The 51,834-nt window shown below is 46.9% G+C and carries 42 protein-coding genes and 1 pseudogene; 20 read left to right on the forward strand and 23 right to left on the reverse strand.

The genetic code is table 11. The features are described from left to right. Positions 1 to 215 precede the first annotated feature (215 nt). Together J0L70_RS27990 and J0L70_RS27995 are read left to right on the forward strand one after the other, a co-directional pair. Positions 216 to 428, forward strand: a complete 213-nt coding sequence (locus J0L70_RS27990; protein ID WP_287456711.1) for a hypothetical protein — start codon at positions 216 to 218, stop codon at positions 426 to 428. Next, positions 429 to 689, forward strand: coding sequence for a type II toxin-antitoxin system RelE family toxin (locus tag J0L70_RS27995; RefSeq protein WP_287456712.1), 261 nt, complete (start codon positions 429 to 431; stop codon positions 687 to 689). Positions 690 to 703: 14 nt separating this feature from the next. Here J0L70_RS27995 and ffh read toward each other — a convergent pair whose 3' ends face one another. Beyond that, positions 704 to 2,191, reverse strand: coding sequence for a signal recognition particle protein (ffh, locus tag J0L70_RS28000; protein WP_287456713.1), 1,488 nt, complete (start codon positions 2,189 to 2,191; stop codon positions 704 to 706). A gap of 116 nt (positions 2,192 to 2,307) precedes the next feature. Between ffh and J0L70_RS28005 the strand changes: the two genes are divergently transcribed. The 4 genes from J0L70_RS28005 to J0L70_RS28020 all read left to right on the forward strand — a co-directional run bounded on the left by J0L70_RS28005 (position 2,308) and on the right by J0L70_RS28020 (position 8,443). Next, positions 2,308 to 3,507, forward strand: coding sequence for a DUF2252 domain-containing protein (locus J0L70_RS28005; protein WP_287456714.1), 1,200 nt, complete (start codon positions 2,308 to 2,310; stop codon positions 3,505 to 3,507). Positions 3,508 to 3,549: 42 nt separating this feature from the next. Next, positions 3,550 to 5,775 carry a transglutaminase TgpA family protein gene (locus J0L70_RS28010; RefSeq protein WP_287456715.1) on the forward strand — a complete coding sequence of 742 codons (2,226 nt, stop codon included), beginning with the start codon at positions 3,550 to 3,552 and terminating at the stop codon, positions 5,773 to 5,775. Positions 5,776 to 5,861: 86 nt separating this feature from the next. Further along, the gene (locus J0L70_RS28015) at positions 5,862 to 7,589 is read left to right on the forward strand and encodes an SUMF1/EgtB/PvdO family nonheme iron enzyme (RefSeq protein WP_287456716.1); all 1,728 of its coding nucleotides are present in this window, start codon (positions 5,862 to 5,864) and stop codon (positions 7,587 to 7,589) included. A 161-nt stretch (positions 7,590 to 7,750) separates the two neighbouring features. After that, positions 7,751 to 8,443 (forward strand): Coq4 family protein, encoded by a 693-nt coding sequence (locus J0L70_RS28020; RefSeq protein ID WP_287456717.1) that lies wholly within the window; start codon positions 7,751 to 7,753, stop codon positions 8,441 to 8,443. Between the two features lie 235 nt (positions 8,444 to 8,678). Here J0L70_RS28020 and J0L70_RS28025 read toward each other — a convergent pair whose 3' ends face one another. The 7 genes from J0L70_RS28025 to J0L70_RS28055 form a co-directional block, all read right to left on the reverse strand. Beyond that, the gene (locus J0L70_RS28025) at positions 8,679 to 9,644 is read right to left on the reverse strand and encodes a methylenetetrahydrofolate reductase (protein ID WP_287456718.1); all 966 of its coding nucleotides are present in this window, start codon (positions 9,642 to 9,644) and stop codon (positions 8,679 to 8,681) included. A gap of 633 nt (positions 9,645 to 10,277) precedes the next feature. Continuing rightward, positions 10,278 to 11,288, reverse strand: coding sequence for a tryptophan--tRNA ligase (trpS, locus tag J0L70_RS28030; RefSeq protein WP_017288459.1), 1,011 nt, complete (start codon positions 11,286 to 11,288; stop codon positions 10,278 to 10,280). Positions 11,289 to 11,380: 92 nt separating this feature from the next. Next, positions 11,381 to 12,340 carry an aldo/keto reductase family protein gene (locus tag J0L70_RS28035; RefSeq protein ID WP_190647808.1) on the reverse strand — a complete coding sequence of 320 codons (960 nt, stop codon included), beginning with the start codon at positions 12,338 to 12,340 and terminating at the stop codon, positions 11,381 to 11,383. A gap of 68 nt (positions 12,341 to 12,408) precedes the next feature. Next, entirely contained in the window at positions 12,409 to 12,828 is a 420-nt protein-coding gene (locus tag J0L70_RS28040; protein WP_287456719.1) for a PIN domain-containing protein, read from the reverse strand. After that, positions 12,829 to 13,128, reverse strand: coding sequence for a helix-turn-helix domain-containing protein (locus J0L70_RS28045; protein ID WP_287456721.1), 300 nt, complete (start codon positions 13,126 to 13,128; stop codon positions 12,829 to 12,831). It abuts the gene before it with no gap. Positions 13,129 to 13,189: 61 nt separating this feature from the next. Further along, on the reverse strand, positions 13,190 to 15,502 hold the full coding sequence (locus J0L70_RS28050; RefSeq protein WP_287456723.1) for a toll/interleukin-1 receptor domain-containing protein: 2,313 nt from the start codon (positions 15,500 to 15,502) through the stop codon (positions 13,190 to 13,192). A 12-nt stretch (positions 15,503 to 15,514) separates the two neighbouring features. Continuing rightward, positions 15,515 to 16,945, reverse strand: coding sequence for a TIR domain-containing protein (locus J0L70_RS28055; RefSeq protein ID WP_287456724.1), 1,431 nt, complete (start codon positions 16,943 to 16,945; stop codon positions 15,515 to 15,517). A 127-nt stretch (positions 16,946 to 17,072) separates the two neighbouring features. Here J0L70_RS28055 and J0L70_RS28060 point away from each other — a divergent pair, with 127 nt between their 5' ends. Both J0L70_RS28060 and J0L70_RS28065 read left to right on the forward strand, forming a co-directional pair. Then, entirely contained in the window at positions 17,073 to 17,957 is an 885-nt protein-coding gene (locus tag J0L70_RS28060) for an alpha/beta fold hydrolase (RefSeq protein ID WP_287456725.1), read from the forward strand. A gap of 79 nt (positions 17,958 to 18,036) precedes the next feature. Next, positions 18,037 to 18,804, forward strand: a complete 768-nt coding sequence (locus tag J0L70_RS28065; protein ID WP_287456726.1) for a hypothetical protein — start codon at positions 18,037 to 18,039, stop codon at positions 18,802 to 18,804. A gap of 113 nt (positions 18,805 to 18,917) precedes the next feature. On the opposite strand, the gene J0L70_RS28070 is transcribed toward J0L70_RS28065, so the two are convergent. Continuing rightward, the gene (locus J0L70_RS28070; RefSeq protein WP_017288463.1) at positions 18,918 to 19,259 is read right to left on the reverse strand and encodes a hypothetical protein; all 342 of its coding nucleotides are present in this window, start codon (positions 19,257 to 19,259) and stop codon (positions 18,918 to 18,920) included. Positions 19,260 to 19,537: 278 nt separating this feature from the next. Between J0L70_RS28070 and J0L70_RS28075 the strand changes: the two genes are divergently transcribed. Beyond that, entirely contained in the window at positions 19,538 to 25,372 is a 5,835-nt protein-coding gene (locus J0L70_RS28075; RefSeq protein ID WP_287456727.1) for a HAMP domain-containing protein, read from the forward strand. 45 nt (positions 25,373 to 25,417) lie between these two features. Here the strand turns inward: J0L70_RS28075 and J0L70_RS28080 are convergent, their stop codons facing one another. Then, the gene (locus J0L70_RS28080) at positions 25,418 to 26,845 is read right to left on the reverse strand and encodes a sensor histidine kinase (protein ID WP_287456728.1); all 1,428 of its coding nucleotides are present in this window, start codon (positions 26,843 to 26,845) and stop codon (positions 25,418 to 25,420) included. Positions 26,846 to 26,850: 5 nt separating this feature from the next. Then, the gene (locus J0L70_RS28085; protein WP_017288466.1) at positions 26,851 to 27,243 is read right to left on the reverse strand and encodes a response regulator transcription factor; all 393 of its coding nucleotides are present in this window, start codon (positions 27,241 to 27,243) and stop codon (positions 26,851 to 26,853) included. A gap of 160 nt (positions 27,244 to 27,403) precedes the next feature. On the opposite strand from J0L70_RS28085, the gene J0L70_RS28090 reads away from it, so the two are divergent. After that, on the forward strand, positions 27,404 to 30,643 hold the full coding sequence (locus J0L70_RS28090) for a hybrid sensor histidine kinase/response regulator (protein WP_287456729.1): 3,240 nt from the start codon (positions 27,404 to 27,406) through the stop codon (positions 30,641 to 30,643). A gap of 97 nt (positions 30,644 to 30,740) precedes the next feature. Here the strand turns inward: J0L70_RS28090 and purT are convergent, their stop codons facing one another. Beyond that, positions 30,741 to 31,973 carry a formate-dependent phosphoribosylglycinamide formyltransferase gene (purT, locus tag J0L70_RS28095; RefSeq protein ID WP_190647837.1) on the reverse strand — a complete coding sequence of 411 codons (1,233 nt, stop codon included), beginning with the start codon at positions 31,971 to 31,973 and terminating at the stop codon, positions 30,741 to 30,743. Positions 31,974 to 32,154: 181 nt separating this feature from the next. Between purT and arr the strand changes: the two genes are divergently transcribed. Beyond that, a complete protein-coding gene (gene arr / locus J0L70_RS28100) occupies positions 32,155 to 32,571 on the forward strand; it encodes an NAD(+)--rifampin ADP-ribosyltransferase (RefSeq protein ID WP_394359019.1) in 417 nt (138 codons plus the stop codon). A gap of 30 nt (positions 32,572 to 32,601) precedes the next feature. Here the strand turns inward: arr and J0L70_RS28105 are convergent, their stop codons facing one another. Then, a complete protein-coding gene (locus J0L70_RS28105) occupies positions 32,602 to 33,432 on the reverse strand; it encodes an arylamine N-acetyltransferase family protein (protein WP_287456731.1) in 831 nt (276 codons plus the stop codon). Positions 33,433 to 33,581: 149 nt separating this feature from the next. Beyond that, positions 33,582 to 34,043 carry a cupin domain-containing protein gene (locus J0L70_RS28110; protein ID WP_190647841.1) on the reverse strand — a complete coding sequence of 154 codons (462 nt, stop codon included), beginning with the start codon at positions 34,041 to 34,043 and terminating at the stop codon, positions 33,582 to 33,584. A 244-nt stretch (positions 34,044 to 34,287) separates the two neighbouring features. Here J0L70_RS28110 and J0L70_RS28115 point away from each other — a divergent pair, with 244 nt between their 5' ends. Beyond that, positions 34,288 to 34,914 carry a hypothetical protein gene (locus tag J0L70_RS28115; RefSeq protein ID WP_287456732.1) on the forward strand — a complete coding sequence of 209 codons (627 nt, stop codon included), beginning with the start codon at positions 34,288 to 34,290 and terminating at the stop codon, positions 34,912 to 34,914. Positions 34,915 to 35,031: 117 nt separating this feature from the next. Here the strand turns inward: J0L70_RS28115 and J0L70_RS28120 are convergent, their stop codons facing one another. From J0L70_RS28120 to J0L70_RS28140, 5 genes are all read right to left on the reverse strand, one after another. Next, on the reverse strand, positions 35,032 to 35,856 hold the full coding sequence (locus J0L70_RS28120; RefSeq protein WP_190647845.1) for an ABC transporter permease: 825 nt from the start codon (positions 35,854 to 35,856) through the stop codon (positions 35,032 to 35,034). Between the two features lie 2 nt (positions 35,857 to 35,858). Further along, the gene (locus tag J0L70_RS28125; protein ID WP_017288474.1) at positions 35,859 to 36,812 is read right to left on the reverse strand and encodes an ABC transporter permease; all 954 of its coding nucleotides are present in this window, start codon (positions 36,810 to 36,812) and stop codon (positions 35,859 to 35,861) included. A gap of 16 nt (positions 36,813 to 36,828) precedes the next feature. Further along, the gene (locus J0L70_RS28130; RefSeq protein ID WP_287456734.1) at positions 36,829 to 38,532 is read right to left on the reverse strand and encodes an iron uptake porin; all 1,704 of its coding nucleotides are present in this window, start codon (positions 38,530 to 38,532) and stop codon (positions 36,829 to 36,831) included. Positions 38,533 to 38,614: 82 nt separating this feature from the next. After that, positions 38,615 to 39,907: an ABC transporter substrate-binding protein gene (locus J0L70_RS28135; RefSeq protein ID WP_287456735.1), complete on the reverse strand. Its 1,293-nt coding sequence runs from the start codon at positions 39,905 to 39,907 to the stop codon at positions 38,615 to 38,617. A 72-nt stretch (positions 39,908 to 39,979) separates the two neighbouring features. Further along, positions 39,980 to 41,170 carry an ABC transporter ATP-binding protein gene (locus J0L70_RS28140; protein ID WP_017288477.1) on the reverse strand — a complete coding sequence of 397 codons (1,191 nt, stop codon included), beginning with the start codon at positions 41,168 to 41,170 and terminating at the stop codon, positions 39,980 to 39,982. A gap of 517 nt (positions 41,171 to 41,687) precedes the next feature. Here J0L70_RS28140 and J0L70_RS28145 point away from each other — a divergent pair. Continuing rightward, positions 41,688 to 42,404, forward strand: a complete 717-nt coding sequence (locus tag J0L70_RS28145) for a GntR family transcriptional regulator (protein ID WP_190647850.1) — start codon at positions 41,688 to 41,690, stop codon at positions 42,402 to 42,404. Between the two features lie 2 nt (positions 42,405 to 42,406). Here the strand turns inward: J0L70_RS28145 and J0L70_RS28150 are convergent, their stop codons facing one another. Then, positions 42,407 to 42,682: an IS1/IS1595 family N-terminal zinc-binding domain-containing protein gene (locus J0L70_RS28150; protein ID WP_036044628.1), complete on the reverse strand. Its 276-nt coding sequence runs from the start codon at positions 42,680 to 42,682 to the stop codon at positions 42,407 to 42,409. A gap of 128 nt (positions 42,683 to 42,810) precedes the next feature. On the opposite strand from J0L70_RS28150, the gene J0L70_RS28155 reads away from it, so the two are divergent. Continuing rightward, positions 42,811 to 43,551 carry an aspartate/glutamate racemase family protein gene (locus J0L70_RS28155; RefSeq protein WP_026148673.1) on the forward strand — a complete coding sequence of 247 codons (741 nt, stop codon included), beginning with the start codon at positions 42,811 to 42,813 and terminating at the stop codon, positions 43,549 to 43,551. A gap of 120 nt (positions 43,552 to 43,671) precedes the next feature. On the opposite strand, the gene J0L70_RS28160 is transcribed toward J0L70_RS28155, so the two are convergent. After that, positions 43,672 to 44,031 (reverse strand): ArsR/SmtB family transcription factor, encoded by a 360-nt coding sequence (locus J0L70_RS28160; protein ID WP_026148674.1) that lies wholly within the window; start codon positions 44,029 to 44,031, stop codon positions 43,672 to 43,674. 503 nt (positions 44,032 to 44,534) lie between these two features. On the opposite strand from J0L70_RS28160, the gene J0L70_RS28165 reads away from it, so the two are divergent. The 6 genes from J0L70_RS28165 (at position 44,535) to J0L70_RS28190 (ending at position 48,615) form a co-directional block, all read left to right on the forward strand. Then, the gene (locus J0L70_RS28165) at positions 44,535 to 44,879 is read left to right on the forward strand and encodes a rhodanese-like domain-containing protein (RefSeq protein WP_268242852.1); all 345 of its coding nucleotides are present in this window, start codon (positions 44,535 to 44,537) and stop codon (positions 44,877 to 44,879) included. Beyond that, positions 44,876 to 45,724, forward strand: a complete 849-nt coding sequence (locus tag J0L70_RS28170; protein WP_017288485.1) for a sulfite exporter TauE/SafE family protein — start codon at positions 44,876 to 44,878, stop codon at positions 45,722 to 45,724. Before J0L70_RS28165 ends, J0L70_RS28170 begins: the two co-directional genes overlap by 4 nt. 63 nt (positions 45,725 to 45,787) lie before the next feature. Then, on the forward strand, positions 45,788 to 46,483 hold the full coding sequence (locus J0L70_RS28175) for an MBL fold metallo-hydrolase (RefSeq protein WP_287456737.1): 696 nt from the start codon (positions 45,788 to 45,790) through the stop codon (positions 46,481 to 46,483). An 8-nt stretch (positions 46,484 to 46,491) separates the two neighbouring features. Next, positions 46,492 to 47,064: a rhodanese-like domain-containing protein gene (locus J0L70_RS28180; RefSeq protein WP_287456738.1), complete on the forward strand. Its 573-nt coding sequence runs from the start codon at positions 46,492 to 46,494 to the stop codon at positions 47,062 to 47,064. A gap of 377 nt (positions 47,065 to 47,441) precedes the next feature. Next, entirely contained in the window at positions 47,442 to 48,161 is a 720-nt protein-coding gene (locus J0L70_RS28185; RefSeq protein ID WP_287456739.1) for a DUF305 domain-containing protein, read from the forward strand. Positions 48,162 to 48,252: 91 nt separating this feature from the next. After that, positions 48,253 to 48,615 (forward strand): DUF302 domain-containing protein, encoded by a 363-nt coding sequence (locus tag J0L70_RS28190; RefSeq protein ID WP_242050983.1) that lies wholly within the window; start codon positions 48,253 to 48,255, stop codon positions 48,613 to 48,615. Positions 48,616 to 48,821: 206 nt separating this feature from the next. Here the strand turns inward: J0L70_RS28190 and J0L70_RS32055 are convergent, their stop codons facing one another. Next, positions 48,822 to 50,501 (reverse strand): HAD-IC family P-type ATPase, encoded by a 1,680-nt coding sequence (locus J0L70_RS32055; protein WP_353736672.1) that lies wholly within the window; start codon positions 50,499 to 50,501, stop codon positions 48,822 to 48,824. Between the two features lie 27 nt (positions 50,502 to 50,528). Continuing rightward, positions 50,529 to 51,536: pseudogene (locus tag J0L70_RS32060) on the reverse strand (HAD-IC family P-type ATPase); the annotation flags it as partial. Positions 51,537 to 51,834 lie beyond the last annotated feature (298 nt).

Raw genomic sequence — 51,834 nt, forward strand, 5'->3', positions numbered from 1 at the left:
GCGCTCAACTTACTTGGACAAGATAAAACGACGAAGGCAGGCATTGCGGCGAAACGGAAAAAGGCGGGATGGGATGATGGTTATCTTCTCAAAATCCTGTCTCAATAATTTTCATGCGTTTGCCCTATTTGAAAAGTTTCCCGCTCTGCAAAAGAGTCACGGTCGATCTCAATCTTGAATGCTAAGCTGTCATCAAGCAAAGAGTCAAAACAGCAATGGTCAGCAAAGATTCTATTCTTGAAAATCTAGAACAACTTCCGCAGAATCGATGGCTAGAAGTCTTAGATTTTATTCAATTTCTACAACAGAAAGAAGCGGCTCTAGAGGCGCTTGAGGATGCGGAAGACATTGCAGATGCAGAAGCCGCGCTTGCGGAAGAGGGTTTCATTTCCCTCGCAGAAGTCAAACGAGAATTGGGGTTGAAATAGATGCCTTACGAAGTTGGCTTTAAGCCAGCCGCTTTGCGACAACTTCGTAAGTTAGATGAGGATATTCAACTTGCGATCACCGAAAAAGTAGAGACTTTAGCTGAAAATCCCCGCCCTGAAGGTTGCAAAAAGCTGAAAGGCGAAAAAGATCTCTACAGAATTCGGGTATTAAAAAACTATCGAGTTGTTTATCAGATTCAAGATCAACAACTCGTAGTCACTGTCATCAAAGTGGGGCATCGCCGTAGTATTTACCGATAGCGATCTTCTCGGCTTTACAAATTGCCGAAGCCTTTTTTCTTCTTATCTTTGCCGCCTTTTTTCTTCTTCCCGCCTCCGCCTTGATAGCCTCTAAATCCAGGCTGGGGTGGACGCATTCCACCACCCGTTCCGCCAAATGGATTTCCACCCCCAAATGGATTGGGCATTCCACCCATCGGACCCATTCCAGGAAAACCCATCTGACCTGAACCCATTTGTTGCATCAGCGATCGCATTCTTTGGAAATTTGTCACCAATTCGCTGACTTCCTTGTCAGAATGTCCGGAACCCTTGGCAATCCGTTTCCGACGACTGGGAGAGTTGGCAAGCAGATCGGGATTTTTGCGTTCCTCGGTCGTCATGGAGCCGATCATCGCTTCGGCTTTTTTCAGTTGTTCTTCACCTTTGGCAAGCTGTTCTTCGTTCACCATCTTGCCCATGCCAGGAATCAGCTTCATGACACCGCCGAGCGATCCCATGTTTTTCAGCAGGCGTGTTTGCTTGAGGAAGTCAGAGAAATCGAATTTTGCAGATAGAATCTTCTCCTGCATTTTTTCGGCTTCTGCCATGTCCACTTCTTCCCGCGCTTTCTCAACGAGGGTCAGGACATCGCCCATGCCCAAAATCCGTGAAGCCATCCGGTCAGGATAAAACGGCTGTAATGCGTCAACTTTCTCACCGATCCCGATGAATTTGATCGGCTGTCCAGAAATTCGCCGTACCGAGAGTGCCGCACCACCACGGGTATCGCCATCCATTTTGGTGAGGATTGCACCCGTTACACCGATTTGCTCATGGAAGGTGCGAGTCAGGTTAGCGGCTTCTTGACCCGTCATCGCATCGACGACCAGCAGGGTTTCATGCGGCTGGATCGTATCTTTGATCCGCTTCAATTCGCCCATCATGGATTCGTCAATCTGCAAACGTCCGGCAGTATCAACGATCACGACATCAAAGCCATCGGCTCTCGCTTTTTCAACCCCTTGACGTGCGATTTCTACGGGGTCGGCATCTTTCCCCATTTCAAAGACGGGGATATTAATTTGCTTACCGAGTGCGATTAATTGGTCGATCGCAGCAGGTCGGTAAACGTCGGTTGCGACTAACAATGCTTTTTTATCTTCTTTTCTTAAATGCAGCGCCAGTTTTGCAGTTGCAGTTGTTTTACCTGTCCCTTGCAAACCCGCCATGAGTACGATCGTGGGAGCGGTTTCTGCTTCAGCGAGGGGCACATTGGCATCGCCCATCACTTTGACCAGTTCGTTATAGACGATTTCGATAAACTGCTGGTCGGGACGAACGCCTGCAATGACTTCTGCACCGAGTGCATTCTGTTCAACTTCTGCGACAAAATCTTTGACGACTTGCAGATTCACATCTGCTTCAAGGAGCGCGCGCCGAACTTCCCGCAGCGCGTCTTTGACATTCGATTCAGAGATTTTGTCTTGACCGCGAACTTTTTTCCAGGCTTGTTCTAAGCGATCGGCAAGAGCGTCAAACATAGGAGAAATTGATCAGAAGATATCCTTCTCAGAGTAGCGTGTTTCCAGCACAATCGCGAAGTCGAGAAACCCGTCCGAATCCGTTAAATTAGATTGTCCTGTTTTTATTTCTCCAAATGTCAAATCAAACTGTTGTCGATCGCATTGATGCGTTCAATCAGGGGCGCGATCCTGAACTGCTGAAACTTAAGTATCGGACGATGGCGAAAAATGCGTTTTCGTTTTTGCGAGGAACTTGTCATCTGTTTTATCAGGATTTACCTGTTGAAGGCATTTTTGCCTCTGCACCGCCCGTTTGGAGTTGTGGCGATCTGCATTTACAGAATTTTGGCAGTTTTAAGGGAGACGATCGCTTAGTTTATTTTGATGTCAATGATTTTGATGAAGCGCTCTTAGCACCTTGTACTTGGGATGTTGTGCGGTTTTTAACGAGTGTGATTGTTGGTGCTCATACTTTGAATATCGATGATGAAACGGCGATCGCACTTTGCCGTTGCTTCCTCGAAACTTATATCAAAGAACTCTTGACCGGAAAAGATCGAACTGTTCATGGTGAAGTGTCAACCGGGTTAGTTCGGGAATTGTTACTAGGATTGAAAACGCGGAAACGCAAAGACTTTCTAGATGAACGAACGGAACTGAAATCAAAAGTGCGATCGCTCAAACTCATTGAAGGCAAAACGAAACCCGCGACAGAATCCGAGCGCGAAAGGGTAATAGAAGCGATCGCAGAAAGCACTCAAACATATCCAGAACCAGAGTTTTACACAATTCTCGATGTGATGCATCGAATTGCAGGAACCGGAAGTTTGGGACTCGAACGCTATGTGATCTTAGTCGAAGGCAATGGCTCACCGAATCAGAACTATCTATTAGATCTCAAGCTATCTCGATCGTCTTCCTTGCAAGCCTATACTCCATGCCCACAGCCTGATTGGAACAGTGAAGCAGATCGCATTGTTGCCATTCAAAATCGATTTCAAGAATCTCCGCCAGCCTTGTTACATGGATTAACCATTGCAGAAAAATCTTACGTCTTACGCGAACTTCAACCGACTGCCGATCGCGTTGACCTCGATAAAAGCAATGGCAAAATAAAGCGATTGAAAAAAGTGATCAAAACCATGGCGGAAGTCACAGCTTGGGGACAAATGCGCAGTACAGGGCGACAAAAATCAGCGATCGCAGATGATCTCATCGCATTCGCTGAAACTGCTTCGGTCTGGCACGATTCTGTACTTGACTATGCTCGATCGTATGCCGTACAAGTTGAGCGAGACTACGCAGAATTCAAAGCACAGGTCACTGAAGGCTAATCAAGGGGTACTCTGGGGGTTGGAAATTCACTCTTTTCTCCCATGAAAAACTGGTGGCAACAGTTCAAACCCCGAATTCAAGTCATTCCAGAAATTCAGCCTGAAGACTCGATTTTGTTTCGAGTACTCGCCCAATCGCTCGTCACGATTGGAATTTTGGCAATTGACTTAGCCGCAGAAACTCACATTGGACTGTGGGCAATTCCGCTGAGTGCAATTGGGGCGAGTTGGAGTTGGTACTGTCGTCGCAAAAAGAATACTGGATTTAAATTCTTACTGGCGATCGCGATGATGGTCGCATTACTCACGTTTTTTAGTAAGCTACCGACGGCTTGGCAGACGGGCGATACTCGGCTCGTTTTAGCAGAATTTCTCATTCAAGTGCAGGTTTTGCATACATTCGATTTGCCGCGCCGCAAGGATTTGGGGTACTCGATGATGATTGGGCTTGTGTTGCTCTCGCTCGCAAGTACTTTAAGTCAAACGATGCTCTTTGGTGGCTTGCTGGTTGCCTTTTTAGCGATCGCGCTTCCGACGTTGATGTTGGACTATAGTTCACGGTTGGGCGTGAGTGATGTCAAAGTCGATCGCAGTCGATTGCAGAAAATTACCTTTGGTAAGCTGCCAATGATTTTCGCGATCGTCGTTGCTTTGGGGTTAGTATTTTTTCTGCTGATGCCACGGTTTCCTGGCTATCAACTGAGAATGTTTCCTGTAAGTGCGCCCATAACGGTTCAGGAAAGATTTGATAATCGAGAGATTAGAACTCCAGGTGCAGGTCGGAGTGCCTTAGAATCACAAGTCCGAGGCGGAGGAAGTTCAGCGCAACGGGGAGAAGTGCGCGATCGCAGTGATGAGCTTTATCCAGGCTTTGGAAACAGCATTAGTCAAAATCGCCGCAAACCTTTGAAGCCACGGGTGATCATGCGGGTGAGATCGCAGATTGAGGGATTTTGGCGGGTGATGGCATTCGATCGCTACACCGGACAAGGGTGGGACATGTCTCGCAATGCTCAAACGAGAACGATTAAGCGGACACCTTGGTCATATCGGTTCTTTCTTTCGCCTCCGGTGACGATGAGCGAGACAAAAGAAGTGATTCAGACGTTCACGATTTTGTCTGATCTGCCGAATTTAATTCCGGCGCTTTCGGCTCCTCGGGAATTGTATTTTCCAACTGATGAGATTGCGATTGATACTGAGTTTGGTCTGCGATCGCCTGTTGAATTGCATTCTGGCATGACTTACAGCGTGGTTTCAGATGTGCCTTATCGCAATCGCACTCTGCTACGGTTGAATTCGCTCAAAGCAAAGTATCCAGAAAATAGCCCCTATTTGCAACTTCCAACTCGGCTGAAGCAGCGATTAGCAGAGGAAACAGAGCGAATTTTAGCAACGTCTGAGAAACCGATTGATTCAGATTATGAGAAGGCTCTCTATCTGGGTCAATATCTGAAACAGCGCTATCGGATTCAAGATTTTCAGGAGTTGAAACCGGGCGAAGATGTGGTTGAGGCATTTCTACGCAATCAAGGCGGCGATCGCGATCATTTCTCAACGGCATTAACGCTAATGTTGCGATCGATTGGAGTTCCGGCTCGATTAGTCGCGGGCTTTGCACCTGGAGAATTCAATCCGTTTACGGGGCTGTATATTGTTCGCAATACGGATGCTTATGCGATTACAGAGATTCAAGTGCCGCGATCGGGTTGGTTTACGATCGATCCGATTCCTGGACATGAGTTAATTCCGCCTTCGGTAGAGGAGTATCAGCCGTTTAGCTTGGTGCAACGGTTTTGGAGTTGGGTGGCAGGATGGTTGCCTTCTCCGGTTACGGCTTGGTTTGCTGAGATTTTCAAAATTGTCAGAACTACGCTCTCTGGGTTCTTCGGTTTGCTGAATCAGGGCTTATCAGGTTTCTTTCAGGCTTCGATTATTTTGTTTAGTCTTGGATTCTTGGGTTGGCTGAGTGTGCAGGGCTGGCAAAGATGGCGACAGTACCAGCGCATGCAGCGCTTGCGACCGATGGAGCGGCTTTATCAGAATATGCTGAACCAGTTAGCAAAGCAGGGCTTTCAGAAACATTCTGCTGAGACTCCATTGGAGTATGCGCGACAGGCAAAGCGAACTCAACAACCGGATCGGGCTGCTGTGATTGAAGAAATTTCTCAGGCTTATGTGAGTTGGCGCTATGGTCGAGTGGTGCCAGATTTGCCGGAGTTGCAGCGGAAGTTGAAGGAGGTGATGAAACGGCGATCGCGGCGTTAGTAAATAATTGTGCTGAACGACTCGCTTCTCTCGTAATAAAACGCACCCTACAATAAGTAAAGCCCTCTCACCGACGAATTTTCTCAATGGTACGTGCTGTTAATGTTTTCGTTTCTTATTCGCATGAGGATGAGCCGCTTAGGGCAGAACTGGGGAAGCATTTGAGTTCGTTGCGGCGGAGTCGTGCGATCGCGGAATGGCACGATCGTAAAATTGATGCGGGGGCGGAGTGGGCGAAGGAAATCGATCGGAATCTCAAATCTGCTGATGTGATTTTGTTGCTGATTAGTCCGGCGTTTATTCATTCTGACTATTGCTCTAGTGTGGAGTTGACGCAGGCGATGGAGCAGCATGAGGCGGGGACGGCTTGTGTGATTCCGATTATTTTGCGCGCTTGTGATTGGGAAAATGAGCCGTTTGCGAAGTTGCAGGCGTATCCGAAGAATGCGAAGCCTGTGACGAGTTCGGAAAATCGAGATGAGGCGTTTCTGGATATTGTGCGTGGGGTGCGGGGTGCGGTTCAGCGAATTGCAGAACGGTTGTCAGAGAGTTCGACTTCAGAAGAGGTGGGTCGAGAGACGGACGCGATCGTGCAAGAGATTGTCGAGTCGGGACAGGGAGAGGATCAGTATCGAGAAGAGGTTTTGTTTGTTCTGAGTCAGGATGGGGGAGAGATTTCGTCTGAGAGTCGGATTGTGCTGGAGATTTCGCGCAAGAGTTTTCAGCTTTCTGAGGAGCGAGCAAAAGCGCTTGAAGCTGAAGTGATTCGTCCGTTTCAGGAGTTTCGAGAAGCAGCGATCGCACTGATCAAGCCTCAAGGATCAGTCACACCGAGAATTCAATCACTTCTCGATCGAGCGCAACAGAGATTAAATCTGAGCGATGCAGATGCGGCGGCAATCATTGAAAATGTTCTGGCTTCGATCTCAGAACCTGTGATTGTTGTTCCTCCGAAGCCATCGCTGCCAACTTTTAGCTTTGAAGTGATTACGGTCAACGATCGAGGACAGGAAATCGATCGTCATCAAAGTCAAGCGAGTTACCGTCGAGAACAACTCGCGAAAGGTGTCTTTCTCGATATGGTTGCGATTCCAGGTGGAACCTTTTGGATGGGCGCGGCAGAGGGAGAGTTAAAAGCAGAAAATAGCGAGAAACCTCGGCATCAAGTTACAATCGAGCCTTTTTTCATGGGTAAGTACGCAGTGACTCAGGCGCAATGGAAAGTGATCGCTCAATTACCCAAAATCAATCGAGATCTCAACCCAGATCCGTCCCAGTTCAAGGGCAATAATCGACCCGTTGGGCGAATTCTTTGGGATGACGCGATCGAGTTTTGCGATCGATTAACTCGGAAAACGGGGGAGCTATACCGATTACCAAGCGAAGCTGAATGGGAATATGCGTGTCGAGCTGGAACGACGACCCTGTTTCATTTTGGAGAGACGATCACGCCTGACTTGGTAAACTATAACGGCAGTTCCACCTATGCGAAGGCAGCGAAAGGGAAGTATCGTAAAACCACAATCGAGGTAGGAAGTTTTCCTCCGAATGCATTTGGGCTGTATGACATGCACGGGAATGTGAGGGAATGGTGTGCTGATCCGTGGCATGACAGCTATACAAATGCGCCTGCAGATGGTCGTGTTTGGGAAGTGGAAAGCGATCGAGAGAACAACCTCAGAGTGCTGCGTGGCGGCTCCTGGGTCAATAATCCATGGATTTGTCGCTCTGCCTCTCGCTACGATATTGCTGCGGGGACGTGCTCCGACCTCATCGGTTTTCGTGTTGTCTGTCTTGCGCCTAGGACTTCTTAATCTCTACTCTTTGATTCTTTTGCTTTTTCACCTAATGTAATACCAGAAGTCTTCGCACTTTGAGGGAAAGCGATCTTCTTATGGTTAAGCTCATGGGCTTCTTGCTCAGTTCCTAAAGTGTGGGACACTCTTTATGCAGTTAGCTAATTCTTACTTCTAAAATGCAACGATTCCAACACGTTAAGCAGCAATGGCAGACGGTAAAGTTAGGGTATCGCTTCATGCAAATTGTGAAGGCTCCCTATGGAGATTTTGCAGAAATTGGACGACTTGCTCAAGAAATTCATGATCCAAAGAGTTTACAAAAAGTAGTTGAGTTTCTCTCTCAGACTTCTCAAGGGCAGCAGGCACTTCAGGAGCGCCCCCGATTGGGCAGTGTTGATCTGCAAAAACTCCATCAGTTACCAGCACATACGCTGGGCTACATCTATGCTGATCATATGTTGAAGAATAGTTTCTCGCCTCCTAATTCTCAGCAGATTGCTGATAACCCTTACACTTTTTTGGGCGCACACTTAGGCGAAACTCATGATATCTGGCACATTGTTACTGGATTTGACACAAACAAAGCAGGAGAAATCGCGCTCCAAGCATTCTATATCGCCCAAATTTATCCCTCGCAATTCTGGATCGTGATGCTGTGCAAGAATTTGCTCAAGACCGCATTAGAAGATCTGGATTTATGTAGTCAACATATGGATGCGCTTGTCACTGGATGGCTGTTAGGTAAGCAAGCTCGTCCTTTGTTTGGAATAGATTGGAAAACGTTATGGGAACTCCCTTTAACGACTATTCAATCTGAACTTAACCTACAGAATAAGCAGTTTGATAGATTAGCGAGTCTCTCAGGATAATCAGAATTATTGCTCTAGCAATCTATGTAGTTGGCTTGAATAGTATCGACGTTTGAATAGATACGATAAGTTTCTGTCCGAAACTCGGAAGCGGTTATTTACGCCGCTTCCGTATGCCTCTGTTACGGTCGGTATAATCTCTCACTTCTGAGGCATCCTCTTAGCAATCAGTAAATAGGTTACACCCACTGCAAAATGGTATTTTCGTGGGCAAGATGCCCACTCCACAAAGAATCTAGCTGAGAGTTGCTGCTGAGAGTAGTTCAGTCTGCTTTGCAATAGTCGGAATTCCTGCCAGATCTAGAATTTCTGGAATTAAGTCTTCGCGCTTCACTGCCATCATATGCACACCCTGACAGGCCTCTTTTGCAAGTTTGACTTGCTCAGCCGCAATTACCATTCCTTCGCGTAAAGGATCAGAAGCTTTTTCTAAGCGATCGATAATATGGTCTGGAATATTCACACCCGGCACAGCTCGATTAATAAACCGCGCATTTTTTGCTGACTTCAGTAAGAAAATTCCAGCTAACACAGGCTTATTGCACCCTGCGGCGATCTCGTTCATAAATTTATCCAATCGCTCAAAATCAGTAATCAACTGACTCTGGAAAAACTGTGCCCCTGCTTGTATTTTCCGCTCAAATCGTCTCTGTAACCCTGACCAACTCGCACATTGTGGATCAACTGCTGCACCAACAAACAGATCCGTCTCTCCATCCGTCAATTCTTTATCGTTCCAATCACTGCCGCCATTGAGCTTACTAATCATCTGCAACAAGCGCACTGATTCAAGCTCAAACACCGCCTTCGACTCAGGATGATCCCCTGCTTTTAACGGATCACCTGTTAAGGCTAAAACGTTACGAATTCCCAAAGCATGAGCACCCAGGAGATCCGCTTGTAGCCCGATCGCATTTCTATCTCGACAAGCAACTTGATAAACAGGCTCAATCCCTTGCTGCAAAAGCAATGCTGCCGAAACGAGCGAAGACATCCGCATCACAGCCCGGCTGCCATCTGTAATATTGACCGCATGTACTCTTCCCTTAAGCACTTGTGCCATCTGCACCATATGAGTTGGATCAGTGCCTTTGGGAGGCGCAACTTCAGCAGTGACAAGAAATTCGCCATTTCGAGCGGCTGTACGGAACGCAGAAAGCGGGGCGTGACCGAGGGGCTGTGAGATTTGAGGATAGGTCATGAGCAACGATCGTTAAAAGTGCAACTTCTTGACTAGCGTATCGGGGAACGTTGAGAGGTTTGAAGTTTTTTCGCGAAACTTTTACAGAATCGGCAAGAAAATCGAGCGTAATTAAATCTTTACACAATACTTACACTAAAAAGGATTGCATCTGTTTTGTATAAAAAGTACCGAGACCGATCCGAAATCCTTCGTACTGCGACGATCTAACGCAAATGGTAAAAGCCGTATTTTCACTAAATAATCTTCGGCTTGCCCCTTCTATTTACTCAGTTTATACTGGCAGCCTGGAAAAAACATGAGTTTATCCCCAGTATAAAATGTAATATTTTGCATAATTTCTACTCAGGTCATCTACTGAAGCCTATCTGCAAATCGAGATGCCTTGGCAGGTCAAAGCCAAGCGAAGTCTCTGAAAGACTGAGTGAAAAGTTTGATTCGAGAAATCAGTCAAATTTTTGCGGACTTTAGGATTGATGAAACAAGTCTCAAACAATCTCGCCTCATGTTTTCATCGCAGTCCTAAATTTGGTTGTGAAATGGGGGAAGGGGGCAATTTTCTTCACTTCCCCATTCCCCCAACTTGCAAGATCTGATAAATCAAACAGCAGTGTGATGTGCAGTTGCAGTTCTTTAACTAGGAAGCGTATACCCCATTGCTTTTTTCACTTTGTTCAAAGTTTGGTTCGCGACTTCAGAAGCTTTCTCTCTTCCCGATCGTAGAACAGACTCTAAGTAGCTTTGATCGGCTCGAATTGCGTGATATTTTTCTTGAATCGGTTGAAGCGCCGCGATCGCGGTTTCCGTCAACAGGGGTTTAAATTGTCCCCAACCCATGTCTTTGCACTCTGCTGCGACTTCATCCTTGGGTTTGCCAGAGAGCAACATATACAGCGTGAGTAAGTTGTTGCATTCTGGACGCTCTGGATTGCCGAATTCTAGACCTCGAACTGGGTCAGTTTTGCAGCGTTTGATTTTGTTTTGAATCACATCCGGCGGATCGAGCAGATTCAGGCGGCTCAGTTCGGACGGGTCAGATTTTGACATTTTCTTGGTGCCATCGGTCAGACTCATCACCCGCGCGCCATCGGCTCGGATCAGAGGATTGGGACGTTTGAGCACCGGAGCTTCAGGAGTCGCGAATTTGAAATTAAAGCGATCGACTAAATCGCGCGTTAATTCCAAATGCTGTTTTTGATCTTCGCCCACTGGGACTTTATCCGGCTCATACAGCAAGATGTCTGAAGCCATCAAAACCGGATAAGTCAATAAGCCTGTGCCGACATCTTGTCCTTGTTTGATGCGCTTTTCTTTGAACTGGATCATGTCTTCGAGCCAGTTGAGCGGAGTAATGCAGCTTAAGAGCCATGCGAATTCAGCATGAGCAGGGACATGAGATTGAACAAAAATGGTTGTGTGTTCTAAATCAAGTCCGCACGCAAGATAGAGTGCCGCAACTTCGTAAGTGTTTTCTGCCAGCGTTGTACGATCGTGCGGGACGGTAATAGCGTGCAAATCAGCAAGGAAAAAATAGTTGTCGTACTGGTTTTGCCCTTCGACCCAGTTACGAATGGCTCCCAAATAGTTGCCAAGATGAAGATTTCCGGTGGTTTGAACGCCAGAAAGAACACGCTGCTTAGTCATACAATTAGAATTAGTCGCCCGTCGTTACTCAATGAATTTAGCAAACTCTTGGCGACTAAATCCTGATTTTTTGGCTAATCTGCAATTCAGACTTACCGCGTCGCTGTCGCAGCTAGAGCAGGTTGCAAAATCCGATCGATTTCTTGTAATTCTGCTGCACTCAACGTCACATCAGAAGCCGCTGCATTATCTTCCACTTGCTCAGGACGACTCGCCCCAATAATTGCACCTGTTACTTGCTGATCTCGTAACACCCAAGCGAGAGCCAACTGTGCCATCGAGATATTGAGTTCTTCCGCGATCGCGCTCAAATCCTGCACCGCGCTCAAAATCTGATCGTTGAGAAAATCTCCCATAAATCCATTCATCTGGCTATTTGCTGCACGCGAATCTTGAGGTGGAGCTTCACCCGGCTTGTACTTTCCGGTCAATACTCCTTGAGCAAGCGGCGACCAAACAATCTGTCCAATTCCGTTGGCAGCACATAAAGGAAAGACTTCCGCTTCGGGCTTCCGCCATAGCATCGAGTACTGAGGCTGGCTCGAAACAAACTTCGCCACATTCGGAAGATTTAAAGCGGCTTGAATCTGAGATGGACTCCACTCGCTAAAGCCAATGTAGCGAGCTTTCCCCTGTTGAACGACTTCGGTTAAAGCCGTCATCGTTTCTTCTAAAGGAGTGTTCTCGTCATAGCGATGACATTGATAGAGATCGACGTAATCCGTTTTCAAGCGCTGAAGCGACGCATCAATTTGTTTGCGAATTTGAGCGGCAGACAATCCTTGATCCGTATCGGACATGGGAAAGTACACTTTAGTTGCTAGCACGTAGGAAGACCGATCGATCCCCTGTAAAACTTCTCCCAAAAACGATTCGGCTGATCCTCTACCATAGACATTCGCCGTATCGATAAAGTTAATCCCAACGTCAAAAGCTTTATGCACACAAGCTTCAGCATTTTGTCGCTCAACTCCGCCGCTATAAGTGAGCCAAGAACCTAGAATAATTTCTGAAACATTGAGATCGCTATCTCCTAACCTACGATATTTCATAATGATTTCCTTTTCATCAAACCGAACCATATTAGAAGGTATTTTGTTTTGCCTCCTCTATCGGATGGTTAGTCTACCCAATTTTCAATTCTTAAGCCTGGAAATTGGCGAAAATGCCGTATGTTGCGAGTCACTAATATGGCTCGATTTGCAAGCGTAATACTCGCAATGAGTAAATCAGCACGACCAATTTTTCTGAGATTACGGAGTGCAACAAGTTGCTCAAACTGTTCTGCTGCTGCCTGATTAAATGGAACAACTAGAATTTGTGACAGCAAAGCTTCAGTTTCGGAAAAAAGATTTTGAGCGCGGAGTAATTCTGTTCCTGTTGTTGCTTTGAGGATGTAATCGATCCTTCCGCGCAACATTTCAGCTTTTGTGACGATCGTGGTTCCAGTATCCGGATCACCCACAGTTCTAAATCGTTCTGCAACTTTAATATTGCCTGCATATAGGTGAGTCAGCGTATCGGTGTCCAATAGATACATTTAAGCGTCCGGGTTCTCATCAACTTCTGGACGACCTCGATCGCGATAAATCGAATCTCTCAGTTCAGCAAGAGTTTCATCATGAGCCAGCGCACCAATTTGCTGAAGGAGTGCGGTGTGACTGTTTGGTGTTCGGAGCCAGTCGTCGATCGCAGATTTGAGAAACCGCCATTCATTTTCAATATTTCGCCCTGGCAAACTGCCTTGCATTGCTTGGCGTTCAATCACTTCTGGAGAGAGACGTAGATAGTCGGCAGCTTCTTCAAGTGTCAGAACTTCAGTTGAGGCAGCAATAACCATAGAGTTTGTTCACATCAGCGATGATTGAATTTTAGCGCTTTGTGTTAAGTATGATCATCGTTCAATCTTCCCTCCTTCTCGATCTCGTCTGAAAAACAGAAACAGCCGCTCCAATGCCAGAAGCACCTGCTGCTATAGCAATGTTTATAAAATAACGCTGATCTGCCTCCCTAGAATACTGATACACCATAGTACTCACACCAATCGAAATAATCGCTGAACTTAGTCCTAAATATTGGCGAATTCGATTTTGTGTCCATTGTGTGTCCTCAGCTTTTCGACTTGCATGAATGTACTCTCGCTGTAGATAAGTAGGCTGTGGCATTGTATCTTCACAGGTCAGCCATGTCTCAGCCTCTTTCAAGCTAGCGCCTGTTAGTAAAAAGCTTGAATTACGCGATCGACTATCCCATTCGATCGCTCGTTCCAACAAGCGCGTATGGGTCCGAACGTAATCTAAATCTAAATCGATCGCCGCTATCAGATTTTTAAATGCCGAGTCAAAATCATCAGTATTTCGTAGAAAGAGCCAATTCAGTCGCATCAGCGCAGGATGCACATCAGTTGGATCAAAACCATCACGAACAATAACAGGAATAATCCGCTTGTTGTGTTCTACAGCATGAGAGAGTTCTTGAACACAGACTCTAGAAGCAAGTGAATCAGGGCTTAAGAGAAAAACAAAAGTATCAGAACTTGCGATGCCCCGCTCAATTTCCTGCCACCAATCGGCTGTGATTGGAATATCATTCCAGTCTATCCATGTGTTACGTCCTACTGTCTGTAAAGCATGATGGAGACGTTGAGTAATTTCTCTATCTCTACGTGAGTAGCAAAGATAAACTGTCCCTAAACTCCCATCAAACTGTCGAGCAATTTCTGCTTCTTGGTGACTCGGACGAGATTCGATTTGCTTGGCTTGCTCTCTTTGAACACTTTGCTGACTGATATCGATAAACTCCATCATGACTTCAAAATCTGGAGAATATCGTGTTGCCCAAGCTGCATTCACTTTCTCTCGAATTAACCACTTTGAAGCATTATCAAACTCTATACCCTTCAGTGGATAATCAATTTCCCCCTGGTTGTACTGTAAAGCTCGATCGACTAATCTCAAGTAAGTTCGAGCTGATTCTGCTTCTCGATCAACCCAAGCCCGCAATCGCTCCCAAACTCGAATCAAACTCTCATGGGAAATATCTAAAACAGAAGCTTCAGTCAAAGGTTCATTTTCAGGTGGCATGAGAAACGATCGACCTGTCGCACGAAATTCTTCAATCACAAATTTAACTGCTTCCAAAGACGCGTCTTCCTCACAAATTCCAGCAACAACCGCATAAGCCTCTTCTAAAGTAACTAAGCGTCGAATCCCTCGCCCATCTTGTCCCTTCTCAGTCAAGCAGCGAAACAGAATTTCAGCAAAGCGTTGTTGCTGGGTTGAAAGGGCTTGATAAATCTCATCTGCATGATTTGAAAGCGCTTTTGACATGCTTCCAATCGCTTCATAATGCTGAACATCGATCGACTCACCTCTCTCACGATGCTGTATCCAATAATCCCAAGTTCGCATCAGAGCATGTTGTAAAATCGGTAGCTGATCTGGATTATCCCCGACATCATTGAGCAATCTTCCGACTAATCGAGGTGAAATCTCGCCACTGCCAACTTTGATCGGGGACTCGATCGCCATTCTCAAATGATCGCGGGTCAGTCGCGGAATCAAATACTGACTATCATTCAAGGCATCTGGCAAATCTCGAAATTGGGCACAGTCACCTAAAAAGTCAGATCGCATTGTTAACACAATATAGATAGGTAATGCTTCCTGTCGAATTGCTTCTAGAAGCAATTTCACAAAAGCTGCTGCTTGATCGGCTGAATTCTCAATTAATGGATTGCGCTTAAAGCGGAATAGCTCCTCAAACTGATCGACTACAATCAGTAAATTTTCACCTTCTGACATTCGAGCTTGCTGCACTGCTTCAACCAGTCCTAGTGCTCCACGTCGCAATACTGTTTCAGTGATAATTGTTTGGATTGGAGCATCTTCGCTGTCTGAGCCAAAGACATCGACATGATTCAGCGCTTTAGCAAGTTCTGCGATCGGATTATTGCCCGGACGCATGATCGCAACGCGCCATTGTGAGCCTGCTTGTGCCATGTAACCGCTATATAGTGCAGGAAGCAATCCCGCCCGGACTAGCGAAGATTTACCACTGCCAGAAGTTCCGACAACCGCTAAGAAACGTCGATCGCGTAAACGTCGGAGTAAGTTATCAATCTGGTCTTCTCGACCGAAAAATAGGTGATTCTCGTCGGGTTGAAACGATCGTAAGCCAGGAAACGGATTGGTTAGAACTTGAGCTTCGAGCATAGTCACTGTCCCCTATCTTACTTTCGTAATAAAAGCATTGAAGCCATCGAAACTATCAATCACTTCAGCTTCACGAGTGCGTAATCTGCGCCGATTCGTCTCCGAACAAGATTCTGCAACAAAAACCGCTTTGTGGAGTAACGGTTGCGATCGTCCATAGCCGAGAACTTTTCGTAAATCATTCAGCTTCATTTGCAACCAGTTCCAGTTCGTCTTACTGCTGTAGTAAATTACTACAGCATCGCAACTTCTCAGTTGATCGCAGTGATACTCTCGAAGCTCTGTCTCGTCTCCATCTAACAGACTGGGAATAACTTCCAGTCCTTGCTCGTAGATGTAGTCTTCGATTTGAAGAGTGTGATCAGCATCCGCACGATCGTAGATCAAATAAACTCGCTTAAATTCGCTCTCTGATTGGGGTTGAGTTTGAGAATGAGGCGGTGGATTGAGCCGATCTTGAATGCGAGTTTTGAAATCTTCTAACCCTGTGCGGGAAAATTCTGGATCATTCTGCATCAACTCCAGAAATTCCAGTTGACGCGGTTCCTCAATTTGCAATTCACTGGGCATCCAACTCAGTGCAACGAATTGAGAGTTTGCTTGCTGATGCTGAACTGCTAATTCATACTGCAACTGAATCAACGACCGATCAGCCTCTTCAGGAATTGTGCCGTAAGATTTACCAATCAAATGAATCGACAATTTACACTGCTGTAAGCTCTCTTTCACTTGTTTCTCTAAGTCTGGATAATAGGACGGCAATGGCTGATCAGGGAGAACTTTATATCCTCGTTGCTTAAGCTCTCGACGGACATTATCCCATTCCTCTCTCAAGTCATAACTACTTTGAGCGAGATAAATGCTGATATTTTTGGTCGGCGGTGCTGGCAGCGGATCTGCTGAATCGATTAAGTCTTCTAAGAGCTGCTTAATATCTTGAGCGAGATCCAGTAACCGATTGAAATACAGGATCGCCGCCTTCTCACCGAAGATACGACTGAATGGATTCAGTTTCCCTTGGACATCGCGATCGAAAAACTCATACCCCAAGAAACCCTGAATTTCTTTCGGCTGTTGCTCTAAGTCGATCGGCATTTTGATGACTTTGAAAATTCGTCCTTTATTGCCTCTGCGAATCCCTCCATTCTGCTCAGCAGCTTCGCAAAACGCTTTCAGTTCTTTGAGACACCATTCAGACTGAACATAGCGCGGCGACACAACTGAGACTAAAAGTGCAACAGTTGGGAACTGCTCAACAATTTCGTCTGCAAAATAATCATTTCCTTGCAATTTTGGATCTCGCCAAATGCTTGGTCTTTTGCCCCAAAGCTGATGCAAAACTCGCTGAAGGTCGCGATCAAACTCTGTGACCCATTCTGAGCCACCTAATTCCATGTTATCGACATGGGCGTAGCTGATAAATATATGATTATCAAATCCCATTCAGAGGCTGCAACAAAATTTACTTAAATCCCCTGAATTCTACTGTATTTCTCTCAGCAGGAATAGAGTTGCTTAAAATAACGCCAAAATATGAAACGATTGAAAAGAATCAATTTCTGCATCGGCAATGTTTGAAAGCTTTTTACCGTCGGAAGTCTCCCAACTCACTGAAGAAACCTCGATCGCGCTAGCCCGCCAAATTCGGCGCGCTCCCATTCCAACTTCAATCAGCTTGGAACCGATTGAAACCGCATACGTGCATCAAGGCGAAGGCGGAATCCCAATTCTCTTACTCCACGGTTTTGATAGTTCAGTATTTGAATTTCGGCGATTGCTTCCTCGGCTTGCAAGCCATCATGACACTTGGATTGTTGATTTACTCGGATTTGGGTTTACCGATCGCCCAATCAATACGCCATTCAGCCCAGAAGCCATCAAAACGCATCTCTATGATTTTTGGAAGGAGAAGATTGCGCGTCCTGTAGTTTTAGTCGGTGCATCAATGGGAGGCGCTGCTGCGCTCGACTTTGCCCTAACTTATCCTGAAACAGTTGCACAACTGGTCTTACTCGATAGTGCAGGTTTTGCGGCTGGCCCTGCAATCGGTAAATTTCTGATTCCCCCGCTCGGCTATCTAGCAACTGAATTTCTCAGAAAACCGAATGTGCGGCGCAGTGTCAGTTTGAAAGCATATTGTGATGCGAGCTTTGTCACGGAAGATGCTGAACTCTGTGCTGCATTGCATCTTAAACTCTCTCGCTGGAATGAAGCTTTAATTGCTTTTACCAAGAGCGGCGGCTATAACTTTTTGAGCAATAAAATCTCTCAAATCGCTTGTCCTACCTTGATTCTCTGGGGTGACTCTGACCAAATTTTAGGCACAAAAGATGCAAAAAAATTTGAAAGCGCGATCGCGAACAGTCAGCTGATCTGGATCGAGCAATGTGGACATGTTCCCCACCTTGAAAAACCAGAAATTACTGCTCAACACATCCTTGATTTTGTGGCGTAATGAAAACTGGCATAAGTGATTCGCTCTTTCAAAGCTTGACCTCGCACAATCAAGCCACAAGCTTTGAAGGTATCGTGCGATGTCTGCATATTTAAGTTTTGCTTTCTCGATCGTGGCACTCGTTTTGCTTTGCTTCGGTGGATTACAATGGCTAAACATTCCAACGGGAAGCTTTCTAGATTGGGTCATTGGAGTTGCTATTTTTGGCTGGTTAGTGGTGATTGTCACGGTTCCTTGGAACATTCACTTTGCAGCAAGAGAAGCGATCGCAGAAGCAGAATTTTCAACGGATGCAAATATCTCAGTTGATCCTGCTCAAATCAACTATCTCAGACAGGTACAATCTCGCTCGCTCTGGGTTGTACTTGTGCTGCATGGGCTGTCTGCACTGGCTTTGTATGCACTCGCGATCGCGGAAATTACGCCGGTTGGCTATATCGGCTCAGGTGCAGCTTTACTCCTGACTGGATTACGTCCTGCAATTCAAACCTATCGCTACTTTGCTTTTCGGATTGCAACCCTACGCGAACAATTCAAATATCCCCGTGAAGATGTCCTAGAACTTCGCAACCGCCTGATTACGCTAGAAAGTACAGCTGAGCGGTTAGAAACTCAATTCGATGCCGAGAATCCTAGTTCTTGGGTGGCGACTCAACAGCGAGAAATGCTTGCACTGCGCCAAGATTTGACTCGCATCGCATCGCTTCAAGAAGAGTTGCGATCGACAAATCAAGCCGATCACGAACGACTCTCTCGTGAAGCTCGACAAGCGATCGCACAAATTACAGCGGACGGACAATTTTTAGAACATGTTCGAGAAATTATTCGCTTTTTTAAGTCTGCATAAGCAAGGCGATTTTAGTCAGGGCTTGCCGCTCCATTGCTATATTCCTCTAGTGATGAGGCAAATCGATTTGCCTAGAGCATGAGAAACATATCACTGAAGCCTTTCGGATAAGATTAGATTTGGGGGTCAGAAGACTCGTTTGATCTTAGATCTGCTAATAAGAGATTGATTCGTTCTGCTACATCTGCTCTTCCTTCTGCTGGAGCATCGCGGAGAAAGACATCAATAATAAACCAGCGACATAGGAGCGGATCGACTGACACGAGATGCAGGATCACCTGATTGAGAACCTCGGTGAGAAGTCCATCCGGCAGACGACGCAGTTCATTGCGAATGACGATCGCTTCTTCTAGATTTTGGCTCTGACCTACTTTCAATACAGCTTTGACGACAGACTCGACTAAATGATTGAAATCTTCGGCACTGGGTTCTTGATTAAATGACTGACCTTTCAAAAGAGAATTCCTTTACTAATGTTAAATGAGTAAGACCTACAATCCAAGCAATGAATTTAGCGGAGTGCTAAGCAAAGCACTATACTACGCCCGCGTTAAAATAGGTTGATAGCTGTGTATTATCTTCTATCTAAAGATAGAAAGCAGCAAAGATTACCTCCATTGGTAGAAGCCATTCATAGATATAGAAGACGGATAATGAGTCCGAATATGTCTCTGGTATTGGATTGAAGCAGAGAAAATTCTGACTTTGGCTTAAACTACCCGTTCACTTTGCTATGACAACCGCACCTCTCACCAGCGAATCAGATAATCTTGATCTTCAGCAGCTTCTCAGAACACTGATTGAAGTAAAAAGGGGCAATTTCTCTGTCCGAATGCCGATCGATCAAACTGGAATTGCAGGAAAAATTGCCGATACGCTCAATGACATCATCGAGATGAATGAGCAAATGGCAACCGAGCTAGAACACATCAGCACTGTGGTTGGCAAAGAAGGAAAAATTAGTGAACGAGCTACGATCGACAATGCGCGCGGCGCTTGGAAGGCATCGATCGGCTCTGTGAATACGCTGATTACCGACTTAGTACAGCCGATGACTGAGACGACACGAGTGATTCGGGCAGTCGCAACCGGAAATTTAACCCAAACGATCGCGACTGAGATTGATGGTAGACCTCTACAAGGAGAATTTCTGCAATCCGCTCAAATCGTCAATACAATGGTCGATCAGCTCAATTCCTTTGCGTCAGAAGTGACGCGAGTGGCGCGGGAAGTCGGAACCGAAGGCATGTTGGGCGTGCAGGCAGATGTGCCCGGAGTTGCGGGTACATGGAAAGATTTGACCGATAGCGTCAACTCGATGGCGGGCAATCTCACAGCACAGGTGCGGAACATTGCCGAAGTAACCACAGCCGTGGCAAATGGGGATCTCTCGAAGAAAATTACCGTCGATGTCAAAGGTGAAATTCTAGAGTTGAAAAACACGATCAATACAATGGTCGATCAACTCAATTCCTTTGCGTCAGAAGTAACGCGAGTGGCGCGGGAAGTGGGAACCGAAGGCAAACTTGGAGTGCAAGCAGATGTTCGAGGGGTTGCAGGGACGTGGAAAGATTTGACTGATAGCGTCAACTCGATGGCAGGCAATCTGACCGCACAGGTGCGGAACATTGCTGAAGTGACCACAGCCGTGGCAAATGGGGATCTCTCGAAGAAAATTACCGTCGATGTCAAAGGTGAAATTCTGGAGTTAAAAAACACTGTTAACACAATGGTGGATCAGCTTAATTCTTTTGCTTCGGAAGTAACACGGGTAGCACGAGAAGTAGGAGCAGAAGGAAAGCTTGGCGGTCAAGCACAGGTCAAAGGCGTTGCAGGTACGTGGAAAGATCTCACGGACAGCGTGAACTTTATGGCGGGAAGCTTAACTGCACAAGTGCGGAACATTGCCGAAGTAACCACAGCCGTGGCAAATGGGGATCTCTCGAAGAAAATTACCGTCGATGTCAAAGGCGAGATTTTAGAGCTGAAAAACACCATCAATATCATGGTGGATCAGCTTAATTCTTTTGCTTCGGAAGTAACGCGGGTGGCGCGAGAAGTCGGAACAGAAGGGAAGTTAGGCGTGCAAGCTCAAGTGCGTGGCGTTGCCGGAACTTGGAAAGATCTCACCGACAGTGTGAACTTCATGGCAGGTAATTTGACTGCACAGGTCAGAAATATTGCTGAAGTTACTACAGCTGTGGCAAATGGTGATCTCTCGAAGAAGATTACCGTCGATGTCAAAGGTGAAATTCTCGAACTGAAGAACACGATCAACACCATGGTGGATCAGCTCAGTTCATTTGCGTCAGAAGTGACGCGGGTGGCGCGAGAAGTGGGTTCCGAAGGCAAACTTGGAGTACAAGCAGATGTTCGAGGGGTTGCGGGTACGTGGAAAGATCTCACCGACAGTGTGAACTTCATGGCAGGGAGTTTAACTGCACAAGTGAGAAACATTGCAGCCGTGACGACGGCGGTCGCAAATGGTGATCTCTCGAAGAAAATTACCGTCGATGTCAAAGGTGAAATTCTAGAGTTGAAAAATACCGTCAATACAATGGTTGATCAACTTAACTCATTTGCTTCTGAAGTCACACGAGTGGCGCGGGAAGTGGGTTCCGAAGGCAAACTCGGAGTACAAGCAGAAGTTAAGGGTGTTGCTGGAACTTGGAAAGATCTCACCGACAGCGTGAACTTTATGGCGGGAAGCTTAACCGCACAGGTGAGAAATATTGCTGAAGTTACAACGGCGGTCGCAAATGGCGACTTGTCAAAGAAAATTACGGTCGATGTCAAAGGCGAGATTTTGGAGTTGAAAAACACGATCAATACGATGGTGGATCAGCTCAATTCGTTTGCTTCGGAAGTCACACGAGTCGCGCGAGAAGTGGGTACTGAAGGAAAGTTAGGTGTGCAAGCCTATGTCCGAGGTGTGGGTGGTACTTGGAAAGATTTGACCGATAACGTCAATTTGATGGCAGGCAATCTCACAGCACAGGTACGGAACATTGCAGAAGTCGCAACTGCGATCGCGAATGGCAATCTCTCTAAAAAGATCACCGTTGATGTCAAAGGAGAAATTCTCGATCTGAAAAACACCATCAATACAATGGTCGATCAATTGAGTTCCTTTGCTTCTGAAGTGACGCGGGTTGCTCGTGAAGTGGGCACTGAAGGGAAGTTAGGCGGTCAAGCGCAAGTCGTTGGAGTCGCTGGAACCTGGAAAGATTTGACTGATAACGTCAATTCGATGGCAAGCAATCTCACAGCACAAGTGCGAGGTATTGCACGAGTGGTAACTGCGGTTGCGAATGGAAACTTGAAACTGAAGTTAATGCTTGATGCCAAAGGTGAAATCGAAACGTTAGCTGACACGATCAACGAAATGATTGATACGTTGGCAACGTTTGCAGAACAAGTGACTACCGTTGCGCGAGAAGTTGGAAGTGAAGGCAAACTGGGAGGACAGGCGAAAGTTCCGGGGGCATCAGGAACGTGGCGCGATTTGACCGACAACGTGAATGAACTTGCAGCGAATCTAACAACGCAAGTAAGAGCGATCGCTGAAGTTGCAACGGCGGTCACGAAGGGAGATTTAACGCGATCGATTTCTGTTGAAGCCAAAGGAGAAGTCGCGGTTCTCAAAGACAACATCAACCAGATGATCGCCAACTTGCGCGAAACGACGCAAAAGAACACCGAACAAGACTGGCTCAAAACCAACTTGGCGAAGTTCACGCGAATGCTACAAGGTCAGCGCGATTTAGAAACCGTCTCCAAACTGATTTTGTCAGAATTGGCTCCCTTAGTATCGGCACAGCACGGAGTCTTCTATTTGATGGAAGCGAGCGAAAATCGTGCATCTTATCTCAAACTCCTCAGCACCTATGCTTATCGAGAGCGCAAGCACTTAGGAAACCGTTTCCAACTCGGAGAAGGGCTGATCGGACAATGTGCGTTAGAGAAAGAGCGCATTTTGCTGACTGAAGTACCGCCTGAATACATCACCATTAGTTCGGGATTGGGCGAAGCGGCTCCGTTAAATGCAGTTGCACTACCTGTGTTATTTGAAGGACAGGTAACAGCGGTGATCGAACTTGCTTCATTCTCTCGGTTTAGCGATATTCACTTAACTTTCTTCGATCAGTTGACCGAAAGTATTGCGATCGTCCTCAATACGATCGCGGCGAGTATGCGCACCGAAGAACTCCTCAAACAGTCGCAATCTTTGGCAGAAGAACTCCAAAGTCAACAGAAAGAACTCACAGAAACTAATCAACGATTAGAACAACAAGCACAATCGCTGAAAGCTTCTGAAGAACTCCTGAAAAACCAACAAGAGCAACTCCAACAAACCAATGAAGAACTCCAGGAAAAAGCTGAACTATTAGCCGTGCAAAACCGGGAAGTAGAACGCAAAAACCAAGAGATTGAACATGCGCGTCGATCGCTAGAAGAAAAAGCCGAACAACTTGCCTTAAGTTCTAAATACAAGTCTGAGTTTCTGGCGAATATGTCCCACGAGTTGCGAACGCCGCTCAATAGTTTATTAATCCTGGCTCGTCTCTTTGCCGACAACACGGAGAACAACCTCACGGATAAGCAGATCGAGTATGCTCGCACCATCTATTCTTCTGGAAATGACTTGCTCGGACTGATCAATGACATTCTCGACCTCGCGAAAATCGAATCGGGAACAATGTCGCTCGATCCAGAACCCATGTCATTTACTGACCTGCGAAATCATCTCGATCGCACCTTCCGGCAAGTTGCCCAAGATCGCAAACTTGATTTCCAAATGCACTTTGATTCACAGTTGCCGCGCAGTTTGTACACCGATGCGAAACGGTTACAGCAAGTGCTGAAAAACTTGCTCTCGAATGCGTTCAAGTTTACTGAACAAGGTCAAGTGAGCCTTAGAGTCAGTCTTGAAACTGGGGGATGGAGTTTTGATCAAAACATCCTGAATCGTGCCGATCGTGTGATTGCGTTTGCCGTTTCTGACACTGGAATTGGTATTGCACCGGACAAACAACAGGTGATTTTTGAAGCCTTTCAGCAGGCAGATGGGACGACCAGTCGCAAGTACGGCGGGACAGGCTTAGGCTTATCGATCAGTCGAGAAATTGCTCGATTGTTAGGAGGCGAAATTCGATTGCAAAGCGAACTTGGGCGAGGCAGCACTTTTACGCTCTATCTCCCCCAAAATGATAGCGGGCGTTGGGATTCCTCTAGATCTGCATCAGCGATCGCTGCGTCCCCATCTCCGATAGTTAGGTCTGCGGCAATGCAATCCGCCTCTGAAGCTCCAACCTCGACCAGTAATCCGCCAGAACCAGCAATTACAGTGCTTGAGCAAACGATCGAAGATGACCGAGACAGCATTCAGCCTGGAGACTTGACCCTGCTGATGATCGAAGACGATGTGAATTTTGCTCGCATTTTACTCGATGTAGCACGGCAGCAAGGCTTCAAAGGCATCGTTGCAACGCGCGGCAATGTTGGTCTAGAACTCGCACAGCAGTTTAAACCGACGGCAATCATGCTCGATATTCGCCTGCCTATTCTGGATGGTTGGATGGTGTTAGATCGGCTGAAGCATCACAATGCTACTCGCCATATTCCCGTTCACATCATGTCCGTCGAGGAAGGCTTACAGCGGAGTTTACGACAGGGTGCGATCGCTTATCTGCAAAAGCCTGTGAACAGTGAATCTCTGCGCGATGCTCTGTCAAGTATCAAAGAATTTGTCGAGCGTCCCGTGAAAACTTTACTGGTTGTGGAAGATGATGACGTGCAGCGTCAAAGCATTGTCGAGTTGATTGGCAATACTGATGTCGTCAGTACGGCTGTAGGAACTGGGACAGAAGCGCTAGAAATGCTGCGATCGCAACGCTTTGATTGTCTTGTGCTCGATCTAGGATTGCCTGACATGGATGGATTTGCCTTCCTAGAGCAAGTCAAGCAAGAACCGAGCCTCATCCATTTACCCATTATCATCTACACCGGAAAGGATCTGACTGCTCAAGAAGAACGAGAACTGCGACGCATTTCGGACACTATCATTCTCAAAGATGTGCGATCGCCAGAACGCTTGCTGGATGAAACTGCTTTGTTTCTGCATCGGGTGCAGGCGAATTTACCAGAAATGCAGCGACAGATGCTAGAGCGATCACAGCAAGAGGATAGAACCCTGGCAGGCAAAAAAATTCTCATCGTCGATGACGATATGCGGAATATCTTTGCGTTGACGAGTGTTCTAGAGCGGTATCAGATGGAAATTCTCTATGCTGGAAATGGTCGAGAAGGCATTACGATGCTGCAAGAACATCCAGATATTGATTTAGTGTTGATGGATGTGATGATGCCAGAAATGGATGGCTATGAAACAACACGAGCAATTCGACAAGACCACCAGTTCCTCAATTTACCGATCATTACACTGACTGCAAAAGCAATGCGAGGCGATCGAGAAAAATGTATGGAAGCCGGAGCATCAGACTACATCACGAAACCTGTCGAAACTGATCAACTTCTCTCGGTACTTCGAGTTTGGCTTCAACGCTAGTTCTATTGTTTTTGGGAGGCATTTCTATGCCTCCTACATTCGGCATTACTTCATGGATCGAACAGGCAAACAAATTGTGAATTTAGTTCCCTGCCCAATCGTACTACTTGCCGTGATCGTGCCCTCATGGGCTTGGATAATGCGTTGTGCGATCGCAAGCCCTAATCCTGTACTACTACCTTTTCGCGACGGATCACCCGTGTAAAACTGCTCAAAAATTCGGGGCAATGCAGTTTGCTCAATGCCAGGACCTTGATCTTGAATGATAATGATGATGTGCTGACCGTCACGTGTCCCCGTGATAGAAACTTGAGAATGTTCTTTGAAATATTTGATAGCGTTATCCAAAATATTCAGCAAAGCTTGCAAAAGTCGCTCTGGATCACCAACGAGGGAAACCCTTGCAATATTGAGATGAAACGACATGTGGTGCATCTGCATTCGCGTTTCTACCGCTCGAACTGCCCGATCGATTAACTGCCTCAGGTCAATTCGCTGCTGCTCTAGCACCGTTGCCCCCGCTTCTAATCGCCCCAAATCGAGGAGGTCATGAATCAAGCGGGCTAATCGCCGTGTTTCATCTTCAATGGTTTGAAAAAAGCGATCGCGCAAATTCGGTTCTTCCACTGCTCCATTTTGCAGGGCTTCTACTGTCACTTGAATATTGCTAATGGGGGTACGCAGTTCATGTGAAACATTTGCGAGAAAAGTACGCCGCTCTTGATCCAATGACGCTAACCGTTCACTCATACGATTGAGTTCGTTCGCAAGTTCATCTAACTCATTACTTTGACGAATACTTAACTTGTCACCAAAGTGACCGCTGCCTAAACGAATGGCAAAATTTCGCATCGTTTGTATGGGGATAGAAACACTTCTAGCTAAGCGATCGCTAATGACAGCACATAGAATCATGGTCAGCAAGAGCGTCCCAATGACCGTCCACCATAAAAATGAAAACTGCTGTTGGAATTGTTCTAGCGTCACTGACATTCGCAGCACGCCGAGAAACTGCCCATTACGCCAAATCGGGCGTGCAACATACAAGCGATCGTCGCCTGAGAATATCCCTTTCGCTGTTCCCTGCACTGTCCGATTTTGCAAAGCTTCTTGCACCCCCGGAACTGCCAGCCAGTTTGTAATGTGACGGTCTGTCTGGGCAGAAGATGCGAGGAGCTGCCCTTGTGGACTCAAAACGCGCAGCGTTATAGTTTCGGGCTTCCCGTAGCGTTGCATGAACTGTTGAACTCGCGCAATATTCTGCTGTTCTAACTCATCTGCAACACTCTCGCTAATTGCAGTCGTCCAATTTTCTAAATCGGTTTGTCGCATCTGGATAAAGTAGCGAGACAGCGATTGCAGCAGAAACCCCGCCATCAATGACGTTCCTAGCACTGTGAGCAACCAGTAAGTGACCAAGAGCTTTGTGTGTAAGGAATTCCACTTGATTGAACTCAATGGTTTAAGCCGCATTGCCCTTACTCTACGATCGCTGATCCTTCACCTGCCGAATGCCGCCGCAACAACACTGCCCGAATCCGCGCCAGCAATTCCCGTGTGTTAAACGGCTTGGTGATGTAATCATCGGCTCCGGCTTCGAGTCCCCAGGTTTTGTCGAGATCTTGATCTTTTGCTGTCAGCATGACGATGGGAACATCAGAAAACGCTCGAATGCGCCAACACACTTCCATACCTCCCACCTCTGGCAGCATCAAATCCAGTAAAATTACATCTGGTACTTGCTTGTGAAAGAGTTTTAAGGCAGCAGCACCGTCCGCTGCGGTTGTGACGTGATAGCCTTCTTTCTGCAAAGCGTAGCTTAGGCTATCCCGTAAGGGTGCTTCATCATCAACCAGTAAGACATGAGGCATAATTCGTAACTCAGACAGTTCGCCCTAGAGAATTCACTTCTTATCTATTTTCATCTTGAAGGGACAACGATCACACGTCCGAATTGCAAAATCCTCCTTTAGTCAGGTTTATCTCTATCTGTGAGTGTCCTATTCTTCCTCCTAAAGGAGGAGAAAGACGATGGCAACTCGGGGAGTTTTTTCAAAGTTGCGTTTAGGACGCTACGCAACTAAACTACGACAGTTTGTCCTCAGTGGTTTCGAGCAAGAAACAACTCAGTTTTGGTATTACGGTCTTGCACTGCTGATCGTGATGACTGCGTTAGGAATTACATTGCTGATCGCTCCCCTGCTGCAAGACACTCCAGCAGCCCTATTTTATGTTGCAGTCATGATCATCTCCTGGTTTGGAGGATTTGGACCTGGCTTGTTTGCAACGCTATTGTCCACGATTTTTCTCAAATACTTTTTTCTAGAACCCTTCCATTCGTTTAGTGCTATCGATCCCAAAACGGTGGTTCAATCTGGCGTATTTGCAATCGCATCAATTTTGATCAGTTACTTGAATGAATCTCGTTTGAATGCAAAACGTCGAGCCGAGGCGAACTTCAAAGCTTGGCGAAACAGTGAATCTCAGTTTACTCACATTACAGAGTCAAATATTATCGGCATCTTTTCAGCCAATTTCAAGGGTTCGATAACCAGCGCAAACGATGCCTTTTTGCAAATGATCGGCTACACACGAGAGGATCTCCTGGCTGGCAGAATTCGGTGGGATACGATGACCCCGCCAGAATATCAGCAGGTGAGTCAGCGATCGCAGCATGAACTTCGCACAGTTGGTTTCTGTACCCCGTTTGAAAAAGAATACATTCGCAAAGATGGATCGCGGGTGCCCATTCTCCTCGGATCAGTGCTGCGTGATGATCAAACCGTCATTGGCTTTGTGCTAAATCGCAGTGAATCCAAGCGCAACGAAGCAGAACGCCAGCAAGCAGAAGCCGCATTGCGAGAGAGTGAGGAGCGCTTACGCTTGGCGTTAACTGCTGCCAATCAGGGATTGTATGATCTGAACGTGCAAACCGGTGAAGCGATCGTTAATGCAGAATATGCGCGGATGCTCGGATATGAGCTAGATGAATTTCAAGAAACCAATGCCAAATGGCGCGATCGCTTACATCCCGATGATCTCGCTGTCACCGCTCAGGCTTATGAAGATTACATTGCCAACAAGCGGAATCTCTATCGGGTGGAGTTCAGACAACGCACGAAATCGGGCGATTGGAAATGGATTTTATCGATCGGTAAGATCGTCGCGTGGGACGATCAGGGGCAGCCGTTGCGGATGCTAGGAATCCATACCGACATGACCGATGCCAAAGAGCGTGAAGCGGAACGCAGTCGGGTGGAAGTCACATTGCGCGAACGAAAACAACGGCTTGACTTGGCAACCAAGGCAGCAAACTTAGGGGTGTTTGAATGGAACATCCAAACTGATCAAGCCGTTTGGGAAAACTCCCGAATGTACGAGATTTTCGGGCGAACTTTAGCCGATGGCGCACTCAGCAAAACGGAGTTAATCAACACTGCCGTTCATCCCGACGATCGAGAGTCGCTTGAATTGAAGTTAACAGAAAGCATGGTGCAGGGCAGTGCCTATCAGGCGGTTTACCGCATCTGTCGGCACGATAATGGTCAGTGGCGTTGGATCGAGGCTAATGGGCAAGTCGAGTTTGCAGCCGATGGTATGCCCCTTCGTTTGGTTGGGATATTGAATGATATTACCGATCGTAAGCACGCAGAACAAGATTTACAGACTGCGGAGGAGCGGTTGCGCCTCGCGCTCAATGCTGCACGAATGGTGGTTTGGGATTGGGATTTGCTTGCAAATCGAGTAGTTTGTTCCGAGAATTCTGAGGAAGTTTGGGGCACACAAATTGGCACTGTGGATGATTTCCTTACTGCAGTCCATCCCGACGATCGTGCCCCTGTGGCACAAGCGATTGGAGACGCGCAGCAGGAAGGAATGTTCCAGTGTGAGTATCGAGTGATTGCCCCTGATCAAACGGTGCGCTGGTTGCACAGCCGAGGGCGGACCTATTTCAATGCGCAGGGACAAGCAGAACGAATGATTGGAGTGTCTCTGGATGTAAGTAAACGAGTGCAAATCGAAGCGGAGCGAGACTTACTGCTCCGGCAGGAACAAGCTGCCCGTGGAGAAGCTGAACGAGCCAACCGCATCAAAGATGAATTTTTAGCGGTTTTGTCTCACGAACTGCGATCGCCGCTTAATCCGATTCTCGGTTGGACAAAACTGCTGCAAAGCCAGAAATTTAGCCCAGAAAAAGCGGCTCAGGCACTCGCCACGATCGAACGTAATGCCAAGCTGCAAGCCCAACTCATTGAAGATTTGCTTGATGTCTCGCGGATTTTACAAGGCAAGATGTTGGTCAATGTTAGTTCTGTGAATTTGGCAACGACGATCAAGGCAGCGATCGAAACCGTTCGCCTCGCTGCAGAAGCGAAAAATATTCAAATTCACGCCACTCTCGATGACGCTGGAAGTCATGAAAATATTGTTGCCGGAGATGCGGCTCGGCTTCAGCAAATCGTTTGGAACCTTTTGACCAATGCAGTCAAGTTTACGCCGCAGGATGGACGGATTGAAGTACGCCTCGATCGCCGCGATGGGTTTGCTCAAATTCAAGTGCAGGATACGGGCAAGGGTATCAGCCCCGATTTTCTCCCTTATGTGTTCGACTATTTTCGGCAGGAGGATGGAGCGACGACCCGAAAATTTGGCGGTCTGGGATTAGGACTCGCGCTTGTGCAACATTTAACCGAACAGCATGGCGGAACAGTCAGCGCAGAAAGTGCTGGAGACGGACAGGGAGCTACGTTCACGATTCGCTTGCCGTTGCAAACGCTGCCTTGCGAAACCGCCTCAGAGCCACCGCCCACGACCTCAACGGCTGACCTACGCGATTTGAAGATTCTGGTCGTCGATGACGAAGCGGATATGTGCAACTTGATGGAGACGATTTTGGAAGCCTATGGCATAGAGGTTAAAGTTGCTGCCTCCGGAATGGCAGCGTTAACGATTCTGGAACAATGGAAGCCAGATTTACTCATTAGTGATATTGGGATGCCGGAGATGGATGGCTATATGTTGATGCGCCAGATCCGACGCTTGGAGGCTGTGCAACGCGAATCTTTGTCAGCAGAACACCCTGGAAGCAATCGTGCGATCGCAAAACAAGCTAACCTGCCCGCGATCGCACTGACTGCTTATGCTGGAGAATTCAATCAACACCAGGCATTCAATGCCGGATTCCAACAACACCTTGCCAAACCGATAGAGCCAGAGCGATTAGTGAATGCGATCACATCCCTGGTTAAAACTCGCCAGAATTGCTCCTGACCTAGTGGAAGCCAGCACTATCACATCAGAAATCTGACGACTCGTTGGCTGTGAAATTATCGAGTAGACCTTGAGGGTATCGAATTTCTGTCTGCGTTCATCTCGAACTCATTGATTCGCCATTATCGACCAAAACAGTAACAGCCGCCGCGCTTGATTTTGCTCGCTCTCTAGCTTGCTCCACCGTATTGCCGAGCGCCAAAGCAACTCCCATCCGACGATTCCGATAAGCCCGAGGCTTGCCAAACAGACGAACTTTACTCGTCGGGATCTGCAATGCTTCACTGATTCCCGTAAATCGAGGATTGTCGCCTGCCACATCGGCGAGAATCACAGCCGAGGCTCCGGGTTGGATGAGGGTAATTTCATCGATCGGAAGCCCCGTGATTGCCCGCACATGCAACTCAAATTCAGACATATTCTGACTAATCAACGTCACCATTCCAGTATCGTGAGGACGAGGACTCACTTCACTGAAGTAAACCGTTTGCTCGGTGTCGCTAGCTCCTTGGATAAACAGTTCAACGCCAAAGAGACCCCATCCTCCAAGCGCTGTCGTAATCTTTTCCGCAATCTCTTGGCACCGTTCTAGCGTCTGGGGATGCAGAGCGCAGGGTTGCCAGGATTCTCGATAGTCGCCACTGACTTGAATATGTCCAATGGGTGGACAAAAGTGTGTCCCCGAAGCAGAGCGAACTGTTAGTAAAGTAATCTCAGTGTCAAAGGAGATAAATCCTTCAATAATCACGCGCCCGCCCTTGGTGCGTCCCCCGGCTTGGGCATATTCCCAGGCAGAGTTTACGTCTGCCTCAGTACGAACGGTACTCTGACCTTTTCCGGAGGAACTCATGACAGGTTTGACGACACAGGGGAATCCCACCTCTGCGATCGCTTGCTGATATTCCGCTTCTGTCTCAGCAAAACGGTAGGGTGAGGTTTTCAGCCCTAACTCTTCGGCAGCGAGCCGTCGAATTCCCTCTCGATTCATCGTCAGCTGAGTTGCCTTTGCGGTGGGAATGACTTTCCAGCCTTCCTGTTCCAGTTCAACCAGGGTAGCCGTCGCGATCGCTTCGACTTCCGGCACAATCAGTCCCGGTTTTTCCTGCTCCACAATTTGCCGCACTTGTGCTCCATCCAGCATATTGATCACATGCGATCGATGGGCGACCTGCATTGCAGGTGCATTCGCATAGCTATCAACTGCAATGATTTCCAAGCCCAGACGCATCGCTTCAATAGCAACTTCTTTGCCCAGTTCGCCAGAGCCAAGTAAGAGAAGCCGTTGAGCAGTGGAAGTCAGGGACGTACCCCAGAGTGTCAGATCAACCATGATGAAAAACGAAAGAAGGTTTAATTTCCTTTCATTATCTGATGTAGAGGAGGGAAGTTAACTTTCAGATCACTCGCATCAGAATGCTTAAGATCCCGGATGAGTTTTATAGAAGCAGCAAAAAATAGAGGGCAATTAAGATGTGAGATGGAACTCACCTATCCGTATGAGGAGCGAGCCGATGACAGCTACCGACGATATGATTCCGCAGCAGTTCTATCATGGCACACGAGCTAACCTGAAGCCGGGAGACCTAATCGAACCGGGCTACAACTCAAACTACGGTCAGAGGAAGAAGGCGAGCTACGTTTACTTGACTGCCACTCTAGATGCAGCCATTTGGGGAGCAGAACTGGCAGTTGGCGAAGCGCCCGGTAGAATTTACATCGTGGAACCAACTGGCTCAATTATGGATGATCCCAATCTGACGGACAAGAAATACCCAGGGAATCCCACGAAATCCTACCGCTCACGGGAGCCACTGCGGGTGACGGGCGAGGTTACAGATTGGCAGGGGCACTCTCCCGAAGCGCTCAAGACCATGAAAGACAACCTTGAGCGACTGAAGCAACTTGGGATTGAGGCGATCGACGACTGACACGGATGTACATCCGATGAATGGTTTCACTTAACCGGATGTCATCAACTGCTGCAAGACGCGATCGAGATCCGAAGTCATCGGTAGCTGCAAGCGAAATAAATCTTCTAGCACATGATGAAACTCGGTCACATCTTTCAAGATCTGCCGCTCGGTTTGCCCGTTGAGGTAATGAGTTGTGAGTTGATTGTTCAGCAAGCTGTAGCGACAATCAGTATCTGGGCGAGCTGCCATTAACCCTGTGACAAACCGCGAGTTTGGATGAGTGGAAACATACCAGTTACTCACTTCGTAATCTGACAAGTATTGTTCTTGTAAATCAAATCGATACAATGGTTTCCACTCGCCATTCAACTTGGCTTGCAGGATGTAAGTCTGCTCAGTAGCAATGACCCGAAATGGCTCGTGTGGCGTTTTTTGCTCAATGTCTGGTGTGAGTGACAGCGGAGCAGTCTGAGTGATGCCACCAAACCCCACATCTGCTAGATAGGGCTTGCCGTCAATTTCGACGTGCAGCAGCATATGACTGCGGGGCATGATTGTGCCTTCTGGAAGATTCCATAGCACTCGTGCTGCTAAGTTCTTCACCTGAAAGCCCAGAGCAATCAGCACCGATCGCAGCAATAAGTTCTGCTCAAAACAATAGCCACCCCGTCGATCGTGAATCAGCTTTTTCTCTAAGGATTTGAGATCTAAAAGAACAGGTTGCTTGAGCAAGGGAGTCAGGTTCTCAAATGCGATCGTTGTTGCATGATGCAAGTGAATCGCCTGCAATGTCTCAAGCGTGGGAGATGCGCTGCCTCCATACCCGATTCGCTGGAAATAGGCATCTAGATTCATGGTTTCTGACAAAGATTCCACTTTCGTATCCTACAACTGACACCACTTCTATAATGTCATAGCTCTAGCAAATGGGAGTGATTCCTGAAACAACAGTTAGACCCTGACTCACGCAGACATTACTAACATAGCCGTAGTTATGCTGTACCTTTTGTTGTTGACGCTCATCGCTATTCAGACTGCGGAACCGGATATTGATCAAATCGCTGCATCAATTCTAGAAGTTCTTCTTGGCTCGGTTGTCGTCCATCTTTGGTTAATTCTGCCAAACCCTCAAAATATTGTTCACGAGAATCAGCAGGACAAAACAAGATTAATAGCGTTGCCTGAGTCTGCCCCACGTTAGCGAATCCATGCGGTGTATTTTCAGGGACGAGGATAAAAGCTTTGGGTTCAGCAATGATATGACGTTCACCTACAAGCAGTTCGACTTCACCTTCCACAACGTAAAACATCTCAGTCAGTTCTTTGTGAATATGCGGACTGGCTCCATTCGCTCCCGCTTCCATCACAAACTCGAACAGTCCAAAATGCCCATGCGTTTCTTGCCCAGTCGCTTTAAATGTACAGGTGCTAGTGCGAATTTGGACAGAGCGCCCTTCTCCAGGTTGCAGAATTAATGGAAGTGACATCAGTTTCTCCGAGAACTAGGGTTGGAAGATAACCACGATCGCGATGCAAGCGAAGTCGTCTCCTCTATTGTTTCTCGCTTGGGGTGCTTCAGGGTCAACAGACGATACAACACTGACTCAACGATTGCGGTACTTTTGACTTTGTGATTTTATTGAGCCGACTCTAATTTTGATTTTATCGAAGCTTTTGGAATCCTGTGCTTTCACATTGAAGTTTTAATTCTTCTATTTGACGCAAGAAGCTATGACACGCTGTTACCCGTTTCAAAAATGGATACTAAGCTCAGTTGTATTGAGTTTAATCGCCGGAACAACAATCGCTTGCGAAACAAAATCATCCACAATTGAAAACTCTCCTGAAAACTCTCCGACACCTGATGCACAGGTTGCTTCAGCAGGTGTTTATCGCAACGATCGGTTAGGATTCGAGTTTCGCTATCCTGAAAAGAATTTTGTTGTTGACCCACAAACCAAAGTTCCACCCACTGAAGAATTGACGATCGCGACAATTGAAATCTGGACTCAGCAACAGTATCAAAAACTCAAAGCGGGTGCTTATGAAGGTGGAACAGAATACCCTGCAAATGTCCAAGTCGCAGTTTATCAGAATCCAAAACAGCTAGACTTGCAAAATTGGGTAGCGCAAAACAATCGATTCTCAGCCCCGAAACAATTTAAACCGACGACGATCGCAGGACGAGCAGGAATTGCTTTTCAGTCGAGTGGGCTGTATGAACATGAGCATATTGCCTTTCGATCGGCAGATCGTGAGATTACTCTGATCACATTGGCTAAAATAGGCGACAGCAATAATGATTCAGCTTACCAAACGGCATTTGATCAAATCATCCGCTCATTTAAGAAGATTTAGCATTTTGCTCTGGTAGCTCTACTTCTCAAGAAGAACTCAAATGAGTTCTGTAAAAGCAAAGTCCGCCTGATGCGGACTCGCCTGCTATTGGGATTTGATTTGGAAGCGCAGGTCGGTTTATTGCTTTGGCTTGGTTTGTCGATCGCTGAGCAATTGAATTGCAAAAATCGAGATCGCAATCAGCCCAAACGAGAACAATGTAGTGAGTGTTCCTAGCGCATAGAGTGCCGGGGAGGTCACATTTGTGGTCATCCCAAAGATTTCGAGCGGGAGCGTATTCGTTTCTCCAGAGATCAGCGAAGTTCGAGTAAATTCATCATAGGACAGAGTAAATCCAAGGAGTCCAACCCCGATCACGCTTGAAGCAATCAACGGGAAAACAACTTGCCAAAAAGTAGTCATCTCACTTGCACCCAGATCACGTGCCGCTTCTTCGTAAGCTGGGTTAAATCGCCCAAAGATTCCTAACATAATCAAGAAAGCAAACGGTAAACTCCAAGTGAGATGTCCCCCTAATGCAGAGGTGTACCAGTCGTTACTTAAATCTAGCAAGCTAAAGACAATGCCAATTCCGAGTGAGATGAGAATGCTCGGAACAATTAAGCTAGAGATTGCTAAATAAAACAGTGCCGTTGAGCCTTTGAAGCGATCGCGAAATGCCAGTCCCGACATCACGCTAATCGTGACCGTGATGATTGAAACAAGCAAGCCCAAAAAGAGCGATCGCCAAAATGCATCGACAAAGTTTCCGACTCGTTGTTGTTGAAACACTTGTCCTAACCAATAAAAGCTAAACCCTTTCATTGGGAAGGTGAGTGAGCCTTCAGGACCTTGAAGCGAGAGGATAAAAACGGCGAACATTGGACCATAAAGGAACAACACAAATAATCCAAAAAATCCAGCCAGAAGATAGTATGAGAATGGTTTTTTAGCAGTTTGCATCACTAAAGCTCCTTACGAATATCGACAACGCGCAGAATGGCAAAGACGAGCATCAGAGTCACGATGAGCAATACGACTGCATTCGCTGCTGCTAATGGATATTGCAAACTTCCAATCTGGTTTTTGATCAGATTCCCAACCGATGCAACCTGTCCACCTCCCATCAATCGCACGGTTGCAAATTCTCCCATCACCAAGGTGACGATGAAAATTGTCCCGATCGCAATTCCCGGCGCACTCAACGGCAAAATAATTTCTTTCTGAATTTGAAACGGCGACGCGCCTAAATCTTCTGCCGCAGCAACGAGCGAGCGATCAATTCGCATCATGCTATTAAACACAGGCGCAACCATAAACAGAGCATAGAGATGTACCATTGCTAGTACGACTGAGAAATCTGAGAACAGGAGCTTTTCAAGCGGTTGATCAATCACATGTAAGGCAAGAAGAGACTTGTTGACCAATCCTTCTCTTCCAAGGAAAGGAATCCACGAAATCATCCGAATAATGTTCGAGGTGAGAAACGGAACTGTACACACCAAAAACCAAATCGTTTGCCATTTGGTGCTTTTAATGTGAAATGACAGAAAATAAGCAACGGGATAGCAAATCAGCAGACAAATCGCCCACACCAATGCCGCAAACTTAAATGTGTTCAGATAAGTTGCGATCGTCGTACTTGAGAAAATGCTGAGATAGTTACTTAACGTAAAAGCCGGAGTCATGGCATAGCCGTTGAACTCCCAAAAACTAACAATCACGATCGCCGCGATCGGCAACACCAGAAATGCCAGCAATACCAGCGTTTGAGGGGCTGCTAATAAATAAGGGCGAGTTGTATTCCAAGTTCGCATCAGTGAGCCTCTATGTAACAACAAGCTTAAATAAGCAATCAGAATATTTTTAAGAAATAGAGGCAATCCTAGCGATGATTGCAGTCTTGCCTCTAAAGTCATGGTGTGAGAGAAACGATTAGAAATTGAAGGTCGTCCGCAGAACTCCTAGATAAACAGTGTCGTTGGCGCTGTTGTGTTCTGGATTGGTAATCACAATTAGTCCCGGTGTGATGCCAATCTTGTCGTTCAGCATATATCGATAGAACGCTTCAATCTGAATTGAGGTATTCGGATCTCGGAAGCCTTGCACATCATTCGAGGTTGCTTTGGACGGCATCCCCACAATCAAGCCTCCTAAATTCCCCTTCTTACCCAAATCTGGGAATGCCAGTGCCACCGCCCACGCTTGAATGGTTGCATCGGCTCCATCTGTCACGCCACTTTTGGAGCTTGCATTTGCCCGATAGTACCAGCCATTGATGCTGAACGTTGGACTAAACCGATACTCTGCTTGAACCCCAAAACCATTCGTCACTACCGGAGTCGCCCCAAATGGGAAAGCAGCATTTTTACTGCCAAAGAATCCCCCTGGAGGTGCATTCCCTGTACCGTCGTCGTAAGCATTCAGATAAGTTAGCGCGATCGCAAATTTATCATTGGGTCGGAAGGTGACTTGACCCAGTGCGCCATAGGGTCCGTTGAACAATCCACCTCCGCTCGAAGGATTGTTTGCAGTCGGATTTCCTGCTAAGTAACCCCCTCCAATGTTGATCGTGTCTGTGATGTTGTAATTGAAGCCGACTCCGGTTACGCCACTGGGGAAGTAGATTGGACTCCGCAAGCTAAACCCAGTCAGAACCGTGTCATAGTCTCCATCGAGCGGGTGTAATGTCGGAACAAATAAATCTAAGAATCCAAATGCTTCAATGAATGCTGTTCCACGATCGCCTAAGGGAAACCGATACTCAAGCTGGTTAATCACAACCTGATTGCCTCGGGTTTCCTGAAACGATAGCTTTGCAGAATCGGTTCCGGTTGCAAGAGCAAGATTCGGTGTATTTCCGGCTTGTAGACGGGTAATGAGCTTATCTCGTCCGGTAAAGCTGGTCGTCAGCACTAGTCGAACGCGATTGGAAAAGATGATATTGTCATCGATCGGCACACGCGGTTGCGCGGGAACAACTCCGGGTGCGCCTGCTTGTCCAGGCGGATTCGGTGAAAGTCCTGCACTCGAACTCACCGCTTTATCTGATCCAAATGCACCAGCAACCCCAAAGACTACATTTCCAATCAATTTTGTCGTCGTTGAGAATTGCTGTTTCTCGAGCGTTGAGGTTCGCGCTTCCAAAGAATCTACGCGACCTCGGAGCGTTGCGAGTTCAGCCGCAAATTGTTCTTGCAGCTTTTGCAGTGTTGCAAGGTCTTCTTTCTTGACTAAATCGGCAGTTGAGGCGGCAATGAGTTCATTGACGCGATCGAGACAAGCATTCAGACCTGCTGCAAATTCATAGCGCGTGAGTGCACGATTGCCGCGATAGGTACGGTCGGGATACCCTGCAATACAGCCATATCGCTCAACGAGGGATTGCAAGGCTTGAAACGCCCAATCCGTGGGTCTGACATCAGAAAGCTGTGAAACCGATGTGACTTGCCCGAAACTCTGATTCGCAGAGTCAGCTAAATCGCTGACTTTCGTGAGATCTTTGGTGAGATCTTTCGTAAGATTTTCGCTTTGGACAGCCTGAGAACCTTCTTGGGCTGTTGCAACTTGATTGAGTGACGCGATCGAGAAAAAGACAGCAAAACCCTGTCCCAGCCCATGTCTGAGAAAATTAAACATCAATAAAACTCCTCACAGAATCAATAATGCTCAATCGCCAAGTGTAATCAAACGCTGATTAGACCTCGCGAATTAGAACAACTTAAGCAGCGACAAACTCATTCCACTTCTGCACCAGATAAGTCTGCTCTTTCATGACTGAATTCCAGCAAACAATGTTAGAGAAGCGATCTTTGAATGAGCCACCGTCGCGAATTGCACCTTTTGAGTCGATCTTTTTGCCGAACGGATCAACAATGTCGATCGCAGCAGGTTTACCTTCATACCAATAGTCCCACTCCTCTGCTTTCATAAATTTCCGCGCAGTTTCAGGAGCAGCACTGTAGTAACCTTGACGACCCAAGAACGCACCCACCCAGCCATTGAGCATCCAGTTCAGGTACTCGTAAGCCGCATCAAGCGCGATGCCGGATAGATTGCGAGACAACCCGATTCCGCCACCCCAACCGCGATAGCCTTCTTTCAACGGCGCATAAGTACACTGAATCCCTTTCGCTTTCACGGCTGTAACTGCAGGCGACCACATTGATTGCAGGGCAACTTCTCCTGAAGACATCAAATTCACCGATTCATCGAACGTTTTCCAGAACGCGCGAAACTGTCCGTCTTTCTTCAGCTTCACGAGCATCTGGGCAACCTTATCGAGTTCCTCTTTGGTCATGTTGCCTTTATCGCCAAACTTCATCATGCCAGCAGCTTCGAGTACCATTGCTGCATCCATAATCCCGATCGAGGGAATGTCTAACAGCGCCGTTTTGCCCTTAAACTTGCTATCGAGTAGTTCTGCCCAAGATTCGATCTTCTTGCCCGTGAGATCAGGACGGTAGCCAAGCGTATCTGCATTGTATTGGAATGGAATCAGAGTTGCCCAATCTGTTGGAGTCGTTGAAAATTCCTTGGAGTCCTTGTCTTTGACATACATGACCTTAAATGGCGCAGTTCCTTGAGAGTCATTCACGCGTGAACTGCTATCGAACTTGCCCGTTGTGAAGTAAGGCACAATCTTATCCCAGTTTTTGATGCGCTTCACTTCGATTGGCTGTAGGTTTCCAGACGGAAACACCAAAGGGAGACTGAAATACTCACCGTCGAACATATCATACTGTTTCGGCTGAGTAATCGCGATTTGATTGTTTTCCTCAGTGCTGAGCGCACGTAATTGCAGCTTGAATCCTAACTCTTGTTCTGCTTTTTCCTTGATGTCGTTGATTTGGGCTGCGCCTGTTCCAATCATGCGCAGTGTTACATCTTTGATCGAATTGGTAATGACAGTAGGACCGCTACTTGCTGATTGCCTTTTACAGCTTGTGGCTGCAAGCAATGCACCTGCTGCTAATCCTGAACGAATTACAGTTCGCCGACTCATCTTCGTCATAGTTGATAGCACTCAAATTGTAAATGTTGAAAAAAGTAAGCTTAAGGTCGAAAAGCTAGGAGTTATACAGTGTTAGTGAGCTAGAAACACACAGTTTTCGGCTGACCAACGGAGCGTGACCAGTTGCCCCTCTGCGTATGTCTCATTGTTCCAATCTTCAGTTCGGACTTTGTAAAGCAATTCCTGTCCCGTTGCTTCTGCCATCAATGAAATGCGCGTGACGTATCCGGTCATCTCGATTCCAGTGATTCGGGCTGAAACTCGGTTTGCGTAAGGAGTTGGAGCAGATGAGGTAGAGGATTCGATCGACATTAAATCCGGACGCACTGAGCAAGCTGCCATCTGTCCTGGTTGGACGCAATAGCCTTTTGCCATCAATGATCCCAGTCCTTCGATTTCCAGTTCCACGAGATCCGTACCGTCGGTGTCCGGAGCACATTGAATGACTTTGCCCGTAAAGATATTGTTGTCGCCCATGAACTTTGCGACAAACTGTGAGGCAGGAGTGCTAAAGATCTCTTGCGGTGCTGCGACTTGATCGAGTTTTCCGTGGTTCATTACGACCACGCTATCTGAAAGCGCAAATGCTTCTTCAACATGGTGCGTCACTTGAATAAAAGTGAGTCCGAACTGCTTTTGAATGTTACGCAACTCGGTTCGCATCTTCACGCGCAGGTTTTCATCGAGCGCGCTCAGCGGCTCATCTAACATCAAGACTTGGGGACGAGTTACTAAGGCTCGAGCCAGTGCAATTCGCTGTTGTTGACCGCCGCTGAGTTGAGTCGGTTTACGATCGCTAGTATGACTCAGCCCGACCATTTCTAAGATTTCTCCGACTCGCGCTCGTCGCTCTGCTTCCGGAACATTCTGCATTTTTAGCCCAAAGTCCACATTCTGCCAAATGGTCTTATGTGGAAACAGCGCATAGCTTTGGAACATCATTGACGTACTGCGTTTTGCCGCAGGAATGTCGTTGACTCGTCGATCGCCAATAAAAATCTCGCCGCTCGAAATCTCCTCGTGACCTGCAATCATGCGAAGTACCGTAGTTTTGCCGCAGCCACTTGGTCCGAGCAAACAGCAATACTTTCCAGCAGGAATGTCCAGTGTAATGTTTTCGACAGCAGTAACACTGCCATACTTTTTCGTGACGTTGCGAAGCCCGACACCTGCGGCAACACTCGCTAACGCTTGTTGAATACCATTTCCAGTCAGTTGAGTAGCGTTCTGTGCCCCGGAGACACGCCCAGAGTTCACGGTCATGATTTTCCCCTGTGTCGGTGGTGTGAATTGCGATATTTTCAGCGGGTTAGTTCGGCAAATTAGCTCAATCGTGAAAGCTCAGTCAGTTCTGCTCAGAATTGCAAGACATTGCATCGAATCTGTTCTACAACCCATGCAAACTGATAAGTTGCAAAAATTGTATACGATTCTTGTAACCAATTTGCTGATGCAAAAAAGTGTTGACGGATACGCTTGAATCGATTTTTTTGGCTTTTTCGCTACAATTTTCAATTAACTTTAGATTCTCCGATCTTGAACTGGGATAGGGATCAAGACCTTAATAAAGCGTCAAGAAAGCGCAGATTTTTCAAAAGTTGTATACACTTATTGAGGACTTATGCGGTTGGCGTGTTACAACTGGATGAAATAGTATTAAAAATCGCAATGGTGCAAAATACTCTTCTACGTCCGCAGAGCTTGTAGATTGGAGTTTAGAACGATTCACTTCTCGATTGAAGCATCCCACAATTGTACATTTCTGCTCTGAAAACTTCTTATGCGTACTGCTCCATTGCCCGCTGGCTCCAAACCCAAGCCGACCGAAGAACTAATCTACACTGAGCTTTTCGACTCGATTTTAGAGCGCCGCTTGCCACCGGATACCAAGCTGGGAGAAAACCTCTTGGCAGAGCATTACGGTGTGAGCCGCACCATTATTCGGCAAGTTTTGATGCGGTTGGCACATGATCAGTTAGTCAAGTTGGAGCCGCATCGTGGGGCATTTGTAGCGAGTTTGACACTCGATCAGGCAAAACAAATTTATGAAGCTTGGCGACTGACTGAAGCGGCGATCGTTCGTGATGTGACCCGCAACATTACCCGTAAACAGGTCGCTGCACTTCGATCGCTGGTGAAAGAAGAACGCATCGCATGTGAACAGAGAGATGTGCCGCGATTAAGTCGATTGTCTGCTCAGTTTCACATCCAACTTGCAGATCTTTGCCAAAACAAGTATCTCGCTCGCTTTCTCAAAGAACTGATCCCGCAAACTTCCCTGGCATTTTTTTACGAAGTCCAGGGTATGCCGATCTGCACCAAAGATGAACACAGCGAGATTTTAGATCAGATTGCATCAGGAGATGAAGAAGCGGCTGTTCATGCTGCGATGCGTCATCTCGACGGAATTGAATCAGCACTGAATGCTCGGGCATCGCTGAATGGCAATGCGAGCCTAGTCGATCTTTTGAAATCACGATCGCCCTCTCTACGCTGAACTTATTTGTTATTAGACGATGACATCACATCAGATTTTGACTGTTTGACCCAAGAATGAATCGTGGTGTGGCGAATGCCTGTCAATCGCTCGATTTCGCGCAGTTTTAAGCCGAGGTGGTACATTCTCAAGCAGATTTGTTTCACCTCGTCTGAGTAGCCACGCCGCGTGTGAACTGTAATGAATTGCCGATCGCAGTCCTTACATCGATAGTTCTGTTTGCCCTGCCGATGCCCATTCTTTCGGATCATGCTAGACCCACAATACGGACAGTTCATAATTATTGTATACAAAAGCTGTATGAAATCTTGTATACAATAATTAGGTAAACAATTCAAGATTTTGTCGCTAAGATTTAGATACGGCAACAGCGAAAAAGCTGATGGAACTCAGAGCCGACAAATTTATGAAAATTAAAGTAATCAACCCGAACACCAGTGCGAGTATGACTGAGCAAATTGGTGCAACAGCGCGGAGCATTGCCAGTCGAGAAACAGAAATCGTGGCGGTCAATCCAGACATGGGACCTGTTTCGATCGAAGGGTTTTACGATGAGGCTTTGAGTGTGATCGGTGTCCTGGATGAAATTCGCAAGGGTGAAGCCCAGGGGACAGATGGTTATGTGATTGCTTGTTTTGGTGATCCTGGATTGTATGCAGCGCGTGAACTGGCACGAGGTCCTGTGATTGGGATCGCAGAGGCTGCAATGCGTACCGCAGTCTTGCTCTCTTCAGAATTCTCGATTGTGACTACGTTGGCTCGGACTCGAATCATTGCTCAGCATTTAGTCGATCGATATGGAATGAATCAATTTTGTCGGAACATTCGATCGATCGATCTTCCGGTATTGAGCATTGAGACAGATACAAAAGCACAGACTGCAATTTTAGAAGAGTGTTATCGAGCCATTAAGGTGGATCAAGTTGGTGCGATCGTCTTAGGGTGTGGTGGAATGGCGCATCTTGCAGTTCAACTGACTCAGGAACTCAATGTTCCGGTTATCGATGGAGTGAGCGCTGCGGTGAAATTGGCTGAAGCAGTGATCTCGCTCAAGCTCAAAACGAGCAAAGCTGGAAGCTACGCATTCCCGATCGCGAAACCTTATACAGGAATTTTTCAATCTTTTTCCTCGTCGGAAAATCCATAGGAGAACAGCTTAGAATCGTGAATCAGAATAGTTCACAGCCTTGCAGATGAAAGTTGCGCCTACACAAACGAAATCCGTCGATCAATATTTGACCAACCTGTACAAACAGTTTTTCAACGCTTATTTTTGGCGTAAGGGATTTAATTGCTTGAGTTGCTGAGATTGTTCTTTTAACCGAATTGCTAAGCGATCGCACACCAACTCACATAGTTCAAAAATTAGCGGATCAGTGATTTCGTAGTAAACGCTCACGCCTTGGGGCTGCCGAGAGACAAGACCTGCTTGCGCTAGAATCTTCAGATGTTTCGACACATTGGCTTGCCCTAATCCCGTTTCGTCAATAATCTCGCTTACATTCTTAGCTCCCGATCTCAGGCTACACAAAACTTGAAGCCGACTCGTCTCGGACAACACTTTAAAGTAATCTGCTACAGGAGCTAATGCTGTAGGAGAAGCTTGCAACTTCGATCGACTCGCCATATCAATTCTTAATCTATTACCGTATGACAATATTATAGGATAAAGAATCTCAAGTTTTGGAAAGTCAGCAGACCTTAAGTGAAATCGAACATTGCTAGGCATTGCTATGTTGTCAAACAGATGAGCGAAGCTCTCAAAATTAATCTGTTCAAAATTAATCTGTTCAAACAAGAGCGTCATAATTTTTTCGCTTAGATTGAGTGCGCTCTCTTCGATCCAAGGGGACAACCTGTTTTCTGCGGAGAGGCAGAAGCAAAAGGGATTAAATGCCTACTTTCAGTGTGCTTTGATAAATCTTAAATTTCCGCCAATCTATTCTTGCTTTTATACTACTAATTCGTTATATAATGAATTCACGAGATTTAATGACTTTTTCCTGAACAATCTCAGCGATCGAGAGTAAGCCTGCTCCTAGTTTGCGCTGCTTAGATTCTGCTTGAGATAGATTTGCACTTGAAAAAAAGCGTTCTTTGTAAACGAGACGCTCATTTGGAGAATTGACTATGAACCTTTTTGGCACTCATCCTTCTCAAACCCTTGATGCCCAAACCTTGAAACAACAGCTTGATCAAGACACCGTTATCCTCGTTGATGTTCGTGAACCCTTTGAATATCACAAAGAACATATTCCTGGTGCAATTCTTGTGCCCTTGTCCCGATTCAATGCTCAACTCATTCCTCAAACGGCTAAGCGGGTTGTGCTTTATTGTCGTTCGGGTCATCGCTCTGCGATCGCTGCTCGGAAGTTACTGAAGGCAGGTTTTTTGGATGTCATTCAACTCGAGCATGGAATCGGTGCTTGGAGACAATTCGGATATCCGCTCGAAGTTGGAAAGGGAGCATCATGATGATTTGGATCATTGGACATCTTCTCGCTGTTGGTATTGGACTCAGCTTGGGCTTGATTGGCGGGGGTGGCTCGGTGCTAGCGCTGCCTATTCTGGTCTATGTAATGGGTGTTGCGCCGAAATCCGCGATCGCGATGACGTTAGTGATTGTCGGGACAGTCAGCTTACTCGGTGTGATTCCGCATTGGAAAGCTGGAAACGTCAGCCTTAAGACCGCTTTGGTGTTTGGTGGAGCAACGATGATTGGGGCATTTGTGGGAGCGAAAATTGCCGCGCTGCCCTTTGTATCTGGAACCTTTCAAATGCTTTTGTTTGCGGTGATGATGGTGCTGGCAGCAGGATTTATGATTCAGAAGAGTGCTAAACGCACTCGATCGAGCGAATTGGACTTCTATCCAAAGCCTGTCTGCAAGTACTGTTGGCTCTGGCTGTTGACCGAAGGAATTGGCGTTGGAGTCTTGACTGGACTGGTGGGAGTTGGAGGCGGCTTTGCGATCGTGCCTGCTTTGGTGCTGCTTGGTCGCGTCCCGATGAAGCAAGCGATCGGCACATCACTGCTCGTGATTGTCTTAAACTCGGTCGCCGGATTTCTCGGCTATCTGGGGCAAGTGCCGTTGGACTGGGAATTGATGGGATCGTTTATTGTGGCAGCGAGCCTCGGCACAATTCCTGGCGCATATCTCGCCCGATTTGTGCCAGCGCGACGATTACAACAGACGTTTGGCTATTTTCTGTTAGCCGTCGCAGCCTTTGTTCTTGCGCAAAATCGTCATAGCTTCAAACTCTCTCAATCTCATAACAGCGTTCACGCACAAGTCATTCAACAATCAAGTAGACAATTATGACTTTACTGTATTACTATATAGTAAGATAATGAATCAAAAGTCTTTTGTTTGGAGTTTACTCTCATGCTATTCCGACAACTCTTTGATGCAGAAACGAGTACTTACACATATCTGATTGCTGATCTAACCACAAAAGAAGCAGTTCTTGTCGATCCGGTTCTCGAACAAGTGGAACGCGATCGCCAGATCCTCAATGAATTAGGCTTGACGCTGAAATTCTGTCTCGAAACGCATATTCACGCGGATCACATCACAGGAACCGCAAAACTCCGAGAAGCAACAGGCTGTTGCGGAATTGTGCCTGAAAATGCCCATGCCGCTTGTGCCGATCGCAAAATTCGAGATCGCGAAGTTCTGGAAGTCGGCAGTGTCCGAATTGAAGCGATCGCAACCCCAGGACATACAGACAGCCATATGGCCTATCTAGTGAATGGCACTCATTTGCTCACTGGAGATGCCTTGTTTATTCGCGGTAGTGGACGGACTGATTTTCAAAGTGGCGACGCTGGAACTTTGTATGATTCTGTGACAGAACGCTTGTTCACTCTACCAGAAGCAACGCTTGTTTATCCTGGACATGACTATCGAGGACACACAGTTTCTACGATCGCTGAAGAGAAACAATGGAATCTCCGATTCAGCGGACGCAGCCGCAATGACTTTATTGAATTGATGAACAGCCTCAATTTGCCCAATCCGAAAAAGATGATGGAAGCCGTCCCTGCAAACGAACGCTGCGGCAACTTGATCACAGTTTAGTTTACACAATGATTCACAGAAGAGATACCATGACGATGATGCGATTGAAAGAATTAAAGACGATCGATGCTCAAACTTTGAAACAAGCGATCGACCAAGATACAGTCACGCTGATTGATGTGCGAGAACCCGGAGAGTACGCTGGAGAACATATTCCTGGCGCAACACTTGTTTCGCTTTCTCGCTTTGATCCAGCTAGCATTCCACAGCAGCAAGATAAAAACATTGTCTTGTATTGTCGATCGGGAAATCGATCCGCGATCGCTGCTCAAAAACTATTGGATGCAGGTTTCGAGGACGTCACTCATCTTGCTGATGGACTCGTTGCTTGGAAAGAGGCGGGCTATCCGACTCAAATCGATCGCGCAGCACCCATCAGTCTGATGCGCCAAGTACAGATTGTGGCTGGATCAGGTGTGGTACTTGGTACACTCTTAGGTGCATTTGTGTCTCCTTGGTTTTTGCTGTTGAGCGGCTTTTTTGGTGCAGGACTTGTATTTTCTGGAGTCACAGATACCTGCATGTTAGCGATGATCCTTGCCAAACTCCCGTACAACCAACGTTATCGCGCTAGATTGTAGTAAACAAAGTGAGCACTGCATCATCTCACAACCCTTGCTTGTGCGGATGATAGCAGGCTCATACAAGTTACTTCAAAGTCGTCTAAGTTTGAAGACCTTACCGCTACAAAATTCAGCAAAGGGTAGCTACGTTCCAGGAATAATTGCTGCTGGCAATGATATTCAAGCACTTGTTCTGTAGAACTGTGGCTACTTTTTACTTCGATCGCTAGAATCGCGAGTAGAAGAAAAAGTGCAACTGTTAGTATCTCTTTCGATCATCTCCAGCAGCAATCAGATATATTGAAAGAACAGCATTGAGTGATTGTTTCGCTTCATTTTTCTCAATGACTGAAGAATAAGAATCGCTTCATTTTCTGAATTCAGGAGAAGAAACTATGATTCATCGCCAACCTATTCTCTACAGTCTTGCAGGTCTTCTCGCAGGTGGTGTGATCACCGCTTTGATTCTGCTGACGGCTAGACCCACAGCCCCCTCGAATTCCTCGAATTCTGATCCCGTATCCAATTCAACAAGGAATTCTGCAAATCCCGCTTCTATTCCCGTTAGACCGCGGATGATGGGACAAACCGATCAACACTTCATTGTGATGATGATTCCGCATCATGAGGATGCTGTAGCGATGGCTGACTTGGCATCAAATCGCGCTCAGCATTCTGAACTGAAAGCTCTAGCACGATCGATTAAAACGACCCAAACCCGTGAAATTCAGGAGATGCAAACCTGGTACAAGCAGTGGTATGGCACAACGGTTCCGCAATGGCAACCAGGAATGGGAATCAAGAGTCCGAGCAACCAGTTGGCTCGATCAGCGGGTTCTCCTGGTTGGGGGATGGGAATGATGGGGCATAGAGGCATGATGGGAATGCGCACAGATTTGGTAGCGCTGCAAAACGCCAAAGACTTCGATCGTACCTTCATCGAAGAGATGATTCCACATCATCAAATGGCAGTCATGATGGCACAAATGGTACTGACGAACTCTCAGCATCCTGAAATTCAGCGTTTAGCGGAATCCATTGTTAAAACTCAAACTGCAGAGATTAACCAGATGCAGCAGTGGTATCAGACTTGGTATCCGTCCCAAACCCAATAGAACTTCTTGAGGACAGACACTCAAGATTCAGCCGATTTCACTCCAACCCTAAACCGGAGAAACACTTCAGATGAGTTATTACTTCAGCAAAATGCTCCATACCTCTTTTGATCAAGCCATTGAACAAGTGAATCAAAGTTTGAAGCAGCAAGGATTTGGTGTGCTCACGGAAATCGATGTGCAAAACACGCTGAAAAAGAAACTTGATGTCGAAATGCCAGCCTACAAAATCCTAGGAGCTTGTCATCCATCTTTTGCTTATCAAGCCCTGCAACTCGAAGATAAAGTTGGAACTATGCTGCCTTGTAATGTGGTTGTCCAACAAAAGTCAGAAGGGGTCGAAGTGGCAGCCGTTGATCCGATCGCATCAATGCAAGCGATCGAAAACTCAGATCTACAGGGAATTGCAGAGCAAGTCAGAGCCAAGCTGAAAACCGCGATCGAGACTTTATAAGCTAGGTTTTGTTCTTATGAATCATTCAACGGCTCCACACCCTGAATCGAAGTCTCCTCGGCTTAGTGAGTCAATTTGCCAAATCGTCGATCGATTCTAAGCTCGTGCTTTTGATTATCTTAGTTGCTTTGCGCTTCGGAATGGGTGCAATGGCAGATGTCTCTGTACAAATGCCTGGGAGTCCACAATGATAGCAACATTCCGGCTCAATCAAAGGGATCAATGCGATTTGCTAAAAGTGCAACCGGAATCATTGGCACTGCGGGCAATAAGCAGATGAGCCATTGAGTGAGATTTAAGGGAGCTGTTTTAAATAGAGTATTCATCACACTCCATTGGCTAAAGACAATCTGTAACATCACAGCTCCAGCAATTCCATAAAGTATGGCACGGGTATCACCGAATGAAATAGGTTGTTTCCCGCGAAGTTTAGCCATGATCGTCTTGCCTAATTGGCTAATGCTGAGTAAGTAAACAATCCGACCTGCGACAAGTGCTTGGATTGCCATCGTTCGCGCTAGTTCCAGATTTCCAGTACTTTGACGCACCCATTCAAACATCCCGAAGATCAAAATCCAGTTAAAGACGGAGATGACTAAAATTCTGTAGATCAGAGTTTTTGATAGTAAAGGTTCACGCGGATTGCGCGGCGGATGTTGCATAACCCGCTCAGTTTTTGGCTCGAAGGCTAGAGGAACCGTCATCGCGATCGAGTTCACCATATTCAGCCACAAGACTTGCAGCGATAGAATCGGCAAAGCTCTCGCAAATAAGGCACTGATCAAAATCGTCATCGATTCGCCACCATTGACCGGAAGAATAAACGCGATCGCTTTCTTGAGATTCTGATAAACGGTGCGTCCTTCTTCCACAGCAGCTTCGATCGACGCAAAGTTATCATCAGTCAGCAACATATCTGCGGCTTCCCGCGCTACATCCGTTCCCGCACCCCCCATCGCAATGCCGATGTCTGCTTTTCTCAGTGCAGGCGCATCATTCACGCCGTCTCCCGTCATGGCAACAATTTCACCCTTCGATTGCAAGGCTTCGACGAGCCGAAACTTTTGGGCTGGAGCAACCCGCGCAAAGACAACACTGTTTTCTACAACCTGAGAGAGTTCTCGATCGTCCATGCGTTCGAGTTGCTGTCCATCGATCGCAGTGGCATGACCTGCGTTTTGGAGTCCGATGCGTTGAGCGATCGCTTTCGCAGTCGTAATATGATCGCCCGTGATCATTTTTACTTGGATACCCGCAGACTGGCAGGACTGAACAGCCGCGATCACTTCAGACCGAGGCGGATCGATCATGCCCTGTAAACCTAAGAAAATCAATCCAGAATCAAGGTCATGATGATCGATCGACGACTGAGATTTAGATACAGTTTTCTTCGCAAACGCTAGCACCCGTAGGCCTTCTTGCGCCATTGTTTCGACTTGTTGTTCAATGTGTTGACGATCGAGTGGATGCTTCTCGATTGTATGTTCACACCGTTTGAGAATGGCTTCGACGGAGCCTTTTACATAGATGATGTGCTCAGTTGCAGTATCATGCAAAGTTGCCATGTATTGAAATTGCGACTCGAACGGAATCGAATCAATGCGAGGCAGGGATTGCGAAATGTGAGCTAGATGAAATCCTGCTTTGTTCGCAGCCGTGATCAATGCGCCTTCGGTCGGATCACCAATCACAAGCCAACGATCGTTCTCTTCCTCTAGATGGGAGTCATTACACGCGAGTCCGGCAGTTAGGCATTCTTGTAAAGCGCGTGCATTGGTCACACTCACGATTGCTCCAGTGGAGTCAGTCATCTCGCCGTCGGGACTATAGCCTGTTCCACTGACTGAATAAGTCTGATCGCCTGCATAGATGGCTTGCACCGTCATTTGGTTTTCGGTCAGCGTTCCGGTTTTATCCGAACAAATCACAGTCGCACTTCCAAGGGTTTCCACCGCAGGGAGTTTTCGCACGATCGCGTGTCGCCGCGCCATGCGATTGACCCCGATCGCTAATGTCACGGTTACTACCGCAGGCAATCCTTCGGGAATCGCGCTCACTGCTAACGCTACTGCTGCTTCAAACATTTCCGCTAGTGATTGTCCTTGTCCCACCCCCACAGCTAAGGTCAATGCTGCCAGTGCGAGAATGATGTAGAGCAAGGTATGGCTAAATTTAGCGAATTTGCGCGTTAGAGGAGTGCTGAGATCCGTTTGTTGATCGAGCGATCACGAAATTTTGCCGACCTCAGTTTCGTTTGCCGTTGCTACGACAATGCCGCTTCCTTGTCCAAACGTGACAAAACTGCCCGCATACGCCATATTTTGTCGTTCTGCCAGCGGTGTTTGGGGTTGCAGGGGTTCCGTCAGTTTTTCAACCGGAACAGATTCTCCGGTGAGCGCCGATTCATCAATTTGTAAGTTGCGAGTAGTAATCAAGCGCAAATCAGCAGGAACTTTGTCGCCTGAAGCGAGGAGGACTAGATCTCCTGGAACAAGCTCTTGTGAAGGAGTACGTTGTTTTTGTCCGTTGCGAATCACCGTTGCTTCTGTGGTGACTGCTTTGGCAAGAGCCGCGATCGCGCCTTCTGCTTTCGACTCCTGCACAAACCCAATGATGGCATTAATGATCGTCACACCCCAAATGACGGCTGCATTCGTCCACGATCCTAAGAATGCTTTAATTGCACCAGCAACAATCAGAATGTAGAGCAACGCTTGATTGAACTGAAGTAGAAATCTGAACCAAGCTGGCTTTCCCGGTTTTACTGTTAGCTCATTCAAGCCATAGCGCTGTTGATTCTGGCTAACCTGAGTAGAAGATAACCCAGCTTTAGGATCGCTCTGAAATTGCGCAATGACTTCTGGAGCCGTTGCTTCATAATGCGAGCGAGACAAAGCTTGAGAGCGTGTATTTGTCGTCATAATAGTAGTGTCACGAGTCAAATTTAAGATGTGATCAGTAACAATAAAAAATCGATCGCGATCTCTCCTCACTCAAGAGTGCAGAGGAATACCGCTCACAACTCTAACGAATTTGTAGAACTTAACCTAGAAAGGCGATTGTTGAGAGCTAGATAGCTGTTGTGTAAGTTGGGTAGTGTTCTAGATATGTGGATATATGGCAGAATGAAAACGATGTGTTAGAGGGCTGAGTCGAGATGGTCCTAGAACCTGTTCAATGTCCCGATTGCCAGAGTGTGGATGTCGTTAAGCATGGTCG

This window comes from Leptolyngbya sp. UWPOB_LEPTO1, from assembly GCF_017302695.1.
Taxonomy (GTDB): domain Bacteria; phylum Cyanobacteriota; class Cyanobacteriia; order Leptolyngbyales; family Leptolyngbyaceae; genus Leptolyngbya; species Leptolyngbya boryana.

Excerpts from the sequence above, each read along its gene's own strand:
- J0L70_RS28005 (WP_287456714.1), top strand. The coding sequence starts at position 2,308 with ATGTCAAATCAAACTGTTGTCGATCGCATTGATGCGTTCAATCAGGGG.
- J0L70_RS28085 (WP_017288466.1), bottom strand. The coding sequence starts at position 27,243 with ATGCCTCATGTCTTACTGGTTGATGATGAAGCACCCTTACGGGATAGC.
- J0L70_RS28020 (WP_287456717.1), top strand. The coding sequence starts at position 7,751 with ATGCAACGATTCCAACACGTTAAGCAGCAATGGCAGACGGTAAAGTTA.
- J0L70_RS27990 (WP_287456711.1), top strand. The coding sequence starts at position 216 with ATGGTCAGCAAAGATTCTATTCTTGAAAATCTAGAACAACTTCCGCAG.
- J0L70_RS28155 (WP_026148673.1), top strand. The coding sequence starts at position 42,811 with ATGAAAATTAAAGTAATCAACCCGAACACCAGTGCGAGTATGACTGAG.
- J0L70_RS28145 (WP_190647850.1), top strand. The coding sequence starts at position 41,688 with ATGCGTACTGCTCCATTGCCCGCTGGCTCCAAACCCAAGCCGACCGAA.
- J0L70_RS28185 (WP_287456739.1), top strand. The coding sequence starts at position 47,442 with ATGATTCATCGCCAACCTATTCTCTACAGTCTTGCAGGTCTTCTCGCA.
- J0L70_RS28170 (WP_017288485.1), top strand. The coding sequence starts at position 44,876 with ATGATGATTTGGATCATTGGACATCTTCTCGCTGTTGGTATTGGACTC.
- J0L70_RS28175 (WP_287456737.1), top strand. The coding sequence starts at position 45,788 with ATGCTATTCCGACAACTCTTTGATGCAGAAACGAGTACTTACACATAT.
- ffh (WP_287456713.1), bottom strand. The coding sequence starts at position 2,191 with ATGTTTGACGCTCTTGCCGATCGCTTAGAACAAGCCTGGAAAAAAGTT.
- J0L70_RS28135 (WP_287456735.1), bottom strand. The coding sequence starts at position 39,907 with ATGACGAAGATGAGTCGGCGAACTGTAATTCGTTCAGGATTAGCAGCA.
- J0L70_RS28150 (WP_036044628.1), bottom strand. The coding sequence starts at position 42,682 with ATGAACTGTCCGTATTGTGGGTCTAGCATGATCCGAAAGAATGGGCAT.
- J0L70_RS28190 (WP_242050983.1), top strand. The coding sequence starts at position 48,253 with ATGCTCCATACCTCTTTTGATCAAGCCATTGAACAAGTGAATCAAAGT.
- J0L70_RS27995 (WP_287456712.1), top strand. The coding sequence starts at position 429 with ATGCCTTACGAAGTTGGCTTTAAGCCAGCCGCTTTGCGACAACTTCGT.
- J0L70_RS28035 (WP_190647808.1), bottom strand. The coding sequence starts at position 12,340 with ATGAAATATCGTAGGTTAGGAGATAGCGATCTCAATGTTTCAGAAATT.
- J0L70_RS28055 (WP_287456724.1), bottom strand. The coding sequence starts at position 16,945 with ATGGGATTTGATAATCATATATTTATCAGCTACGCCCATGTCGATAAC.
- J0L70_RS28165 (WP_268242852.1), top strand. The coding sequence starts at position 44,535 with ATGAACCTTTTTGGCACTCATCCTTCTCAAACCCTTGATGCCCAAACC.
- purT (WP_190647837.1), bottom strand. The coding sequence starts at position 31,973 with ATGGTTGATCTGACACTCTGGGGTACGTCCCTGACTTCCACTGCTCAA.
- J0L70_RS28075 (WP_287456727.1), top strand. The coding sequence starts at position 19,538 with ATGACAACCGCACCTCTCACCAGCGAATCAGATAATCTTGATCTTCAG.
- J0L70_RS28040 (WP_287456719.1), bottom strand. The coding sequence starts at position 12,828 with ATGTATCTATTGGACACCGATACGCTGACTCACCTATATGCAGGCAAT.
- J0L70_RS28050 (WP_287456723.1), bottom strand. The coding sequence starts at position 15,502 with ATGCTCGAAGCTCAAGTTCTAACCAATCCGTTTCCTGGCTTACGATCG.
- J0L70_RS28115 (WP_287456732.1), top strand. The coding sequence starts at position 34,288 with ATGACACGCTGTTACCCGTTTCAAAAATGGATACTAAGCTCAGTTGTA.
- trpS (WP_017288459.1), bottom strand. The coding sequence starts at position 11,288 with ATGACTAAGCAGCGTGTTCTTTCTGGCGTTCAAACCACCGGAAATCTT.
- J0L70_RS28015 (WP_287456716.1), top strand. The coding sequence starts at position 5,862 with ATGGTACGTGCTGTTAATGTTTTCGTTTCTTATTCGCATGAGGATGAG.
- arr (WP_394359019.1), top strand. The coding sequence starts at position 32,155 with ATGACAGCTACCGACGATATGATTCCGCAGCAGTTCTATCATGGCACA.
- J0L70_RS28060 (WP_287456725.1), top strand. The coding sequence starts at position 17,073 with ATGTTTGAAAGCTTTTTACCGTCGGAAGTCTCCCAACTCACTGAAGAA.
- J0L70_RS28140 (WP_017288477.1), bottom strand. The coding sequence starts at position 41,170 with ATGACCGTGAACTCTGGGCGTGTCTCCGGGGCACAGAACGCTACTCAA.
- J0L70_RS28180 (WP_287456738.1), top strand. The coding sequence starts at position 46,492 with ATGATTCACAGAAGAGATACCATGACGATGATGCGATTGAAAGAATTA.
- J0L70_RS28080 (WP_287456728.1), bottom strand. The coding sequence starts at position 26,845 with ATGCGGCTTAAACCATTGAGTTCAATCAAGTGGAATTCCTTACACACA.
- J0L70_RS28110 (WP_190647841.1), bottom strand. The coding sequence starts at position 34,043 with ATGTCACTTCCATTAATTCTGCAACCTGGAGAAGGGCGCTCTGTCCAA.
- J0L70_RS28090 (WP_287456729.1), top strand. The coding sequence starts at position 27,404 with ATGGCAACTCGGGGAGTTTTTTCAAAGTTGCGTTTAGGACGCTACGCA.
- J0L70_RS28120 (WP_190647845.1), bottom strand. The coding sequence starts at position 35,856 with ATGCAAACTGCTAAAAAACCATTCTCATACTATCTTCTGGCTGGATTT.
- J0L70_RS28065 (WP_287456726.1), top strand. The coding sequence starts at position 18,037 with ATGTCTGCATATTTAAGTTTTGCTTTCTCGATCGTGGCACTCGTTTTG.
- J0L70_RS28160 (WP_026148674.1), bottom strand. The coding sequence starts at position 44,031 with ATGGCGAGTCGATCGAAGTTGCAAGCTTCTCCTACAGCATTAGCTCCT.
- J0L70_RS28010 (WP_287456715.1), top strand. The coding sequence starts at position 3,550 with ATGAAAAACTGGTGGCAACAGTTCAAACCCCGAATTCAAGTCATTCCA.
- J0L70_RS28130 (WP_287456734.1), bottom strand. The coding sequence starts at position 38,532 with ATGTTTAATTTTCTCAGACATGGGCTGGGACAGGGTTTTGCTGTCTTT.
- J0L70_RS32055 (WP_353736672.1), bottom strand. The coding sequence starts at position 50,501 with ATGACGGTGCAAGCCATCTATGCAGGCGATCAGACTTATTCAGTCAGT.
- J0L70_RS28045 (WP_287456721.1), bottom strand. The coding sequence starts at position 13,128 with ATGGTTATTGCTGCCTCAACTGAAGTTCTGACACTTGAAGAAGCTGCC.
- J0L70_RS28125 (WP_017288474.1), bottom strand. The coding sequence starts at position 36,812 with ATGACTTTAGAGGCAAGACTGCAATCATCGCTAGGATTGCCTCTATTT.
- J0L70_RS28025 (WP_287456718.1), bottom strand. The coding sequence starts at position 9,644 with ATGACCTATCCTCAAATCTCACAGCCCCTCGGTCACGCCCCGCTTTCT.